Source organism: Thalassotalea sp. G20_0, from assembly GCF_017744175.1.
Lineage (GTDB): Bacteria > Pseudomonadota > Gammaproteobacteria > Pseudomonadales > Endozoicomonadaceae > Endozoicomonas.
Window position 1 is genome coordinate 115344 of sequence record NZ_JAGHQV010000009.1, and the last position, 48651, is coordinate 163994.

The window sequence follows — 48651 nt, forward strand, 5'->3', positions numbered from 1 at the left end:
TTGTCTGTTGACCGGAATGCCAAAAGCATATTTGTTGATAATGAGATCGACCCAGACAGAAAGCCCCAGCGTTCCTTAAAATTGAACTTATTGCTGACTTGATAATCAAACGAAGTTGCCGGTTTACCACTTCTTAATAATAATCTGAGTAACATCACCTTTGATCTACAAGGATTATTATCTTCGAGTCGGAAAAAGACTGGTTATCCTGTAAATTAACTGAAAATTTATGAGATTATATTATGCAGCCAGTAAACACCCCAACTAAACTAGCTGAGCCTTCTAATTATTCAATGACTGCAGAGTGTTCAAATAATAAGTGTTCAGATAATAAGCGCTCAGATAACAACAGCCCAACAAATAAATACATTAATTCCAGCTCACCTGAAAGATTTGGTGATAATACACAAAAAACTCTAACCGAGCGTGAGGCAATAACTGTTGTTGAGCCTAAGGTTGCTCACGATCCTGAACCAAACGCTTCAGCTTCTTTGTTACCATCTTCGTCATATCCATCTTTAGGTGCTGAATCAGAAACAACCAGTTTTGATGCTAAATCAGAAGCTATCGTCATGGATATTATCAGAGAAATGAAGTCAAAAATTTCGGCTGATATTTCTCTCCCGGATGGCTGGAAAATAATGCCAGAGAAAACACCATGCAGCGACCTTATTGAAGGATTAGTAATTGACAATACTGGAATGCCTCGAATTCAATACAGTGGAAAAACAGCCTTTTATGATGCTTACTTAATCACAAGCCAATTAAATTACGAGAATGCTTTGCAAAAACGGACTGAAATTCAATCTGCTGAATTAATTGAAGAACAGCAAATGGCTGCTTATAGTCAGCTCAAAAAACTGATGGGTGCAGAAGTTTTTAAGTGTTTTGCTGTCCAGCTTGATAACATATTATATAATGGTATGGCACATCTGGGTTATGGATCACGTCTTTTTGCACAAGTTGACACAGTCTTAAACTGGTACAATACAGAACAAAACAAATCAAATGTTGAACAATTTTTGAATGGTGAATTTAAAGGAACGGAAGCAGCTATTAAACTTGAGCAATTCGTCGAAATGTTCGTTATCCATGAGGACTTAGCTTTAATAACAAGTATTTGTTTAGAAGAAGATATTGGACTTTTCGATGCAAGGTTCGAACCAATTCCAAATCAAGAAAACATTTATGAGCAATGGAAGCAAATAAGAGGCATTTCACAATCTCATCAACAGGTTACACAACATGCATATCAAGAAAGATCCCGCTCAAAGGAGTGTATTGTATTCTAGGAATGATCTAGACTAACCGAACGCAATATGTACTATCTATCTGATTCGATAGTTTTAGCTTACTTAGAAAAAACTGTCGGATCAGTAATCCCAGAGGCTGTACGGAAACTCCGTAACCCTGAAATTTGATATCACTGAATCGAATTAATGCTGTAATTTCAGGCCAGAACTTCTCAGCCTTACTCCAAAAAAACTGTTGCCACTTACAAAACATTTTTTTGACCCGCCCTCTCGCCGTTCCTGAACAAACTACATTCAAAAAAGAGAGGTAAACATCATGAAAACATTCAACTTCAGGAGCCAGAAGAACAACGTAAGCGCTTATTTGAAGACGTCCTCAGAGAAGCGCTTACGCATTGCCGAGAAAGATAAGGAAGCCCCAGAGAAAGAGAACCATGAAATACGCTAAATTCAGCAAAGAACATTTATACGACGAAGTTAGAATAAGCCATCGAGTAAAATGGACACTTCTTGGACATATCGGCAATTTGGAACAAATGAGCTAGAATAAAAGGAAGGGAAATTAAGGAGTTAGAAAATACAAATGGCGGTGAGGGAGGGATTCGAACCCTCGATACGGCTACAAACCGTATACTCCCTTAGCAGGGGAGCGCCTTCAGCCTCTCGGCCACCTCACCGTTTCAATATGGCGCGCTCGGGAGGATTCGAACCTCCGACCGCCTGGTTCGTAGCCAGGTACTCTATCCAGCTGAGCTACGAGCGCGTTGTTTGAAGCGACTTGAAAGATATTTGAATCAATTCAATTCGTCAATCACTTTTGTTGACTTGGCGCGCTCGGGAGGATTCGAACCTCCGACCGCCTGGTTCGTAGCCAGGTACTCTATCCAGCTGAGCTACGAGCGCCCTGCGTCAACGGAGGCAGACTATAGAGATTTCATTGGGTTGAGTCAAATACGGTTTTTACTGATCTACTCAAATCCAACCAATTGTTTCCTGAACTTTGTAATTTAATCGCTGTCATAAGAGTCAGGAAATCAAGCTGCTTTCGTATTGCCTTGTTTTGTTATTAATGAAACAAACGCATCAGATAAATACAGAGAAATGAAAAAACGATTTCCTCCGCTAACTACACGACCTGGTCTTGAGGAAATCCAATAATGGATAATATAGCTACAACGCCTGGTATATCACTTCCTTCTTCAGTGCCTAAGCACCCGGATTCAAGGGATGTGAGTATTTGTCCATCCTGTCAGGAGTCTTGTTTTCAGGGCAGGAAAGTCAATATAGTGCAAAGAAGACCTGAGCATCGGACGATTCCAGAAGGTCCCGAACAATGTCCGGTATGCAAGAAAGTCGTTGATTCACGAAATATCTCTCCTGTTACCCAGGCCAATGAGATTTCCAAACTCCGGGTAAACCGATGCCATGACCTGAGAGTTGTACTGGGCATAGACGATCACATGGCGGTCACAATAGTTCAGGACTTGATGAAAGAAGGTGTCATTTTGCCTCTTGAAGAGCGGTCCCGGGCTTTGAAAGAAGCCTTGGGGATTACCGACTATGAGTCGTCTTGTTACGAATGTATGAAGCTTATTGCCCAGCAGATTTTGCCCCACTCTCTTTCACTGGCAATGGGTATGTACACGGTTGTGCCCAGGCATGCCAACGCCTTATGGCAAATGGGTGTCAGCCTCTCGCCGGAAGAGCTGCATCAGGCTCTGACAGTTTTGCAGCAATCAATTGACAGTGATGGCGGCCAAGCAAGTGACCAGCGCCGTCTGATTCAGGAAGAGCATATCAAATTACTGGTTCAGATCGCAGAAACTATTCCCAGTGAAAAGTTGTCCGGGATCATGCTACCAGTATTCAAATCAGAAGATGAAGTCAGCATCGGATATATCAGGCTCTTGCTGGGAATGGCGTCCGACCCATCCTCCCATCGGCTGCTTGATGCTGTTTGCAATGATCTGGATATGGAACAAAAATCCATTATTATGAGAATCGCCCTGGCGCTTAACAGTGATGAAGGCAGCAAACTCTTTCGCACCCTGAAAAACAGAAATGGTACCCTGACTCCAGAAGAACTGCCCAAAGCCCTGAAGGAAGTCCTGGGTAGAAACAGTACCTGCTCTAACACCCTTTATAATTGCGTTATTGACTATGCTCACGACCTGTTTGATATGGGTGCCCGTCTGGACCAACCTGAGTGGGAAAAGGCAATGCTGAAAGCAAACGAGCTAAAATGTAACCGGGATAAGATGATGGGCGATCTTCATATCGCCTTCTTGAAACGAGACGAGACAGCTTTCAGTTTGTGGGAATCGACTCAAATGGATGCTCTGCCAGATTAATTCCCCCAGCAGTGCGCTATTAGCTTTGACCTTTGAACAAATCTGAGTCTTCGATCAGGTGCCTGTTCGCCTCAGTGATTGTTTGAAAAATCCTGTTGCTTTCCTCATTGTTCTCAGGGTTTTTATCAGGATGGTGCTTTAGTGCCAGTTTCCGGTAGGCTCTTTTTACATCATTCAGGCTGGCACCTTCCGACAACCCCAATGCATTAAGTGACTGTCGATTCTTTTGGACCATCTGCTCTGCAGAGAGTTTGCGCGGGGCACCTTTTGGGTGAATTTTCCCGACCGACTGGCGCAGATAATCTACGTTGCCGTCGGACTCTTTAATCAAGTTATCCACTACTGCCCGTGCTTCCTCAGGGGAAAAGCCTTTTTTCTCAATTTGTTCAATCATCCAGGGGCGCAGTGTGTTGGCATTTTTATTACTTTGAGCATGAGGAGCATCAGAAACCCACCGCTGAAACCGGGACAGGTCTGAGCCAGCGACGTCCAGCGCATTAACAATGGCTTCATGGGACCGGTCCGGGCGGTAGCCTTTGGCGGTGAATTGCCCCATTGCCCATTGATAATTTTGCCGCTGCAGTTCTCGAAAGGCAGACTGTGGGGTCAATGGCGTGGTGTTAACCATGATTTCCACCGAGCGATAATCATAGCCGCACTGGGTTAACACCCTTTCTGCCATGACTCTGGCAACAGAGGGGGCATAACCTTTGCCCTGAAATTGGTGGGTAGCCCAGCTAAACCACTGCAGCCGAAGAATCGCTATACTGGCTGGCTGGTTAATCACGCCACTCTTGTTGACTGGCTGGATAACCACTCCATTTATTACGTAGCCAGCTATTTTTTTGTTACTGTATTGTCTGGCAAGAAGATCCATTTTAGGGATCGGATCCGTTTTACTGACTTTTCGCCCGAACTTTTTCCCGGATGCTGTCACCTGACCTTGGGAATTACCTTCCAGAAGGTAAGCACTGTGTAGCCAGCTAATGCCATTCATGCCTGCACCCATGCCATCCATCAATCGTTTCCTTTTCCCGATAATATATAGTCAGGTTATCGGAGCAACAGTTGGCAGTTTTAATTCAGGCAGCCTTACGGAAGGCTGCTCACGGGCAAGACCCACAGTGGGTTGGAAGCAAAACACAACGTCTGTATTAAGCCCGACAGGCTCCTGAGTTGCCCACTTTATTATTCTCTACTGCCACATCTTTACCCACCATCATTTCAGGTGTTGCCCGGTAAAACAGGGTAACACTGAGGGCAAACGTCAGTATTTCCGCCACCGGCAGGGCAAGAAAGGCACCTTCAAGCCCCAGGGTTTTCCAGAATAGAATGATCAGCACCAATGGCAATACCAGAGAGCGACTGATAGCAATCAGGGCCGACTGGGTAGCCGCATGCATACCGGTAAAATAGCCGGACAGGGTAATGTTGATACCATTAAACAGAAATGCCGGCCAGATTACGGCAATGATCGACATGGTCAGCGCCAGCGTGGCAACTTCATCACTCTGAATAAAAACACTGGCCAGCTCCTCAGGGTAAACCAGCAGAGCCATCGCAAAGGTAATACCCACCATAATGGCAAGACCAACAGCCAGTCTCACAAAACTGACAATACGCTCTGGCTTTCTGGCACCGAAGTTAACGCTGACAAGAGGCCCCAGGGCTTCTGCAGTGCCGTATGCCACCATGATGCTAAGCCACAGGATATAATTGACAATGGTAAAGGCGGCAACGCCGGTAGTGCCTGCTTCAATGATCAGAATCCAGTTAATAACGAACATGAGCAGTCCACCGGACATCTCATTAATAAACTCGGAAAAACCGTTATAGGCGGACCGGAACAACTCAAGCCAGGAACCATAGGGCTTAATCAACCGAATGCGGGCCTGTTTGCCAAAGAAACGCACTACCAGAAACGCAGTACCCAGCGTATAAGCGATACCACTGGCAAATGCTGCACCACTGACACCCCAGCCCCACATTTTGATAAACAACGCATCCAGTACAATGTTCGTGAAGGCGGTAAGCACCAGCCCGACCAGGCCATAGTTAGGCGCATCATCAACCCGGGCAAAATACGATAAGGTATAAGTCAGCCCCATGAACAACATAAAAGGCGAGACTATACGGATATATTCGGTGGTCAACGGCAGTGCTTCACCGTCTGCTCCCACAAAAGCCGCAATATCCCTGGCAAAAAAGTGCGCCAGGCTGGACACAGTGAGGGCAAAGATAACAATCACCGTCAGGGATTTGGTAAAAATATTGGACGCCCTGCGTGTATCTCCGGCCCCCAGGGCTTTACCGGCAACCACCGCGCCACCTACCAGCATCATGACACACAGGCCAAAGAACACCGAATACAGTGGTACTACCAGGTTAACCGCGGCCAGGGCTGTTGCCCCCACGTAATTCCCGACAAAGATACCATCAACAATACCCGCTGAAGACAGCGCTACCAGACCCAGTATGGATGGCACCACAAAACGGAAAAAATCCACCGTGGTGCAACCGGAGGTCATCGTTTCATCAGTAGTGTGAACTGACATAGGCGTTTCCTTATTGCGGCATTAGATTAGTCTGTGCCTGCAATGCTTTGTTCCTTTGGCTAATTAATATGAACACCTGTTCAAATTGGACACATGTTCAATTCTTTTTTATGCTATGTCAACCAGTAGTTATATCGGACAAATGCAGTCTATGAGTTACCTGCCAAAGGATGAAAAACGCAAAGCTATTCTGGAGGCCACCCTCTCCCTGGTGGTGTCCTGTGGCTTTGCCGGCATAACTGCCCGCAAGGTTGCCGCCGAAATGGGTGCCGCTACGGGAACCATCCACCATCATTTTTCGTCGCTGGATGAGTTGAAAACCGAAGTCATCCGTTATGCCATATCATCATCCGTTGACTCCGACCTGGAGGCCATTAAGGGATTACCACCCTACGAAGCCCTGTTGCAGATGTTGCTGCCATCAAACTTCCCGGACCGGGAGTTTGAAAACCGGGTGTGGCTCAGTGCCGCCGATGAAATGTGGCGCAATGAACAACTGAAGACTGTCTATTGTGAGTCCATGACCAGCCTGACAGACCTGATTGGAAATGTGATTACCCTGGGCCAAAAACAAGGTTTGTTTGATCCGGCTCTGGATAGTCGACAATGCGCCTGGAAGTTAATGGCCACCAGCTTCACACTGTCCAATTATTCCTACCTTGGGGATAGCAGCCTCAATCTTCATGCAATCGATGAGTTGGTGATCAACGATATCCGGCTGACACTGGGCATGAAGGATTCAGAAAAAACTCAGAGAGCCCGCTTATAAATCAACATCCGTCATAGTGTTGTTTTTTAATAATCACACCGCCGCCTCAACCCGGGAACGAAAACCCGGCTTTTTCAACAGCCGTTCCCTTTCATATTCAGTTCCAACAGGATCAGGTCAGGCTCCAGTTTTACAGCGGCTTCCTGCACCATCTGCAGGATAAGAATCTGAACATGGTGATGTTCGGTCTCCTGATATCCCGGGATTGGCAAGATGCGCGTATGCATCAGTAATAAATCATTTGTCGTTTAGAAAGTAACAGGCCGGAACCTTTTTCAGGGTGATTACTCTAAGAACCCTGAAACATATTCGGACTGATGGTAAGTTACCATGCAACCACTTAATGCCAGGGGTTATCCTGGCTTGCCACCAACCGGTGCTGCTGAAAACTCAGTGGCGTCAAAGGCAGTGGTCGACACTGCTTTATCGGTTTGTGCAAAACAGATTCCCTGTAGCTCTGGCCCCGGCGATCTGGCAACATCCGATCGCAATGGATTACCACCGCCCAATGGTCGCAAACGGTCTGTGGCAGTGCAGTCCGGAGTCAGGACCGACGGTCTGGCTGGTACCGGCGACAACAGTTGTGTGAATGCACACTGTACGGACGCTGCCAGCAGACTCCCACTGAATTGTGCCGTTGAGTCCGGGGATATCAGGATGGTGGCGTGGCAGCTACAAAATGGTGCAGAGGTTGATGGCAGCAACGAAAACTTGCTCAAGCGATCTGCCAGCCAGTTCCCAACCAATCAGGGGCTTACTCCATTGAGCCGGGCTGCCATATACGGGTTATCTGACATAGCGAGGTTGCTGTTGGAGTCCGGGGCATCTGTTGATCACTGCGATGCCAAGGGCCTGACACCACTGGCTACGGCTGCTGGCCGGGGTAACATCAAAGTAATGCAGCTGTTGCTGGATTACCGGGCAAACGTTAACGGCAATACCATCGGCTTACGGACTCCCCTGACCCAGGCTGCCAAGTGGGGACAGGTCGAAGCGGTAAGCCTGCTGCTGGAACATGGCGCGGATATTCACAGCCATGCCCGCAGCGAGAAAATACTAGGGCCCAAGGCTGCCAGGCAGAGATATGGTGCGAAAATCTACTGTTACGCCCGCGCAGCGGAAACACCAATTGCTCAGGCTGCCAAGCAAGGACAGGTTGCGGTGATAAGTCTGTTGCTGGAGCATGGCGCGGATATTCAAAGCCATGCCCGCGGAGGGGAAACACCACTGTCCCAGGCTGCCAGACGAGGACAGGTTGGGGCGATAAGCCTGTTGCTGGAGCATGGCGCGGATATTCACAGCCATGCCAGCGGAGAGGAAACGCCACTGGTCCAGGCGGCAAGATATGGACAGGTTGGAGCGATAAGCCTGTTGCTGGAGCATGGCGCGGATATATACAGCCATGCCCGTGGAGAGGAAACGCCCCTGACTCAGGCGGCAAAATATGGACAGGTTGAAGCGATAAGCCTGTTGCTGGAGCATGGCGCAGACATATACAGCCATGCCCGTGGAGAGGAAACGCCCCTGAATCAGGCGGCAAAATATGGACAGGTTGAAGCGATAAGCCTGTTGCTGGACCATGGCGCAGATATTCACAACCGTGCCCGCGGAGAGGAAACGCCTCTGACTCAGGCGGCAAAGTATGGGCGGGCTGGGGCGATAAGCCTGCTGCTGAGCAGGGGAGCCGACGCTAATAGCCAGGCTTCCGGATTCAAGGCACCTCTGTGGAAGGCTGCGGCCAGGGGACATACTGAGAGTGCCCGGGTACTGCTGAGTCATGGAGCCAACATTAACAGCTGTGAAAATAATAGCTATTACCAGTGGAATCCCCTGAGTGAAGCGGTCAGGTATGGGCATGTTGAGGTTGTCAAGCTGTTGTTGGAACATGGCGCGCAGTGGAAATATTCTAACGAGATAGGTCTGCTGAACCTGGCCGTTGATAAAGCCTACATCGAGATCGTGGAATTACTGTTGCAGCATAATGCGGATGACGTAAGCCGCTTTACAGACTGCCTATTTTCACCACTGTCAGTGGCCGTCGTCAGGTTGAATTTTGAGATAGTGAAACTTCTCTTGCAAGCGGGCGCCAATCCTGATGGCTGTGCCTTTGATATCTGGAACCTCCCTCCGCTGTCTCTTGCGGCCCGATCCGGGCACATTAAATTAGTTAAACTGCTGTTGCAATCGGGTGCCGATATTCACGGCAATAAAGTTGGGGAGTATACGCCCCTGACCCAGGCAGCCGCATCAGGACATTACCGGGTGGTGCGGTTTTTGTTGCGTCACAAAGCAGATGTTCATAGCCGTGACTGTAAAAAAGGTACCCCCCTGTTCTGGGCAAACAAACACGGGTTTTGTGAAATTGCTTTTGAACTGCTCTACCACGGCGGCTGTCCTCAAAGAAGCCTGGCACCGGATGTTATCCAGAAAGTCACTGAAAAATTTGGCTACAGCTCTCTGGAAACACCTCTCAGTCTAAAAGTTTTGTGCAAGAGGAGGATGATTGAGGTGTTTGATAAACAAACAATGTCTTCTTTCAATTTGCCCTGTTTTTTGAAACGTGAACTTCTGAATGAAAAAATTTTCCCCTGAAGTCCTGCCAGCAATGGCGGGGCGGTGATTTCTGCACCCTGGCTCTGGCACTCCTGGCAACTGCTCCAGCTCCTGCATCCATGCAGCGTTACAACTCCGTTTATCAATAAGCGGTGTATAAAAGTGACCAGCCCTTTTGCTCTTGGCAAAGAGGCTTATTTAATCTCCAGCACCTGCTCTTCGATTTTCTTTTTCCAGATCTGCGGACCAGTGTTGTGTACCGATTCGCCACGGCAGTCTACGGCTACGGTCACCGGCATATCTTCCACTTCAAATTCGTAGATCGCTTCCATTCCCAGTTCAGGGAAAGCCAGCACTTCAGCCTTTTTCACCGCCTGGGAGACCAGGTAAGCGGCACCACCGACAGCGATCAGGTAAACGGACTCATTATCCCTGATAGCCTCAATGGCTGCCGGGCCACGCTCTGCCTTACCGATCATACCGGCAAGACCGGTGCTCTCCAGCAGGGTACGGGTAAACTTGTCCATACGGGTTGAGGTGGTTGGACCAGCCGGGCCAACAGCTTCATCACGCACAGGGTCAACGGGGCCTACGTAATAGATAAAGCGCCCTTTCAGATCAACCGGCAGCTCTTCTCCTTTGGAGATCATATCCACCATGCGTTTATGGGCGGCATCCCGACCAGTCAGAATCTTGCCAGACAGCAGCACAGTATCACCTGGCTGCCAGCTTTTGATGTCATCATGGCTCAGGTTGTCGACATTGACCTTGCGCACGCCTTCGCCCATATCCAGGCTGACTTCCGGGTAGTCATCAATATTCGGTGCTTTCTGATATACAGGACCATTGCCGTTCAAGGTAAAGTGGGCATGGCGAGTGGCGGCACAGTTGGGAATCATGGCCACAGGCAGAGAAGCGGCGTGGGTTGGGTAATCCTTGATCTTGATATCCAGCACGGTGGTCAGACCACCCAGACCCTGGGCACCGATGCCCAGTTTGTTCACTTCATCCATAATCTCCAGACGCAGCTCTTCCACCCGGTTCTTTGGACCACGGGCGCGGAGTTCATGAATGTCGATGGGTTCCATCAAGGCTTCTTTGGCCATCAGCATGGCTTTTTCAGCGGTGCCGCCAATACCGATACCCAACATGCCCGGAGGGCACCAACCAGCACCCATGGTCGGTACGGTCTTTTTCACCCACTCAACAATACTGTCGGATGGGTTAAGCATAACCATTTTGGATTTATTTTCAGAGCCACCACCTTTGGCAGCCAGTTCCACCTCAACGGTGTCTCCCGGCACCAGGGTCATATGGATAACCGCTGGCGTGTTGTCTTTGGTGTTTTTGCGGGCACCGGCAGGATCGGCCAGTATCGAAGCACGGAGTACGTTGTCCGGATGGGTATAGGCCCGGCGAACACCTTCATTGATCAGGTCTTCAATGGATCGGTCAGTATCAAAACGTACGTTCATACCCACACGGACAAAAACAGTAACGATACCGGTATCCTGACAGATAGGACGCTTGCCCATGGCGCACATTCTGGAGTTCACCAGAATCTGGGCCATGGCATCTTTCGCTGCCCTGGACTCTTCTTTCTGGTAGGCCTGATAAACCGCATCAATAAAATCAATGGGATGATAGTAGGAAATAAACTGCAGTGCATCTGCCACACTCAGAATTAAATCATCTTCCCGAATCACAACACTCATTGGTTTTCACCCCTTGTTCTACGATTTTATTCCGCAATCCAACCTTGCCGATTTGAACCCGTGCAATAAGCTGAGAGCATCATGCCCTTTTGCACAGTCTTAACGGCAGGCAAACCTCATCTTATTTTGGAAGGGATTATACCAACGCCAAAAGCTAATAACATTGATTAACCGCAGGAGAGGTAAAGTTTTCTCAAAAAACGTCGTTAGAGGCTGCAACTGGTATTATCGATTGCAGGTTGTAAACTTGCACACCAAATTCACTGTGCAAAATGTCAGGGGTCTTTTCGTGCCGAAGATTCAATTTCAGGGCAACAGTTACCCGATGGATGAAAACGAGAACCTTCTGGATGGATTACTGAGCCAGCATGCCAGGGCACCTTATTCCTGCCGGGCCGGGGTCTGTCACTCCTGCATGCTTCGGGTGACGGCGGGACCTGTACCGACAGGAGCCCAGGCGTTACTGACTGCTGAGCAAATCAAAAAAGGCTATATTCTCGCCTGTCAGACCAAAGTAACTGGTGATTTAAGCCTGACACTGCCCACCCGGGATGAAGTGCCCGGTATTCTTACTGAGCTGACATCACTCAGCTCAACGGAAGTCATCATCAAGTTATCCACCCGCCTGCCTTTCGAAGTTGCCATTGGCGAACATATTACCCTGGTATCAAACGAAGGTTTTGAAGCCACTTACCCGGTTACCGGCGTCAGCGACGAGTCACAAACACTCGAGTGCATTATTGCTCGCTCCGCAGGGGGCAGCCCGTTCAGTGCCTGGATTCATTCCGAGGCAAGAGCAGGCGACCGCCTGATGGTGATCAAGAATGGCTAATCTCTGACCGGTAACGCATCAAGGGTTTTGTCATGCCCCATCCCTTCCGGATCCACATGATTCCTTGAGAATATATCGCGGGACATACAGCCGGTTTCTGCATTAACCAGACTGAAGGAAGGCTGACGCACCACTTCCTGAAAGGCGATCGTTCCATCTGGCATAACCACGGAGTGGGCAAGGTAGGCATCCACCAGCCCATGGGTATAATCAATCCCTTCTGTCTCAAAGCCCTTCAATACCAGAACTTCACCAGTTTTACATCCCAGAGCGATTTCATCACCGGTTACCGTACTTTTAATAATGGCCGGATGGCGACTGCCCAGGGGGAACTGAATGCTGCCGTAGTAATAATGCTCACCGTTGTCCCGGTGTTCCACCAGCACATCCCAGAAGGCCATAACATTCATAAACTCCCGGCCGCGATGATCCTTGACGATATTATTGCCGTGTTCACCTTTATCCAGGTATGAGCCTGACACCTTGAAGCGACGGGTAATGGCCTGATCAAAGTTGATGATGCCGGGATCCTGTTCTGCTGCAATCTGATACGCCACAGGGCGGCTGGGTAGAATGTTGATGGTGGCCTCTTTGGACTGTTTTGCTTTTTCGGCTTTGTTTTTTTCTTCAGCCTTGAGTTTTTCTTCTGCCAACTTCAACTCTTCTGCTTTTGCTTTCTCTTCTCTGGCCTTTTCCTCTGCTTTTCGCTTTTCTTCAGCCACTTTCAACTCATCGGCTTTGGCCTTTTCTTCCGTTTTGCGCTTTTCCTCAGCCACTTTCAACTCATCGGCTTTGGCCTTTTCTTCCGTTTTGCGCTTTTCCTCAGCCACTCTCAACGCTTCAGCTTTGGCTTTTTCTTCCTCTGCTTTGCGTTTTTCTTCAGCCACTCTCAACGCTTCAGCTTTGGCTTTTTCTTCCTCCGCTTTCCCCTTTTCTTCCGCCATTCTCAACGCTTCGGCTTTGGCCTTTTCCTCCGCTTTCCGCTTTTCTTCAGCCGCTCTCAACGCTTCTGCTTTGGCCTTTTCCTCTGCTTTTCGCTTTTCTTTAGCCAGTCTCAACTCTTCGGCTTTGGCTTTTCTCTTAGCCCTGCGCTGCTCCTCAGCCAACCTTAACTCTTCCGCCTTGGCTTTCTCTTCCGCTTCCCGTGCCAGTCTCTGCTCTTCAGCTTTCTTTCTGGCCTGCTCCCTTGCCAGACGGGCCTCATTTACCCGGGCCAATCTTGCCTGGTCCCTTTCTTTAACTACTGCTGACTTTGCTTCACTGGCCTTGTTATTTTCCTTCTGCAAACTCTCTGAACGCGGCCCCTGCTGCTCCCTCCCTTTATCAAGCTTTGTGGGCTTGACGATATTTGCTGACTCCCCGACTTTTGAGTCTTTGGCAATGGCGGTTCTGACAGGCATTTGGCGTACAACAGCTGTCTCGTTTTCCACCTCAGGTTTTAAGGCTCTTTGCTGCTCTGCTGTGACTATTGTCTGCTCATTGTCACCGACCAGTACTACCTCTTCATTCAGTTTCTTTTCTGCCAACCGGATATCCATAAACTTCAGAAAGGTTTCTGCCTGCACCGGGTCGGTAAGGTCAAGAGCGGCGACCTGGTTATAGAATTTAAAATCCCTGGATACACTGAGGTTTTGTGGATTGATATTCGCCCTTCTTTTTTGTTTGAGCTTCCCACCGGACTCCCCATCAGCCAGCACCGTGTAGAGAGGTACACCATCGTCGCTGTCCTTATCGGAGGCTTCTGTCTTTTTCGCATGGGCGATGGTTGAGGAGGCGGCAATAATCACTGCCGCAGACAGAACGGTTATGGCTGACTTCACTGTTCTGCCAGCAAAACCTTTATCCGGATTTCCCATAAGACCTGCACCTTTAATATCATGTAAAAGGAGAACTTCGCCGTGTAGCCTGAAAACAACTGAGCGGAGGGCTTCTGCAATTAAGGTGGTATGAGAATAGACCATGAAAAAAAATCATCCATAAACCAGGGCAAGGCGTTAGAAATATATGATTTCACAGGGTTAGCTACTTATAATGTGCCAGAAAGAGATTGCCAGGTAAGACAAACTCCTTGTCGTTCGGGCCGGGACTGAAGAGGTGATGTATGGGAATGAAAGAAAATATCATCGATAAGCTGAATGAGTCCTTACAGAATGACTTAATCGATGTAACCAATGAGAGCCATCTGCACAACACGCCACCGGGTTCAGAGTCACACTTTAAGGTCGTGATTGTCAGTGAAGCATTTGAAGGGAAAATGCCGGTCAAACGGCACCAGATGATCTATGGACTGCTGGCTGACGAACTGCGAGAGCAGATTCATGCGCTGGCGCTACACACTTACACCCCCGTTGAGTGGCAGACAAGAAACCAGACCGCCCCGGCATCACCGGATTGCCTGGGCGGCAGTAAAAAGTAAATAAGCGGCCTGTCTCTTTCGGGCAGCGGGTGACGGGCAGCGCTTACCAGCAATGTTGAATGCCAGTTCCTAACCCGCCACAGAAGTATGCAAACCACACTCCCGGTGTCCGTATACTTTTGTCGGGTCGTAGTAATCTTCTTCGATGGGCAGATCGTGGGTAACCAGGTACTCCTCAACATTGAGTTCCGTCCAGTTAAGGAGCGGTGCCACCCGGTAATAGCCATTGTTTGTCCGACTGACCACATCAAGGTTCTGCCGGAATTCAGTCTGATCCTTACGGATGGCGGTCAGCCAGTAATCCGGTGCTGATGCGTTCATGGCACGGGCAAAAGGCTCCAGTTTTACCTGCCGGGTAAACTCATCATGTTCCGGGGTATCAACCTCCGGCACACCACCGTAAATGGCATCACGAAAACCACGACTGTATTGTGGGTGAAAGACCCGGATATTGAGCTGCAAATGCCGAATCAGCTGGTCAGCAAAGCGGTAAGTCGCTTCAGTACCGTAGCCCGAATCGATCCAGACCACCGGGATATCCGGCTTGACCCGGGTGGCCATATGGATAATGGCCGCTTCATGGGGCCCGAAGTTGGTGGTCAGCACAGGTTTTTCAGCACGCTGGACGGCCCACTGGATAATAGCCTGCGGGCTCAGAGTCGACAGCTCCTGATTAATCATCTCCAGATTCATTATTTTCCCCATCAATCCATAACTTAACAGCATGCACTATAAGAGTGAGGCTTTATAACCACAAAGATTAATATGGACTATAAATATTACTGAATTAAATGCTCAGGCCCTGTTGACGCCATCTTCAGTACTCAGCGCTGAATACACCAGCAACGGTGAATACCCGGTCTTCGCTGGAAATCCCGATCAATGGTAGTAGCAGTGATCTCCTCAACACTGAACTTCTGCTCCAGTTCTTTGGCCAGCTGGAAACGTCGGAAGTTGTTGGAGAAATAGAGCACCCCACCCGGTTTCAGCCTGGCCATTGCCCGCTCGATCAACTCAACATGGGCTTCCTGCACATCAAATACCCCGCGCATCCGCTTGGAGTTTGAGAAGGTAGGGGGATCCATAAAGATCAGATCATAGTTCCGTGTCTCCTGTTTCAGCCACTGCAGGCAGTCTGCCTGCTCCAGCCGGTGTTTGCGATCCACCAGGCCATTGAGCGCCAGATTCTTTCTTGCCCAGCCAAGGTAGGTATTCGACAGATCGACACTGGTGGTACTGGCTGCACCGGCCACGGCGGCATGAACGGTTGCCGTTCCGGTGTAGCAGAACAGGTTCAGGAAATCTTTACCTGCGGCCTCCCGGGCAATGCGCAGGCGCATTTTCCGGTGATCCAGAAACAGTCCGGTATCCAGATAGTCCCTCAGGTTCACCAGTAAACGACAGTTCCCTTCTTTCACCTCAAGCATATCACCGGACTGCTCAAGCTTTTCGTACTGCCGCTTGCCAGACTGACGTTCACGACGCTTGAAGACCACATGACTATCCGGAATACCCAATACACCGGGAATCACCTCCAGCGCTTCCAGCAGACGCTGGTGAGCCTTCGTCTCATCAATACTTTTTGGTGCCGCGTATTCCTGCACATGAACCCAATCCCTGTAGAGATCCACGGCAACGGCATACTCCGGCATATCCGCATCATATAGACGATAGCAGTCGACACTCTCTTTCCTGGCCCACTTACCCAACTGCTTGAGATTTTTCTTCAACCGGTTGGCAAACATTTCACCACCGGCGGTGCTGGCCTTGAATAAGGTATTAGCCGCACTGTCCGGACGGCTCTGGCCGGAAACTGGCTGGTCAGCCTGTCGTTCACGAACATCATAGAGAAACAGCTTGCAGGAGAGCGCCCCATTAAACAGGGTGTAGCTTTTCTTCGGCCCCATGCCCAGACTTCTGATCAGCGCCTGTGAAGAGGTAAAGATCGCCGCCTGCCAACCCGGCGTCTGCTGTTTGATTTTTTCGCCAAGGTGTTTGTAGAGATAAACGAGACTGGCCTCATCGCCCATGCGCTCACCATAGGGTGGGTTAGCAATCACCAGTCCGGCTGGAATGTCAGGGTCAACCTTCAGACTGGCCAGCTCCTGCTGTTTGACATTAATCAGCTTACCCAGCCCGGCACGCTGGATATTGGCCCTGGCTCTCCCGACAATTTTTGGCAGACCTTCATAACCGACGATGGTCGTCTTAATCGCAGCCAGGCCAGCTGTGCGACGGGTACGGGCTTCCTCAAGTACTGCCAACCAGATTTTGGGAATATGCCCCATCCACTTATCAAAGCCAAAACGGGCCCTGAGCAATCCGGGCGCTATATCCGCTGCCATCATGGCACCTTCAATCAGAAAGGTGCCTGAACCACACATAGGGTCCAGCAGTGTGCTGCCCTGCTTCGCCAGTTCAGGCCAGCGGGCACGGTACAAAATCGCTGCCGCCAGGTTTTCTTTCAGGGGCGCTTCACCCGCTTCCAGGCGGTAACCGCGCTCATGCAGGCTCTGGCCTGACAGGTCAATGGCAACAAATGCCCTGCCGCTTCTGGCATGCACATTGACCCGCAGATCCGGCTTGCTGTTATCGACAGATGGCCGCCAGCCATAACGATCACGCAGCTGATCAACAATGGCATCCTTTACCAACTGGGAGCCAAAGCGGGTATGGGTGATATCCGGTGTCGAACCATTGAAATCAATCCGAAAACTGGAGCCCTGATCCAGATGCTCATCCCAGTCAAACGACTGCACACCCCGATACAGCGCATGCTTGTCAGAAGCATCCACTTCGCCGATGCGCAGCAGAATCCGACTGGCCAGACGAGACCACAGGCAAGCCCTGTAGGCCAACTCAAGGTGACCGGCAAAGCTGACGCCGGCAACCGTCTCTGCCACTTCACTGGCTCCCAGTTCCTTCAGCTCTTCTGCCAGCAGGGATTCTACTCCCTTGGGACAACTGGCAAACAGAGTCAACATCGTTGTACTCATAACGTCATATTCCTGAAAAATGCTAAAAAACAGCTCTTATTAACTAAAAATTCTCAATGTTTTCTCAACAAAAGCTTCAGATTTGGATAAAACTTAGAACGTTGACTTTCCTTGGGTGAATACCTTCTTCAGTCGACACTTTACCCGCACTGTATTTTGGGGGAGGACAGTTAGCACTTGCGACTAGTTACCTCCACCACTGGGTGAAGTCAGCTGTCCGGTAATTCTGAACCAAACCCGAGGCGCCAGGGAGGCCGTCAAAAACCATATCAGCAAGAGGCATTACCATGTTGAAAAGACTCAAAAGGGATAAATCAGATAGAGCCTTTAATAAAGGATACCAAGTGGGCCTTTCTGGCCGTTCCAGGGATATCTGCCCCCATCAGGAGACAGATTTGCGCCAGTCGTGGTTAAGTGGCTGGCGAGAAGGTCGCGTTGATAACTGGGAAGGAAAGACGGGAATTTCGGCGTTACACCGAATGTATAACTTCTCTCACTCCTATTCGGCCGACCAGCTCTGACTGCCTATTAAAAAGCCCCATTCGGGGCTTTCAGAAATTACCCGTGGATAAACGCGCTTTCTTATGCATCAACAGAGTAGACGGCTTCCGCAGCCTCTCGGATCAACTCCGGCCCCTTATAAATAAAGCCTGAATATATCTGCACCAGGCTGGCCCCCGCCCGGATCTTATCAGCCGCCGTCTGAGCATCCATAACACCACCAACACCGATAATCGGCAGCTTACCGGAAAGCTCACTGGCAAGCAGTCGAATCACTGCCGTGGACTTATCACTCAACGGCGCACCACTGAGTCCTCCCGCTTCCTCGGCTGTGGCAAAGCCGCTGACCTTATCTCGATCCAGTGTCGTATTGGTGGCAATAACGCCATCCAGTTCATACGACACCAACTCGGCAGCAACTGCGGCTATTTCATCGTCGGTCATATCCGGGGCAATTTTGATGGCCAGAGGCACCTGGCGACCATAGGCTTTAGCCAGTGATGCCTGTTCTTCCTTCAACACTGACAGCAGGCTTTTCAAGGCATCACCATATTGCAGTTTCCTTAACCCGGGAGTATTCGGGGAAGACAGGTTAACCGCAACATAACCGGCATGGGGATATACCTTACGCAAACAGGTGAGATAATCCCGGTTGGCATCTTCAACAGCCGTGGTCAGGTTCTTGCCAATATTAATACCGATAATGCCTTTGTACTGGCTCTTTTGAACATTCGCGACCAGCTGATCCACCCCCAGATTATTAAACCCCATACGGTTGATCAACGCTTCTCTCTCAGGGATACGGAACATTCTTGGTTTGGGGTTGCCGGGCTGTCCCACTGGCGTCACGGTTCCCAGCTCAAGAAAGCCAAAGCCCAGACTGCCCAGACCATCGATGCACTCACCATTTTTATCCAGCCCCGCTGCCAGCCCAACCGGATTGTTAAAGGTCAATCCCATCACTTCCCTTGGTTTGGCAGGGACAGCAGGTGCCATCAACCGGGTAAGACCAAGACGCCCTCCCGCACTGATCATTTCCATGGCAAAATCATGGGCAGTTTCGGCAGAAAGGCAAAACAGGGCACTTCGTGTCAATTTATACATAGGGGTTATCGATCAGTATGCGCCAGACAAAATTCGAAGGATTATACGATTTCTAATCCCTTTTGTCTCCAGGAGACTCCTTATAAGAGTTCATCGTGCGACAAAAAACATGAACGGATAAAACCGGGAGCAAAGGGTTATCTCCACATAGTCACAGTAGGAATGGCGGTCACCCGCCACACCCTGCGCAGATCCGTACTTGCACTGCAAGCGCATACGTCTCCTACCTCGAGTATTTAACGTCAAACCGTTGTCCGGCCATGTATGAATAACTTTTACTTTAGGCGACACAGTGTTGATGAAGGCACCAAACTTCTTCCAGATGACTTTTCCCTTTTAGATTCCAGGCGACCCAAAATACGACTTAGTCAGAAAACTGCTGGAATATACGACAAACCTTGAGAAAAAAATCACGCTACTTCTTGAGGATATTAGCTGTCTCCGAGAGGATAATACCTGTCTTCTTGAGGATAATACCCGCTTGGATAAGCGAGTGACTGCTCTTGAGAATGAAATCCATCGTCTTAAAGGGTTCAACTGCAAACCGGACATAAAGCCCAATACCAAGCCACTGGAAACTCTGCACGAAACTCGGCACAACGCCTTTGACCTCTCCTTTCTGAATTAACGCCCATTGTCTGGTGTAACGCGGTTAGGCTCGTGCATAACTTTAGAATTAAACGACAATCGCCTTGCTCTTGTTATAAAGTTTGATTTTTATGGAACTTATTTCTGCTGATTTTGTCTTTACGATTGCTTTTAAAGACACAGCCATGCATCTGTGCCTTTGATTATTGAAATATATAATTTTATTAATTATGTACTTATATCCAAAATTTAACATTAACATGAAGTAGGTCAAAATGATGAACAGTATCAGCGACAGTTCGGCAGGCTTACCACTTAATTGTTCCTCAATATGTATAAATGACGGAAGTATCGGAGGACAGTTTGGTGGGCACTCACTGGTGGAAACGTCTTGTAAACCGGAAGGCCACGTTTTCCACTTGGAATGCATCACCCAACACCTGGACAAGCAGAAAGAGATAAGTCTTGATAAACGCCAATGTAGTGAATGCAATGAACCGGCACTGCCATTGATTCCTAAGGACGGGAGTGAAGTCGATGAACACAGATATTGTGAATCATCCCCGATACTTAATCAATGCCGTACCGGTGATCTGGAAATCCTGGAATTTCTGCTGGACAAAAATGAGGCTTATGCAAATAAGGCTTACAAATCGGCGCTAACCCATGTTAAAGAGTACCCGTTAGCTGTCGCCATAAAGTACCAAAATACTGATTTAATCCAGACTCTGGTCAACCACGGTGCCGACGTCAATGCTCGCGATGATGATGGTGAAACAGTTCTCCACTTAGCCGCTCGTAACGGCAACGCAGAGAGCGTCAGGGCACTGCTGGACATTGATCCCTTTCTGGCCATAGATAAAAATAATGATGGTAAGACCGCTCTCGATTTGGCTCTCGATGCTCACGATCTTGATCGCACCCAGCGTCAGGAAATCCTTAAAAGGGCGCTAGATAATCCTGCTCTCAGCAAAGCTGACAGGTTTGACGACCCAGAAAACGAATTCATCGAGCAGCTGGGCAATGATCGATCCCGGCTTTCTGCCGCTCTCCACAATGCGGTCGACAATGGGAATATAAAGATGGTCAAGAAATTGCTGACCAATGACCGCTCCTTGGCTAAAGATAAGGATGGCGATGGCAACACGGTTCTCGTCAATGCTGCCAGAATAGGCAGAACAGAGTTTGTTAAGGCATTGCTGGCCATTGCCCCCTCCTTAGCCGAAGATGATGACAGTGTCTCCAAAGCTCTCGAAAGTGCTGCCTTCAGTGGCCACGAAGATACCGTCAGGACATTGTGGAACATTAACCCCTCCCTCGGGCCCAAGGTTTTCATATCGGCTATTAAAGATAACCTGGCAGAGGTTGTCGGTGTTTTTGTGCGTATTAATGACTCCTTGGCCAAGGAGCAAATGGCTCTCCACTTCGCTATCGCTAATAACTGCAGGCGTACCGTCGATTCCTTGCTGCGCTTTGATATCTCCCTGGCCAAACATAGGGATAGCAGAGGTTTATCGGCTTTCGAACTAGCAATACAGGCAAATACGGATATCGCCAAAAAAATGCTGGACAATGATAGTGGCCTGGCTAAAGAAGTGGATAATAGGAATCAAACACCTCTTCACCTTGCTGCCAAGTATGGCGACTTAGCGTTAGTTGAGAAATTACTGAGTATTGACCGCAAGCTCGTCGATAAGGAGGATATAGATCGCCTTAGGCCGCTCGAAAATGCTGCCAACGAAGGCAATGCAGAAATTATCAAGAAATTGCTGAACATTAACCAAACCCTGGCCACTCATAAGGTTAGCAGGCCGGCTATCCACCTTGCTGCCTACAATGGCCACAGCGATGCCGTCAAAGCATTGCTGAGTATTGACCGCCGCTTCGCCGAAAAAATGGCCAAAATGGTGATTGGCTCTGGCGATACGCCTCTCCACACTGCTGCTACATATGGCCACGCAGCGGTCGTCAAAGCATTGCTGGACTTTGACCCCTCTCTTGCCGAAGAAAAGAATGATAATGGCTTTACGGCTCTCGACAGGGCCGTCGATGCATTGCAGGCCTTTAACGCTTCTCTTGCCGAAGAAAAGAATGATAATGGCTGTACGGCTCCCGACAGGTCTAACCGCCATGGTTTCACAGAGGTAAAAAGACTCCTTCAAGAAGCAAATCAAGCCCGGGCCTGTCGTCAACCTGAGTCTGAAAGAATGCCCGGCGGCGTCTCCAACCTTCTTTGAGGAATTTATTCCGGGCTGTCCGAGATGCGATCTGAGTCTGAAAGAATGCTGAAGGACATCCCCAACCGATTTCGAAGGTTTTACGAGATGGCAACACAGCGATCGTCGAGCGGTCGCTGAGGATTGACTACAGGGAGGATACAGATGGCTTTAGGCCTCTCTACCATGCGGCAACAAAAGCCCATACACAGATGTTCTCAACGCATTGCTGACCTTTAACCCCACTCTTGCGGAAGAAAGGGATATAAATGGCAATCGTCTTGTTAAAAATTCTATTTTTTATGGAATTTTCTCTGCTGGTTTTTGTCTTACCGAAGGCATTACGTCATTAAACTAAGGTAAAGCAATGAATAGTGTCAGGGGAAATGCGACGGGTTTATCCTTTAATTGCCACCTCTGTGATAGTGGCGACCCGCCTATCGGACAACATGATAAGCGACAGGTCAAAGCCTCTTGTCCGGACTCACACGTTTTCCACTGGAAATGCATCACCAAATGGTTTGACAGTGAACAGCAGGCCGCAAAAAGTCTTGGGCAACGCAAATGCAGTCAATGCCAGCAACAGGCTGAGCCATTTATTCTTATGAGCGGGGACACTGTCCCTGGCAAATATTCATCTTATTGCAAGTCTCTCGACACTCCTGTTTTCAAAGATAATACAGGCAGAGCCAGGAATGATCCCTCACTGGGCAAAATGGATAAGCAAGGCAATACGACTCTCCACGAAGCTGTTCTTCGGGGCAGTAAAGAGAAAGTCGAGGAAATACTGAGGGACACCTCATCTCTCAATCTCGTGAAGATGAAGAATAATCGGGGCGAAACCGCTTTTGACATGGCTGTTCGTCGTAACCAGGCAAGGATCGTCGAAGTCTTTATGAAAAAAGATGAAACCCTGGCCTGGAAAGATGGCACGTCGGCTCTTCACAAAGCTGTCGAATTTAACAGCAGCGAGACCGTCAAGGTATTGCTGACCATGGCCCCGGCCCTTGACAAAATCAGGAATAAAGATAACAAGACTGCTCTCCAGATAGCTACTGATAAAGGCTACACAAAGACCCTCAATGTATTTAAGGAGTTTACTGCTTCCCTGGCCGATCATGAAAAAGGCAACAGTACGCTCACAATCAACGTGAAGCTTGACGATACCGAAAAAGCTGGCAAAACAGCTCAGGCTGGCTCTGTTGCCACTAACGACCCTGACCCGACTGATACTGCGGTTGACTCTTGTAAAAAGCCATTAAATGAAGGCGCATCAGCGGTTGTTAATGGTAAATTCTCTACTTCCTCAACCCTTATTAACCGCAAGACCATCGAACAAGAAAACGACACTGGGTGTCTGCGTGAGCTGACTGATATGGATAACAGAGGAGTGGACTTTAATGCCCGTGAAAACGACGGTATCACGCCTTTGATGGAAGTAGATGTCAATGTCAAAACACGTATAGATGGTGCTACGCCCTTGCGTATGGCCGCTCAGAACGGCCACTCAGAGTCCGCCCGGGAGCTGCTGAAAAAATATCAAACCTCAGTCAATAAGAACGATAGCTGCACGGCTCTCCACTTAGCTGCCCGTAATGGCCACACAGAGGCCGTCAAGGCAATGCTGGCCATTGACCCCTCCTTAGCCAAAGATAATGACAGTATCTCCAAAGCTCTCAAATATGCTGCCTTCAATGGCCATGAAGACACCGTCAAGACATTCTTGAGCATTAACCCCTCCCTCGAGCCCACAGTTTTCAGATCGGCTATTGCTGGTAACTTAGCAGAGGTTGTTGTTGTTTTTCTGCGTATTAATCCCTCCCTGGCCAGGCAACAAATGGCTCTTCACTTGGCTACCGCTAATAACTGCAGGCGTACCGTCGATGTATTGCTGCGCTTTGATATCTCCCTGGCGAAAGTTAGGGATGGCAATGGCCATTCGGCTTTAGACATAGCAATCATACGGAAAAATACGCATATCGCCGAAACAATGCTGAACATAGATAGAGACCTGGCTCAACAAGAGAATAATAAGAATCAAACACCGCTTCACCTTGCTGCCTTGCATGGCGTCACAGCGGTTGTCGAGCGATTGCTGGGGATTGACCGCAACCAGGTCTACAGGGAGGATGAAAATGGCAATAGGCCTCTCTACTATGCGGCAAAAAAAGGCCATACACAGATTATCAGACAATTGCTGAACATTGACCAAACCCTGGCCTTTCATAAGATTGGCGATAACATGACGGCTCTCCACATTGCCGCCTATGGTGGCCAGAAAGATGCCGTCAATGCATTACTGGATATTGACCGCCCCTTGGCCGAATTTTTGGCCAAAATCAGGGTTGGCCCTAATGGCGTGATGCCCATCCACCGTGCTGCCCTCGGTGGCCACACAGATGTTCTCAACGCATTGCTGGCCTTTAACCCCACTCTTGCGAAAGAAAGGGATATAAATGGCAATAAGGCTCTCGACTTCGCTATCAGGATGAATCAAACAGGTGCAATAAAACTCCTTCAAAATAGAGCCAAGGCCTGTCTTCTACTGTGAACAATACAATTGAGCGGGGAACCGGCGCCGTGCCTTGTACCGGTAGAGGCAGTCAGAGTTTACCAGTAACAACCGCTGATGCGGCTTCATCCAACAGCTTCAGGCTGGATAATAGTAAATTTGCCGATGCCACTCCCCTTAATTGTTTCAAACCTGCACTTCGTGCTACGTGCTGCACCAAACTCTGTGCAGTGGGTTTTATTTCTCATTTCTAAATAAATAACGACACTCATCTTGTAAAAATTCTATTTTTTATGGAATTTTCTCTGCTGATTTTTGTCTCACCGAAGGCATTACGTCATTAAACCAAGGTAAAGCAATGAATAGTGTCAGGGGAAATGCGACGGGTTTATCCTTTAATTGCCACCTCTGTGATAGTAGCGACCCGCCTATCGGACAACATGATAAGCGACAGGTCAAAGCCTCTTGTCCGGACTCACACGTTTTCCACTGGAAATGCATCACCAAATGGTTTGACAGTGAACAGCAGGCCGGAAAAAGTCTTGGGACACGCAAATGCAGTCAATGCCAGCAACAGGCTGAGCCATTTATTCTTATGAGCGGGGACACTGTCCCTGGCAAATATTCATCTTATTGTAAGTCTCTCGACACTCCTGTTTTCAAAGATAATACAGGCAGAGCCAAGAATGATCCCTCACTGGGCAAAATTAAGGATAAGCAAGGCAATACGACACTCCACGAAGCTGTTCTTCGGGGCAGTAAAGAGAAAGTCGAGGAAATACTGAGGGACACCTCATCTCTCAATCTCGTGAAGATGAAGAATAATAAGAGCGAAACCGCTTTTGACATGGCTGTTCGTCGTAACCTGGCAAAGATCGTCGAAGTCTTTATGAAAAAAGATGAAACCCTGGCCTGGAAAGATGGCACGTCGGCTCTTCACAAAGCTGTCGAATCTAACAGCAGCGAGACCGTCAAGGTATTGCTGACCATTGCCCCGGCCCTTGACAAAATCAGGAATAAAGATAACAAGACGGCTCTCCAAATAGCTACTGATAAAGGCTACACAAAGACCGTCAATGTATTTAAGGAGTTTACTGCTTCCCTGGCCGATCATGAAAAAGGCAACAGTACGCTCACAACCAACATGAAGCTCGACGATACTGATAAAACAGCTCAGGCTGGCTCTGTTGTCACTAGCGACCCTGTCCCGACTGACAGTGAAACTGCGGTTGACTCTCGTAAAAAGCCATTGAATGAAGGCGCATCACCGGTTGTTAATGGTAAATTCTGTACTTCCTCTACCCTTAGCGAAAACAGAGATGCTCTGGCTGCTTATGCTGCTGAGAAAGACAGCACGGAATGCCTGCTGGAATATCTGGCCTCTGAGAAAGTAAAGATCAAAGACGTTGATGAGAGTGGGAAAACAGCGCTGCATTATGCTGCTGAGAAGGGCCATGAACCATGTCTGAAATATCTAATCAAAAATGGAGCGGGTATCAACCACTCTGACAACAGTGGGAAAACAGCACTGCATTATGCTGCTGAGGAGGGCCATGAACCATGTCTGAAATATCTAATCGATAATGGAGCGGGTATCAACCACTCTGACAACAGTGGGAAAACAGCTCTAGATTATGCAGCTGAACAGGGCCACTCACAATGTCTGAAACATCTAATCTCTGAAGAGAATATCAACAAAACTGACGACAGTAAAAAAACAGCTCTACATTATGCAGCTGAACAGGGTCACTCACAATGTTTGGAACATCTAATCTCTAAAGAGAATATCAACAAAACTGACGACAGTGAAAAAACAGCGCTACATTATGCAATTTTAAACAAAGATGAGAAATGCCTGGTTGAATTACTCAAGAAACTTCAGGATATCTCGCCTGCAAATCGCAATCATGCCCTGCGATTAGCCATCGATAAAAATTATCACAGCGCAAGTACAGAGGCACTGGTCAAAACGATAAGCTTGGGGGAGCAGGACAAAAAAGACGGTAAAACACTCCTGCACTACGCTGCAGAAAAAGGCAACAAAAATTACCTGGAAAAATTTCTGGAGAAAGCGAAAACGGAAGGGAACTTGGCAAACTCCATCAATCTTAAAGATCATAAAAATAGAGTACCCCTGCATTATGCAGCCAAGAATGGGTACAGTAATTGTCTTCAGTTACTACTGGAAGACAAAAAATTAACATGCATCAATGCTCAAGATGAAAATGGCGACACGCCACTGCTCCTGGCTGCTCTAACAAATTCTGAAGCATGCGTAAGAAAGCTGATAGAGGCTAAAGCTGATGTGCATGTGAAAAATAACAAAGGTATAATGCTACTGCATCGTATAGCCATATCAGAGAAGAGAATTAATTGGCTGGAAGTGAAAGATTACAATTATTATAAAGATATTAAGGGAACTGACAAGGACGATAATACTCCACTGCACTATGCAGCTTTTCACGGTAATTTAAAATTCCTGTTAAAGATCTACACAAAAGAAGTTAAAACAGGATTAATTAAAAAAAAATTAATTAAAGATAAAGATTTCCATACTAATAATAAACATGGGGTTTCACCACTGCTTGTCGCCATTCATAATGACAATAAAAACGATTGCCTGATAAAACTGATCAAAACTATAGAACTAACAGATGAACAGCTTTCGAGGTTATTTCTGTATGCTGCTGCTCATGGCAAAAACGATTGCCTGCAAAGGCTTGATGATGAAGATTACAAAAGCAAAATAGATATCAATCACACAGAGCAGATTAGTGGTAGGGCCTCTTTGCACTATGTCGTTATAGATAAATGTTGGAACCACAATAGTTCTCAGGAGGCTCAAAAATATATATATTGCCTTAATCACATACTCTCCTTCGATAAAGTAGACGCCAATCTCCCAGATAACGAAGGCAAGACACCATTACATTTGGCTGCCGAGGCAGACAATATTTATTGCCTGTTAAGGTTGCTAAGCCATCCAAAATACAGAGTTAATATCAATGCTGAGGATAAGCAAAACAATAAACCCCTGGATTTGGCTAAACATCCTGTTTGCCAAGAGGCCCTGCAGGAGGACTGGAATAATCTCAATGACTGCGAACGCAAAGATAAAGTTGAGTATTATCGAAACAAATATGAAGGACAAGCCTGTCAGACCAACGACCAAAATGAAAATACTCACAGTCAAAGTAATCCAGTTGACTTATCAGATGGTTCTATTCGCTATCAAGAAAAAGTATTTATAAATGATGAAGTAGTTGGTCGCCTTGATGAAATTAAAGTAAAGTATCCAGATTTGAATTTTATCCCTTGCCCTAAAGTTAACTCCTTTCTTGTTTTAGCAAAGGATTTTTTTGGTAAAATTATTAAAGACAGCCATGAAGATGCAATTTTCGGCTATTCCGGAATTAGAGAAAACCTTTATACCATAAATCCTAAAGACCTGACACAAATCTACGTTCCCATACAATTTATGCCTGAATTTAAACCTGAAAATAATAATTTATCACTGAATGGCTATCCTTTCCATATTGAAGGCACCAAAGGTAAAATTATTGAATTCTTGGATAAATATAAAAGATTTCATTTTACGGCAAAAAGCATTGACAAAAAAGAGCTATCAAAAGCCAGAGTCAGTGTGAATATAAAGTTATGCCTGGTTGATTTCAATATGTCAAAAATGGTGCGCAAATTTATCGCAACTGCAATTAAAGACGCTTTTGGAATACCAATACCATTAGACTTTATTGATATTGAGGGAATTATTGCAATTATTGAACATGTGAATTTAAAAGACTTGGTTAATGAAATTTCCGATGCTGTTAACACTACTATGAAAATACTTCAGGAGGAACTTCAGAAGGAACCTCAGAAGGAACTTCAGAAGGAAGTTGTTAACACCTCAGAAAAAATGCTGAAAAATCTTAGTAGCGCAGCAGAAGAACAACCTGAAAAAATAGCATCCAAAAAAATCGATAGCGTCATCAATAAAATTCTCAATGAATTAAAAAGGCTCAACGAAACTGATGATATTGACACATCATTGTCAAAAAATAATTTTAAGGTTTGCAGTGGCCCCATCAATTTACTGCATAACATCAAGAGCGGTCAGAAAATTCAAATTGAATTTGACCGGTTTGAGTCATCAGACAGCCCCGCCCGTTTACAGATCAACTCAACTGGCAGCCAGGTAGAGTTCAAAGATCTATCTGAAGCATTGAAGATGATTTTTGAAATGTAACTTTAGAGTTTTGATCAAACGAAAGTACGGTTAGTTTGCAATAAAATAAAAAAGCAGGTTCTTTGATGTAGCTATCAACCGTCTGTATTTTTTATATCAGTTGGATAATAACGAAACCAGAAACAACCAGCATGCCAATCAGCAACAAAAAAATATCAGCAACCGTATTTCTGTAAGGTTTCAACCTTTGTACCTTGTATAAGGCACAGACCGGCAAAAAGAACAGTAATACAGCCATCATCGGTGCTACCACTACCTCAAGAATTTTCAGGTCACTCCAGTGGTCGCAGTAGGAATGCCAGTCACCCGGCACCCCCTGCTCAGATCCGTTACGTGCACTACTAATGCATACGGCTCCTACCTCGAGTATTTGGCGTCAAACCGTTGCTCAGTAAGCGTCTAAGCAGGGGACAGACTCTCCCTACTTGTCGAGATCGGCTTTTAATGGATTGGCCCCGAATTTCTCTTTCCAGAGTCGCGGTATCAGTTCCCTGATATCACGGGCCGGGTGGAGGCTGATGCGTTGAAGAACATCAACCACGGTGGAACTGCCATTTATCGGATAATTCGCCATGGAAATACTTTCCCCCGGGTGGCAGAAGTATCAACTGGTTTTCCACTCCTGAAAGGGATTACCTGTAAAACTGAATTCAGATTCGCAACTTTTGTTTTACTGAGAAATTGTTTTACTGAGAAATCCTTCCTGTCATGACCTAATCAGATTATTCAGGGTGTTCATGGCCTGACGATCATTTAGCCTGGCAGCTATGTTCAACCAGTGCAGCGCTTTGTCCCTATCTCCCCAAAGACCCACGTCACTGTTCAGAAGCAGGTGGCCAAGTTTGCTCATGGCCTTGACATGGCCCTTCTCAGCTGCCTTGGTCAACCACTGCACCGCCTGTTGGGGATCCCCCGGAAAGTCCTTGCCACGCCTGAGATACAGGCAGCCCAGGTTGTGCATGGGCATGGCATCCCCATACCTGGCAGCCCTGAGGTAACAGCTTTCCGCCTGGTGCAGATCTTCCGGGAGGCCGTCGTAACCATATTCAAACAGAAGCCCCAGGTTGTTCAGGCCGATCGGGTCAGTTGCTCCCCTGCTGACCAGCAGCAGAGCAGCATCAGGATGCTTGTTGAGCAGAGCCTGGGCCAGGGGGGTATTCCCCTGGGTCTGGCCCGCATCCGGGGCTGCCCTCCGGTTGAGCAGGGCCCGGATCATCCCGATATCGCCCTGGATTGCAGCGTTGACCATCTGCTGCTCCCAGTTCCGGGGCAGGGGCAGGGTTGTCAACACTACCTCCTCAATGACCACCTCAATGAGACTCCGCTCCAAAGGGCACGTCAGGTTATTTTGTAACCAGGTAGTAATGCATTCGAGGTGGAATATATGCTTGCAGGGCTCGGCTCTGGCGATGCGCCTGCCATTAAACTCCGGATGGCTCGGTGGGAAGATTTTGTCTAAACAGACTGAGCACACTTTTAGTTCGTGGGTGGCTACTGCGGCACTGGATGAAACGTTGTTCATGTCAGGCATTCCTTTACGTTGTCATGACTTTACTACTTTATATTCGTTCCGCATTCGACCATTTGCTTTCGGAGAATTCACTGACTAATTAGTTAGTTTCTCTGACACTTTGATCCACACAATATTAATTCACAAATTTAATCCACAAAATAGAGTAGGGCTCTTTTGAATTTTAAGTGGGTAAGCAGGTTTCATTAACCTTGGTAAAGTCCAGCTTACCTGTCAGTAAATACACCATGATTTTGAAGTGAGGCTTCTTGTAACCTCGTGCTTTTCGCTTAGCTGCCTGTATCACTGAATTCAAACTTTCCAGTAAGCCATTATTGATCTGGCTATCCTTCCAGTTGAGTACACCATCCCAGTGTCGTTTTATGGTCTTGGCGGCTTTAATTATGGCTCTTGTAGATTAAGAGGGCACAAGATGCGTACCTGCATGCACAAGGTCTCCGACTGCGCGAGGCTCACAGGTTACTTGCGGTGTAGTGCAACCTGTAATATTGCTTTCTGCATCACTTAACAACATCAGCACCTCGGACTATTTGATTTCGCAGCTCAATACTTAGCCTACAGGCTCCCCTGTCAACACTTCACCGGATACCTTACGATATACGGCTCATGACTCGGGGCTGGGGCGACACGTCAGTCTTAACCCACAGGGACTTTCACCCTTAACATCTTGCCGATTTATCTCGGCACACTAAGCACTCAATAAAAAACCCAATAACAAAGGAAAAACTGCCAAAACATTTACAATAAGCAGATGAAACCATCATCTCCCCATCGGGTCTGAACAGTTGGTTAAAGTTATTCAACGTTCAGGCTAAATAATGCAGTCGGTACTTGCATCGTCGTATTTCCCCCTAAACACTCCCGCTAATACAGACTCACCCCGGCAGCATCCTGGAGCAGCAGATATCAGGAAATGCCCAGACTTCAACAGCACCCCTATTCACCATCGTCAAACACGACCGGTCCTCGATAAGATCAGCTATTGCTCCGACTCATCCCGGAACTGTCTTGAGTCTTCAGACAGAGAAACACCGTCGTTAAACCAGAAGGGGGCAGGAAAACCGGCAGCAACAGATACTGACACCCGCTCTGGCGACAGCACCTGTACACTGGACAGCTGCCATTCTGAGACTGAAAATATCAGCCCCCGGAACAGGACAGACAAAGAAAACACAACGGATGCTCCAACTTCACAAGCTGACCCGGCTGTCGGTGAACAAGACAGCATCAAGGCACCAATAGAAGCAGAAAGCTCTTACTGGCATTCCACGGCACAGTATATTCTGTCAGGCATAAAAAAACTCGCCAATGCCGTCCTGCCAACACCTTCAGAGGCCCTGGACCATATCAATCTTGACATGCCCTGCTTCAGTGAAGAATATGACGAGGATCAAGACATTGAGTTGCCCATAGATGTCGATGCCATCGACAGTGACCTGAATAGCAGGGGGCACGTTAGCAAAGCGCAATCCAAAAGTGTTCAACCCGAAAAAGAGTGTTCCAGCACAACCTATGAGTCGGAAGAAAGCGACAGTAAAACGGCAGACGCTTCCCACAGAAAAGATAGCGTCGTCCGTAGGGCACATCACAGATCATCAGAACTTCAGGAAATCTACCAACAGTCACTGCCCGTCGTAAAACTCTCACCACACACCTATGGCAATCCCAGCAACATTGCCATTGATGGGGAAGATGACCAGCCTGAGCTGCTGATTGCACTTTATCCACACGGCATCTTACAGGCCCTGCTTATTTTATTCCCTGAAACCGCCCTTGAGATTCTCAAAAGTCGGCTTGCGAAGCTGGGCAGCACCTCAATAGATACCTTTGAACAACTCCGGAAATCCCGGATGCAAAACCGTACCGGATTCAGGGACACCCCGGCAACCAACCTGGCAACCCTGAGAGAAAACCTCAACGACCTTGAACGTGATCGGCACAATGTCAGGTTCCAGCTCGCGATGTTGAAAAATCTGAGAAAATTTGAGCGTCAATACAATGTGTACTGTCTGGAATCAAAAATGGATGCCGACTTCCTGGTACAAAAAGGAAGGCTATCTTCCAAGCAGTTAGCCACTGCCATTGACAACGTCGAGGGTAATCAACTTAAAGACCCAAAACCCCTTAAGCCCTCTACCTGGCTGAGACCGCTGGGCTACCAGTGCAAAGAGCGTGAAATTATCTTAAGGGGGGCTATGTGGAGTCTGGCAAAATATCATCTGGAAAAATCCGCTCAAACCGTTCTTAACGAGCTTATGCAGCTCCCACCGGTGAGGGTACCGGTTTCCGGAACAGACACATGCAAAAGGAGAACAGTTAATCACTACATCCGGGAACAACCTGAAACCATACTAAAAGTGTTGACTTATCTGGTTTGCCTGAACGTAAAACGGTATCGATGCATAAGGCATATAAAGGCAGCTAAACTTGTCCTGGCGACTGATCAGCAAGGGTGCACAGCAGAGAGTGTTCAGGCTTTATTCAGTCGACTGATCAGGCAGGATCTTATACCAGAAATAGCAACGCAACTGGACAATGAGATCGGCTGGCTCCATGCCAAACGCCTTGAGCATGAGATTGAATCACCTCCAGCTGAAGCCAGTCTGCCAAGCTTGATGGATCAACGACAACATATCCTTAATCTTCGATTACTGAACCACCAGCCGCCCCCCCAAGAAAAACAAGGCCGCCTTGCCTGTACAGAGCATGAAGTTTCTGCCCGGTTAATTCATCATTTTCTGAGCACCCAATCACGCCCAAACCAACCGGCCCTGTTTCCACAGTGGTTGTTTCTAAAGCCCCCCGCTGCTGATCGTATACGCTCCGTACTGTCACAAAACAGCAATACCCCCGAGCAGTCTTTTTACCTGGCCACATTACAATTCATTGATGCAATGAACCGCTCTGAACAGGATGACAACTACGACAGTTGCCTGCACTGGATGCAGTGCTACTACGATATGACCTATGCTCAACAGCAGCTTCTGATTCACCTGATCGACCAGGGTGTGCCTGACGGCTTACTGCCCTGTGAACATTTCGAGCAGAATATTGATGTGCTCTGGCAATTGGCAAGATCAAGAAAAAGCATGGGCCTGCGGCCACTGAACCCTGACTCCTATGCATACTATCTCAGCTACCTGAATTTTATCCGGAAGGAAGAAGAAAGCATTGAAGACAGCATTGCCGAGCTGTATCGCAAGCGGTATTTAAAATTGCTGAATTATGATCCTTATCAGGAGTTTAAAACGCTCTTTGGCGATGTATTTAACTGGGGGTCGCAAGCCAGCAGGACCATCTGTCAGAAAGCCGGCGAACTGATGAAGGGATTAAACGCATCAGGGCTGCCCAATGCACTGGGCTTTCTTTATAAAGAAGGCAAAGGGCTGATATCGTCACTGTTCTCTGCCGACAATCCAATCCACGCCTTAATAACCGACACTCTGGGTACAATACTGAAAGTAGCCCAACAAAACCCAAAGTTTTTTCGAGTAATGTGGGGTGATTTTGCACTCCTGATGCCTCAGCTGAAAAGCCTGCTTGGGCAGGACACATCGGTAACAGGCCTGCTTGAAAGCATTGAGATCTGCATGCGCGGTCATGCCCTGGCTTCACTGTTTTCCGGTGACAAACCACAGCCACTGGATGTTAACCCGCTGGAAAATCCGCAAGTGGCTACGGTGATCAAACGGTTCCAACTGCTCCGGGACATGATTACCGCGTTTCATACCGGACTGCCAGTGATCGAAATATTTTTAAGCAATAACCTGGATACCCTGATCAACAAGGCTAAAAAAGTCGCACAGAATGTATTATCCACCTATCTTGCCAGACACTGTCTCAGCCAGATGAAGCCGGCGATTTTCCGCTTGTTGAATAACCTGCGCTGTGCCCGGGATTTAATGCCCAGCCTGACTCTGGGGCTGACCTCTGACTGCCTCGCCGCCATGGCTCCGGAGACAACCGTCAGACTTGCCCATCATATTGGCCGGCGGACCAGTGTCGTTGGTAATGTCTTGGGTTTTGTGCTGGATCCGCTGGTTATGCGATTTGATAAATACCAGGAGAAAATCAACAACGCCAAAGCCAACCCATCCAGTGTTGCAGCGCGCAGTGAGTTAACAGCAGAGCGGAAAAAGGTGGCAGGCATTCTCGGCGTATCATCAGTGGTTACCACTGCCGCCATTTTGTTGGTTAATGCCTTTAACATTGTTCTTCTGTTGAGTAGCCCCTGGCTAACAACAGCCTGTATCGGGATCATTACCTTTTTTGGCAGCAGCTGCTTTGTCGCCCGACGCTATAATGGGTTGGATGAAGTCTGGACATCACTGTCCGAAACCATTTCAGAACAGATGGAACGAACCTTTGCCAAAGACAGTCCAAAGGCCATTAAGGCAAGACAACAAGCCCACCAGATCAGTAAAGATACCCTGACAAAAATGTCAGAAATCAGAGAACAGGCACTGAGTGGATGGCAGGACTGGCAACAAAACCAGCTACTAAGAGAGTTAAGCAAGTATTGGCACCAGCTGCATTATAAGGAAGAGATGCTTCAACGTATCAAGTCTACGGTCCGGGAAAAGTGTCAGTCCGATGTTGAAAGAGACGCACAACACATCCTCCATTTTGTCCGGGCAAAGGCACTGGTGGAAAATGCTCTCAGGGACCCGGATAACATATCAGCCAATCCGGATCACCTTGCTGATTTCAACCAACAGTTAGCCCATCTGTATTTTCCACCACTGGATGCAGCACTGTTTCCCTATCAGTTAATAAACCTTGAACAGGAAATCAATGCATTTTTAGAGCATTCCTGTGGGACTGACTGCCCCGGAGAAAACATCAAGGCAATTATGGATACCGTTGAAAACTATCACATCGACCTTCACAAAGGAGAGTACCTGTTTAAGCTACTGCAAATGCGACAACTTCAGTCTTTATCACTGGAGGGAGACAAGGCTGACGATCAACCATTTCATCAGACGCTGCATCATTGCAGCAAAACAACCATGGCACACTTGCCAGACCAGCTGACAGCAACAGTCATAATGGCAAAGTCCCGGCAAAAGTGTGAACAGCAGCAACTGAAAAAGGAGGAGCAGATCCGGGAAGCAAGAATGAAAATGGTCACCCGGCGGGCATTACATGACTGCCTGAAAGGCGCAACAAACTATTCAGCCAGCAGCATCCCCGACTTGAGCAAAGACCCATTGTTCAAAACTCACCTTGAGCTGCAAATCAGAGAACTTGAAAAAGCCAGCCTGCCCTGGTCAATTGACTATACACTGCCATCGGCTCGAACCAGCGACTCGCCCCCTGCGGGATGCACTTATAAAGCCCTGGAAGCAGGCAAAGACCTCCTGACCTCATAAGCTTCCCGATATGACTCAAACAGGCCGCTCTTTGTATCGGGCAATATGGTTGACTATGTTGCGATGATTAAGGAATTCTCCCTGAATAACTTCCTCTTTTTCGCCACGGAGGCACGGAGTCACAGAGGAAAAGAGTTTTTCTTTTCTCCGTGCCTCCGTGGCAAGGTTTTTTCTTTGCTGGACAACATCGGATGTGGAAGTTATTCCAGGACAGTTCCTAAACGCTCACAGACGGAGGCTCTGCCTGGGCAGCCGCCTTGCGTTCAGCCGCTATGCATGCTGCCGCAGTAAAGACGACATCGGTAGAACTGTTCAACGCCGTTTCCAGAGAATCCTGGATCACGCCAATAATAAAACCGACAGCAACGACCTGCATGGCAATATCATTAGAGATACCAAACAGGCTACAGGCCAGCGGGATCAGCAATAAGGAACCACCGGCCACACCGGAAGCGCCACAGGCAGAAACAGCCGCAACAACACTGAGCATCAAAGCGGTTGGCAGGTCAATAGAAATACCCAGTGTATGAACCGCTGCCAGCGTCATTACGGTAATAGTAATGGCGGCACCTGCCATATTGATGGTAGCCCCCAGGGGAATGGACACTGAGTAGGTATCTTCGTGGAGATCCAGGCTTTTACACAGCTGCATATTCACCGGAATATTGGCTGCCGAGCTGCGGGTAAAGAAGGCCGTCACACCACTTTCCCGGATACAACGCAGCACCAGGGGGAAAGGATTCTGACGAATCTTCAGGTAAACGATCAACGGGTTAACGATAAACCCGATCATCAACATGCTGCTGATCAGAACCACCAGTAACTTGCTGTAACCGGCCAGCACCCCAAAACCGGTCTGGGCAATGGTATTGGCAACCAGTCCGAAAATACCGATGGGAGCCAGCTGGATGACAAAGCGTACAATAGCAGACACCGCCATGGACAGGTCATGCACCATAACCCGCGTAGACTCACTGCCATGACGCAATGCCAGGCCCAAACCGATGGCCCAGGCAAGAATACCAATGAAGTTGCCTGTCAGCAGAGCCTCAACAGGGTTCTGCACGACCTGGAACAACAGTGTATGGAGAACCTCCATAATACCTTCCGGAGGCAGGGCTGCACCGCTGTTGGTCACCAGCGTCAAGGTCACCGGGAAAAGAAAACTCATGGATACCGCGACAAAAGAAGCCGCCAGTGTGCCAAGAATATAGAGGAAAACAATCGGCCGCATGTTCGTGTGCTGCCCCTGTTTCTGGCTGGCAATGGAAGAAGCCACCAGTACAAATACCAGCACAGGAGCCACCGCTTTCAAGGCCCCGACAAACAGGGAGCCCAGAAAAGAGATGGCCACCGCAGTTTCCGGCGAAACAACTGCCAGACCAGCACCCAGGGCAATACCGATAATAATCCTGAGAACCAGGCTGGTGTTTGCCATTCGGTCATAAAATGATTGCGCTTGACTCATGATTTACCCGCTGTACTACATTCAAGTTTTTATCAGTCAATAATTTATAACTTCTGCCTCACGAGATTCCCGCGTATGCAAAGTATTACCGGCTGCGGGGATTACGTAAAAATAGTATCACAGTACTGAGGATAAACTTCAGATTTAATTTTTTGCATCAATTACGTCAATTGCATCTATCCTATTGCCTACCGAAACAGACACCAGAGCACGGAAATGAGACAGATTCTAGTCCCGAAAACCATCTTTGAGCTGCAACCCGTCAAGGACTGTCACGGAAAAACCAAACTGGAAGAAAAACCGAAAGTCGTCTGGGGCATAAGAAACATCGTGGTGATACCACCAGCGGAGCTCCTGACTCAGCTATTGCGCGGCAGATATTTATAGTGCGCTGTTCCTGTAATCCCCCGTCAATAAAATCCCTCTGAAAAACAACAAGTCCTGCTCAAGGAGCCTGTCGGACTTAAGCGTCCGTAGCGAGGATTGCGAGAAATTGAGGATAAAAATTTCTGCTTCTGAGGAGAATAGCGGGGCTATTTGACGAAGAAGCAGGAATTTTTAGACCAATTTATCGCAACCGCAGTAGGACAGTCTTAAGTCCGACAGGCTCCAAGCCCCAGGGCTTAAACCAGCTGACTCAGCTGCTCTTTGACATTCTCTGCCGTTGGGCGCTTTTGCGGGTCTGCCCGGGTGCACTGGCCTATCAGACGAATCAGTGGTGCCAGTATGTTCTGATCGTCTTCAGCCAACGAAATACTTATCGGACCGGACGGCATATTCAACGCCAACAGGCTCTTTTTATTGGCCAGGAAGCCCGTGGTCCGGTCCATTGCCTGCTCCAGTTTTGCACCATCATACAATCCACAGGTTTTCATATAGTCAAATAGTGATAACTGCAAACCTTCCTCCGTTTTAAACCACTCCCCTTCGCCAAAAGTGGTACAAACGATAACCGCCAGCATTACACCAAAAGACCAGATATCGCCCTCCCGGGTAGCGGAGGTATATTGCCAGGGGGCAAACGGTTGTTCAGGATTGTCAAAAACGCCGGGAAAGCGCAGCTCTGGCGGTTGCCAGGCATTGTTATAAAAAATGAACCGTTTGCTGCCCAGCGTATCCGGCCCCGGTGCCACATCCACCCTACTGAAACGCTCCGGCAGGCCCGGACCCAGCCAGCCTGACACCTCCCGAAGTCCTTCCAGACGGATATCACCGTGGGCCACTCCCCGTTCGTGCAGGTTTGCCAGGGTATCCACTACCTGGCTCAGACCATGGATAACATCACCGAGAACAGCGCCTTTCGACAAACATTGCTCCAGGTAGGGCTCCGCCAGACTTTCCAGCAGCGGCCACAGCCCTGTAACAGAGGAAGCAATCCCTGCGTCAGCCAGCCTGGGCAACCCCTTTATTCCCCATCGATAAATATGGTGCTGCCGGGCGGTGGTGGAGACCATCTCCAGCAATTGCTGGATTGACTCATCCAGCCTTTCTGCCTCCGGTGCTGCCAGGACAGACGGAAAAGGGCTTCGCTGATGGGGCTTGCCAGCTTCATTGAGCAGTTTAACGTTCTGGTCATTGAGCAGCATTAACGTCCCCACTGGCTGGCCTTCGCCATCCGCCCCCTTGACCGATACCTGCCCCGCCCGGGCAAACCAGGAATATCGTTGTGGCTCAATGGTGATGGCTCTGCCAAAGCTGCTGATATTCAGGGAGTTCAGCAGCGTAACCTGCCAGCGCTCGTCTGAATCCATATCATTCCTGCTTGCTTTTCTGAAAACCTCGTAGGTTTCCCACTCGGGTTTCTGTTCAAGCAGTTTGATAATCAAATTATCGACACGGTGGACAATACGATATTTGAATGCACTGCCAACTTCACCCTTTTCATCCGACACGACCGCAGGAAATTGCAGCGCAGAAGCATTCTCAACAACTGGCAGGGACATCAATGAACTCCTGTATGGCTTTTTTATTGCCAGGGAATTAAAGATAGCTCAATTGGGTATAAACAATGATGTCATTGTTAAGAAACTGCGGTGAACAGAACTGCCTCATGGCTTTAGACAGACAAGGAAACCTCATCAATTAAATGGGTTATGAAGTTCCAGGGCATTCAGGAAGCTGTTGCCCCGAACAGGGGCCTTGGTGAACAAGATCAGCTATCTTTCTGACTGCGGCTGAAGGTATCTCCCAATACAGCAGTGCCAATGACGAAAAATTACATGCAGGGATTACGTAATGACCAGTCGGTTATAGTTCATCATTCATACCTGTTTTGGAGGTGTAAACAGGCTTCAGTACCATTTTGGCGCCCCCTGATTTCATGGGGACAAAAGTATTTAAATTATTTCTCTGGAGGCGAACGGTATCCAGCATGTCGGCTGCATTCATCCTGTCCAGGGCATGATAAAAATCGGCACTTTCAGTTGAAGTGCGGTTACTGAGAATACCAAGTGCATTCTGGATATGACCTATTTCAGAAAGAAAAAAAAAAGAAAAAAGGACACCCACTTTTTAAAAAGAAAAAGAGAAAAAAAAGGAAAGAAAAAAAAGGACACCCAATAAAAAAACAAAAAAAAAAAAAAAAAGAAAAAAAAGAAAAAAAAGAAAAAAAAAGGACACCCAAAAAATAGCCTCGTCAGTAAAATCTGTGGGTCATTTCCGGTTCAGGTAACTTGCCAAGCGCATGATATAACGCGATTTCCGCACATCTGTAGCTTCTGAAACCGGAAAAAAAACGGAAAAAAAACGGAGGAAAAAAAAGGACACCCAAAAAATAGCCTCGTCAGAAGAAAAAAGGACAGAAGAAAAAAGGACACCCACTTTTTAAAAAGTGAAGATAATTTTTCATCTATTCATTTTTCAAAATAATAGTATTGATCGATTTAAGAAAATCTCATTCATTCCAAGCAGAAAGAGCATAAAAAGTACTCAGCAACAGTCAGAGAAAATACTATCGAGACATATAAGAAAGAGCACTCAGAAAATTCTGGCCACATTAAAGTAAAATGAAAATGCATTGATCAGGCAGGGTAAAGAGCACCGCTCACAGACATTCCATGAACCCAGCACTTTCCGGTGCTTTCTGCATAAGCCTTCAGTGAAGCCAGCTTGCCGACTGCGCGGTGAAAACGATTATGCCAGCGCATAGTCTGCAGCCATTCATTTGGGTCAATACCCAAGCGCTCCAGGATAGGCGGTACATCGTCGGTTATACGACCACGTTTGCCTTTGCGGATAATTCGGCCAGACCAGTCAACCAGTTCAAAGTAACTACTGAGTGGGTATGGAATCGCCTGTTCAGGGTTTTGACCCTGAGCTTTTAACGGTTTCAAGTGTAACTTTTGTTTTTTTCCGTCTGCGCTGTCGTATGACTCAATGCGTTCTTTTATAGAGGTATGTTCTGAGGTTTCCAGCGTTGCAGCAATTTTTGTCCGGATGGGGTTTAGGTCGACATAGGCCATGCAAGTCAGCAATGCCGCCTCATCTAACAGGGCCTGACTTTTGTAACGACCTTCCCAAAAGCGCCCTTTGCACTCATCCTCTTTATTGGCCAGCCGGGCTAAGTATTCGTTAAGGCAGCGCATGAACCAGCTGATATCCATTAAACGACTGCGGTACTTCTGGGCATATTCTTCGACACGCAGCAGCTCTACTTTGCCCAGCTGATCGCCGACAAGATAACGCTGAACCAGGTGCGGGCCAGAAAACAGCTGCGTCCAGCGTTGTAAGACTTCTTTGGTCTCCCATTTTTTAGCTTGCTGACTATTGATATGGAGCACCACATGATAATGATTCGACATCACCGCATAAGCACAGACTTCCAGAGCAAAAATACCAGAAAGTGCTTTCAACCGATCAACCACCCACTGCCTGCGATGCTCATAGTTTATGCCTGAGAAATTGTCTTTGCCGCATAGGAAAGCCCTGCGAACGCAGCGTGCCATGCAGTAGTAGTTGTTTACCCTTGCCTCCTGTTTACTCCTGGATTCCTTCTGCGTGATGCCTTGATTGTTGGATGGTCTTTGTGGCCAGCCAAATGCTCAATATTCCCATCAAGCAATTGAAAATCCACATCGCCAAATACATTGACATTACATTGTTCAATATGCTCCCGAGTATCATCACTTAGAATGATTCCTGAATCAAATTCATGTGAATCGGGCAAAAAGCAATAATCCTCAAGCTCAAGAGCACGGGCATTACCAGGATCATATAATGGAAAAGTCTTATGCCTTCCTGTATCATTAGGATCATAAAAAATCACTTTGATACACCCTTCCTGTTTTTTAAATCTTAAGGCCATGCTATGGGTATTGAACCAAACCAAGAAGGCTTTATCAGTACCATTTGGCATATTCCAATACTTCTCAGCGATTGACTGAATAGCATGACTGAAAGTTGATCTGGCAAAATAATAGCCTTCACCACAATGCTTCTCATTAAAATGATCACGAAGATCTTTATCTGTTGGAAATCTATGAGAGTAAACCTTCAGTGCTGACCGACTATCAACAGGATGGAATGAATGCTTACCACGACCAAAAACACCAGTAACATATCCCCAGGATAAGTGTCGGCATTCTATACGCTTACCAGCATCTTTTCTATCACAGGCAGAGCGATGAACCTTACAGTTTAAAGTTTCTGACCGTTCATTATTTGAATAGTACATAGGAACAGCTTCCACACCACCTGGCTTAAATGCCAGTTTTACTTGGACATTGCGGCCTTTACTGCACAACTGCGTAATCTTATTAGCCAAATACTCCCCTTTATCACTAAAGGTTTTAACTACATCGATCTGGTATGCGCTCAGGGGTTTACACAACACTTTGGCAAATTTTGAATCAGGGTTCTCTGCGACTAAACGCGGAGTAACACTACCAAGAACACTGACAGTATATCTACCAAAAAATGCTTTTATACCATTAAAAATGGTCTTGGCCACTCTTACTAAAAAAATGACTCTGCATGTTTATGCCAAGAGTGTGACGCAGCTGCATATACACCTAGCTTTATTGCGTCCATTGCATCACCTTATTAGTATTTACGTAATTGAAAATTATTTGATCATTGATTCGAAAATGAATTATGAATCGTTCTGATTTGGGTTTTTCCTTGAAAACACAGATTAGAGTATGAAAGCTCCAAAAAGTTTCACACTGTTATAAAGTCTTATTAATAAATTACACAATCAAATAAAAAGGCCAGCTCTCAACAGAGCTGGCCTTTCTGGCACAATAGCTTTTAAATCAGAAGCTTAGCCACCAAAATCATCCAGCAGAATGCTCTCAGGCTTTACGCCCTGATCTTCCAGCATCTTGATAACGGCTGCATTCATCATGGGTGGTCCAAACATGAAGAACTCTTAGCCTTCCGGAGCCGGATGATCGTTAGTTATCAAACAGAACCTGATGGATAAAGCCGGTATAGCCGGTCCAGTTATCTTTTGCAGCGGATCGGACAGCGCCAGAGCCAGCTGAAGTTTTCGCTATCTTCGGCCAGCTTATCAAACTCTTCCGGGTAGAACGCTTCACGCAGGGAGCGGGCAACGTACCAAAAAGAGATCTTCCGTTCGGAAGCCAGCCGCTTCAGCTGGTCAAAGATGTGCGAACGCATGGGTGTCATACCACCACCCACGAACACTATTTCATTGTCGGTTTCTTTGGCGAAAAGCTCACCGAACAGCTGGTCATGGAGTAGGCACGAATGGTCTCGTCATCCACCTTGGAAACTTACTGCCACTGGTTAAACTTGTCCCAGTCACCACGGTACTGTTTGGCAACTTCGAAATTTTTGCACTCAACGGAATGAGGAGGGCATTACAGCTGGACGTAGCACCGGCCCGGAAGTTAACTCTTGGGTGTCCTTTATTTCTCTTCCTTTATTTCTCCTTTATTTCTTCTGATATTCAGAGAGTTCAGCAGCGTAACCTGCCAGCGCTCGTCTGAATCCATGTCATTTTTAAGAAACTGCGGTGAACAGAATTACCTCATGGCTTTAGCCAGGCAAGGAAACATCATTAAGAAGGCAGAAGCAGCCGGGCCAGATAAGAAACAAGGGGTTGATCCCGGTAAACCAGCGCCTGTATTGAATGGGTTAGCAGTTCCAGGACGCTCAAAAAGCTGTTGCCCCTGACAAAGGCCCTGGTCGACAGGATCAGCTATCTTTCTGACTGCGGCGGAAGGTATATCCCAATACAGGAGTGTCAATGGTGTCAATGGTGAAAAATAAAAGAGTGTGCGGAGGGCGGAACAAGCCAGCTGTCTACTCAACCCACTTATCATCAAATACAAAAAAGCCCGAAGTATTCACTTATACTGCGGGCTACATATTCTCTGGCGCTCCCAGGAGGATTCGAACCTCCGACCTGCCCCTTAGGAGGGGGCTGCGCTATCCAGCTGTGCCATGGGAGCATGCGTTATCGGACAGATACCAAGGCATACACCTTTACGAACGCGTTTGAAGCGTACTTCATTCACAGTGGATGATCAAGCCTTGGAAGAATAAAGGATTTCTAACTGGCGTAAATTGGCTTAGGGGCTGTCTTTCTCGGGAAACACCATTTCAAGCTGTTGCTCAAAGGCAAGCATTTTTTCGGCGAGACGCTCACTGTCAACTATCAACGTCCCATCAAGGTATGCCTGGCGCAGGCGGCTGACACGATCTTCTGTAGCATTGATAACAAAACTTAGTTTCTTCTCGGAGCCTTCCAAATTCGTACTTGACTCTCGATGCTCTTTATCCATGTTCACTCCTTGAACGATAAGAAATATATTTTTGGTGGCAAGTCGGACATACTGTCACCTCCGATTCAGGCTGTCTACCCATGATGCTTATTATTTTAGTATACAAGTTTCATACCAATTGAGATGATGTAATGACTTCAGAGACCTCACAAACACAACAGTAAACTGATTGCGAGGATATCAATGGGAACGCAGAAAAATCACCAATGGAATAGTAGAGCCTGTTGGAAGATAGACTGCCCTGCTATTGTGCAGTAATAGCAAATTGGCCAATGAGAGGGCAAAGCAAAGATCTGGCAATAATCTACACGACCATTTTCAGCAGAAGATACCTTGCTCGACAACAAGGCTCTCCTGAAACTCAGTTTTAAACCGGCTCTTACTAAAACAGCCGGTTAACAGGCCATCGCTTTCAGCACATCGCAAAAGCCAGGCACCATCAATTTTCCTCCTTTTTTCCTTCTTCTTGCGTGTTTTCGATGATTTCTTCAGGTTCCGCACCTTCATCTGCATCTGCGCCCTGAGTCTCACCTTCAGTCTCCGGAGAATCATTTTTCTCCGGTTCGGCTTGCTCTTCCGCAGCTTCTGCTGCCTCTGAGCCATCACCTATTTGAGCAGACTGGAGCTTATCTGTCATTGATTTAAGCTGTTCCTTTTCATCAGGCTCTTTCGGAGTTCCTTCTGCGTCTGCCGCGCTCTCTTCAGAGCCCGTTTCTTCCACATCACCTGCCCCCTGATCACTCATTTGAGCGTCGGCTTTGGTTTTCTTTACGGTTTTATCACTTATTGAATCACCAACAGACCCTCCTTCTTTTCCTGGTGCTTTGTCTGGCATTTCATTCTTGGTATCCCCTGAGGCCACTGTTACGGTATCTGTTCCAGCTATATTGGAAGAAACGGTTATTGACGCACCATTTGAACCCGGTGGATTTACAGAGGTTGTCAATGGCTGGGTGGTGGCTGGTAAAGATGACAAGCTGTCCATAAATTAAAACCTCTTTTTTCTTTAGTAGACACTTACCATAGACTTTGGCCACCTTTAATTGGTTTCAATGTTTTTTAGATTATTTTCCTCATAATTTGTCAGACATTATTGCTATGATTTTTAACAGGAAATGTAGCTTGCCTGTATTCACTAACAGATATATGCCGATTAACGTTTAAATTCTGCAAATGTGATGAAAGTCATTGTCAACTTGTTGTAATAGTGGACGAGGGTATACGACGGTGACAGATAACAGGATTCTCAACGTTTTATGGTGGCAGCCCCATCCATGGATGCCGCCTTAAACCATTCAGGAGGCTGACCGAGAATAACGCCCGTAGCGAGGATGGCAGAAAATTTCCGACTTTTTAGACCAATTTGCTGCCACCGCAGTAGGGCAATCTATTCTCGGACAGCATCTTAGGTTCTTCTGGAAAAGCCATAGATTCGCCATGCTGGCAGGCAGGCCACCAGAAAACCCAGTAAAAACAGCGACAACAACCAAAGCAGCTGCTCAAAAGGCAGTGCGATGCTGCTCACAACAGGAATCCAGCTCCCCAGGAACAGAGTCGATACTTTATAGATAACAACACCAGAACAAAGAGCAAACAGGATTTGCAGCATAGGTTCTGTCAATGTCAGGGCTGCCAGCTGCCAAGGGCTTACCCCTACCATTCGTAACAGTTCGACTTCCTGTTTTCGCTCGGCAAAACCGGCAGAAAGATTAAAATACATCATCATCAAAGAGAGCAATCCGATGATAAAACTCATGGCCATAAACACATTATTGAGCATTCGCTGATAGTGCCCAAGCTTTTCCAGTTCTATCGAAGGAATCACTACCTCAAGTGGTGTATTGAAGGTTGACTTCAGTTCCTTCTGCACCTTAAAGAGAGAGTGACGATGTCGCAATTTTATCAAAATGAAATTAAGGTGGTCAGTTTTTATGCCATGGGCTTTTCGGATTTTTCGCAGCCCTTCAATAGGAATTAAAATATTACTGTCCAGCGAGGTTCCGGTTTCCATTAAAACCCCCTGAATAATAAATGGCGTTTGATACTCATCTTTTGATGAGGGCGAAAAGCCATTGGCTATCTTCAGGGTTTCTCCGGGCTGATAGTCTGCCGCCAGTCTGGCACCGATAAATGCCGAACGATGATTCCTGAATGCCGTGCCTGATCCACTGCCAATAAAATTAAGGACTTTCAGTTGCAGCGTTTCCATATAACGTGCAGTACTGCCAGTCACTGTATATCCAAGATGACTTTCGTTGGTGGACACCGGCGCAGCCCACTTCACATCCTTCAGGCCAGCAATGGCTTCATAGACATCCCAGGATATCACCGGAGGAGGAGGGCCAATGCGAAAAAGGCTGTAAAGGACAAGATGTGTCGGCTGCGAAGGTGCTCCGACAATCAGGTCTGCACCTGAAGACACCTGTCGTGCATAGGATCGGACAGCTTCATGAATATGGCTGATCACCAGAAGAAGCGCAATGCTGAAAGCAAGAGCCAGAATCGAAATAATTGTGCGTCCGGCTCTCTGACCAAAGCTTCTGCGCATAATCTTCATAATGACCATCGGTTTTCGCGCTCCCTTGCCAGGTTCAAGGTATCCATGTTCACATATCGGTCAAAACCATCAATGCCGTTCTCATCATGGGTGGTACAGATCAGTGTGGCTCCACTTGCACGACATTCATCCTGTAATAGCTGGTAAACGGCTTTCTTCCCCCGGCAATCCATAGCCGAAGCCGGTTCATCCGCCAACACTATTTCAGGGTTGCCGATCAGCGCACGGGCAATGGCAAAGCGCTGCTGTTGACCGGCACTGTATTGTGCAGCATTTTTTGATAGCCGTGACGGGTCTGTTAAGCTGAGCTTGCGAATCAGGCGAATGGCATCCCCGGCTGCCGTTTCAGATTTCCTTTCTGCTTCATACCGCCTTTTCGCTGAGAAATAGCAAGGCAACAAAATGTTATCGAAAGCACTCAGATATGGCACCAGCCGATAATGCTGAAAAATAAACCCGATAGAGTCGGCACGGAGTCTTTCCAGAGATGAGGTGCCAATTTTTCTCATATCATTACCCAGAACCATCAGATCACCACTGTTATAGCGAACAAGCCCCATCAGGGTTCTTAACAGGGTGGTTTTGCCAGAGCCATTCCCGCCTTGAAGGCACACCGTTTCACCAGCATCAATAACCAGCTCCGGAATTCGCAAAACTTCAGTTTCACCAATACTCTGCTCAAGGTCATGAATGGCAACGGCCTGGACATTTGTCATCTTAATATTTCCGCCCTGATAAAGACCCGCAGCCAGGATAAACAACGATCCTGGATTTCATGGTCATGGTTATCGGTCGTCTGCCAATAAAGATAAGCACCTGTAATTGGCTTCCTAGAGACATTTAACAAGCCCCCGTAAAATCGATTTTCAAAGTGACTGAGGGGCTGCCCTATTCAGCGATAGCAATCATCTTTGGAGTGGAGGCAAGACAAGCCGCTTGCGCCAGAAGACCTTGCACATCGACAAGCGTTTTTATGAAGTGGTGATGATTTTCATAATCTGTCATGGCAAACGACAAGCTCATTTCATATTGGAAGAGACTCTGACAGTGAATATTTTGTCCTATACTCGAAGCTGCCAATCATCCAATAACCTGTCTGCTTTATCTGCAATCGCCTTTGGTCATCACTTATGCGTTGACAAACAAAGTGCTACAACGCTTTGCCAAACCGGCTTGAGATACGTTTAATGTTGGCCATGGCATGCAGGCTTAACGAGAAATCCTTACCCGATTAGACGTCAACACTTCCCTAACTTGACACATCCGGAGTTTGATCCATGCCCTTCATCACTCCCCTTAAAACACTAACTCTGTTCATCATCGCCCTTTGTCTTGTTGGCTGCGCCAGTGATGGCCATCTGAACCGGTGGAGCCAATGCGCCCTGATCGGAGCGGGTACCGGCGGTCTTGTTGGCGCTGCAGCCAACAGTAAGAGTTCATCCGACAGTGGTAAATCGGCCGCTTACGGTGCTATTGGTGGCGCCCTGGTCGGTACCGCTATCTGTGCACTGACTGGCAGTGACAGTGATCACGATGGTGTTCCTGATAACAAAGATCACTGCGCAGACACACCCAAAGGCGTAACCGTCGATCACAGTGGCTGCCCGGTAGACTCCGATAATGACGGGGTTCCTGACTACATGGATAAGTGCGCCAATACCCCTTACGGTGTAGCAGTGGATGCTCACGGTTGCCCCGATTCCGACGGAGATGGCGTACCAGACAATATGGATCGCTGCCCCAATACCCCTGTCGATGTGGCGGTTAACCAATATGGCTGCCCGATCGACAGTGATGGGGATGGTGTTCCCGATGACATTGATAAGTGCCCGGATACCCCCGAAGGCATTCCCGTCGATGCGGATGGCTGCCCACTAAAGAGAGAGCTAGGCATGGTTTACTTTGGTTTTGATAAAGCCGACATTGACCCGCCGGGCCTTCAGGCGTTGGACAAAATCGCTGATGTTGCCAAACAACAGTCTGACATTCATCTGACAGCTGTTGGTTACACCGATTCAACCGGCCCGCTGGAACACAACCGAAAACTGGCACTGCGCAGGGCTGAAAGTGTCAAAAAATACCTGGAAGACCGTGGCGTCAGTGGCAATCGCATCAAAGCAGTGGCCGGTGGTGTACTGGAGAGCGGAGATCAAACCAGAGAAGGCCGAAGAAACAACCGTCACGTGACCATCACCATTGAAGGGTAACCTTCATTCTCAGGGTAGAAATTAAGCGCCTACTCCTCTCTTCGGCAAGTTAAAGATGGAACCACGAAGGACACGAAGAGCACGAAGGAAAAGAATAGCTCTTCTTTGTGCTCTTCGTGTCCTTCGTGGTTCCATCCGAAACCCCAATGAAAATGGAGGG

34 protein-coding genes, 4 tRNA genes and 1 pseudogene are annotated in these 48651 nt (G+C 47.7%); 14 read left to right on the forward strand and 25 right to left on the reverse strand.

Annotated elements, in window-relative coordinates; all coding sequences use genetic code 11:
• The first annotated feature begins 242 nt into the window (after nucleotides 1-242).
• Both J7438_RS07855 and J7438_RS27625 read left to right on the forward strand, forming a co-directional pair.
• On the forward strand, nucleotides 243-1292 hold the full coding sequence (locus tag J7438_RS07855; protein ID WP_209276120.1) for a hypothetical protein: 1050 nt from the start codon (nucleotides 243-245) through the stop codon (nucleotides 1290-1292).
• Between the two features lie 277 nt (nucleotides 1293-1569).
• On the forward strand, nucleotides 1570-1701 hold the full coding sequence (locus tag J7438_RS27625) for a hypothetical protein (RefSeq protein ID WP_286196456.1): 132 nt from the start codon (nucleotides 1570-1572) through the stop codon (nucleotides 1699-1701).
• 136 nt (nucleotides 1702-1837) lie between these two features.
• Here the strand turns inward: J7438_RS27625 and J7438_RS07860 are convergent.
• The 3 genes from J7438_RS07860 to J7438_RS07870 form a co-directional block, all read right to left on the reverse strand.
• A tRNA-Ser gene (locus J7438_RS07860) sits at nucleotides 1838-1930 on the reverse strand.
• Nucleotides 1931-1939: 9 nt separating this feature from the next.
• Nucleotides 1940-2016: transfer RNA gene (locus J7438_RS07865), tRNA-Arg, on the reverse strand.
• Nucleotides 2017-2079: 63 nt separating this feature from the next.
• Nucleotides 2080-2156, reverse strand: a tRNA-Arg gene (locus J7438_RS07870).
• 254 nt (nucleotides 2157-2410) lie between these two features.
• Between J7438_RS07870 and J7438_RS07875 the strand changes: the two genes are divergently transcribed.
• Nucleotides 2411-3604 carry a hypothetical protein gene (locus tag J7438_RS07875; protein WP_209276121.1) on the forward strand — a complete coding sequence of 398 codons (1194 nt, stop codon included), beginning with the start codon at nucleotides 2411-2413 and terminating at the stop codon, nucleotides 3602-3604.
• 19 nt (nucleotides 3605-3623) lie between these two features.
• Here the strand turns inward: J7438_RS07875 and J7438_RS28625 are convergent, their stop codons facing one another.
• Both J7438_RS28625 and J7438_RS07885 read right to left on the reverse strand, forming a co-directional pair.
• Entirely contained in the window at nucleotides 3624-4622 is a 999-nt protein-coding gene (locus J7438_RS28625; protein ID WP_503003890.1) for a J domain-containing protein, read from the reverse strand.
• Between the two features lie 136 nt (nucleotides 4623-4758).
• Nucleotides 4759-6159, reverse strand: a complete 1401-nt coding sequence (locus J7438_RS07885; protein WP_209276122.1) for an MATE family efflux transporter — start codon at nucleotides 6157-6159, stop codon at nucleotides 4759-4761.
• A gap of 151 nt (nucleotides 6160-6310) precedes the next feature.
• Here J7438_RS07885 and J7438_RS07890 point away from each other — a divergent pair, with 151 nt between their 5' ends.
• Complete coding sequence (locus J7438_RS07890; protein WP_209276123.1) at nucleotides 6311-6928, forward strand: TetR family transcriptional regulator; 618 nt, start codon at nucleotides 6311-6313, stop codon at nucleotides 6926-6928.
• A 74-nt stretch (nucleotides 6929-7002) separates the two neighbouring features.
• On the opposite strand, the gene J7438_RS07895 is transcribed toward J7438_RS07890, so the two are convergent.
• Nucleotides 7003-7155: a hypothetical protein gene (locus J7438_RS07895; RefSeq protein ID WP_209204022.1), complete on the reverse strand. Its 153-nt coding sequence runs from the start codon at nucleotides 7153-7155 to the stop codon at nucleotides 7003-7005.
• Nucleotides 7156-7258: 103 nt separating this feature from the next.
• Here J7438_RS07895 and J7438_RS07900 point away from each other — a divergent pair, with 103 nt between their 5' ends.
• Nucleotides 7259-9520: an ankyrin repeat domain-containing protein gene (locus tag J7438_RS07900; RefSeq protein WP_209276124.1), complete on the forward strand. Its 2262-nt coding sequence runs from the start codon at nucleotides 7259-7261 to the stop codon at nucleotides 9518-9520.
• 155 nt (nucleotides 9521-9675) lie between these two features.
• On the opposite strand, the gene J7438_RS07905 is transcribed toward J7438_RS07900, so the two are convergent.
• Nucleotides 9676-11196: a fumarate hydratase gene (locus J7438_RS07905; RefSeq protein WP_209204024.1), complete on the reverse strand. Its 1521-nt coding sequence runs from the start codon at nucleotides 11194-11196 to the stop codon at nucleotides 9676-9678.
• Nucleotides 11197-11485: 289 nt separating this feature from the next.
• Here J7438_RS07905 and J7438_RS07910 point away from each other — a divergent pair, with 289 nt between their 5' ends.
• Nucleotides 11486-12028 carry a 2Fe-2S iron-sulfur cluster-binding protein gene (locus tag J7438_RS07910; protein WP_209276125.1) on the forward strand — a complete coding sequence of 181 codons (543 nt, stop codon included), beginning with the start codon at nucleotides 11486-11488 and terminating at the stop codon, nucleotides 12026-12028.
• Here the strand turns inward: J7438_RS07910 and J7438_RS07915 are convergent.
• Nucleotides 12025-13884, reverse strand: a complete 1860-nt coding sequence (locus J7438_RS07915) for a hypothetical protein (RefSeq protein WP_209276126.1) — start codon at nucleotides 13882-13884, stop codon at nucleotides 12025-12027. The genes J7438_RS07910 and J7438_RS07915 overlap by 4 nt on opposite strands.
• Nucleotides 13885-14135: 251 nt before the next feature.
• Between J7438_RS07915 and J7438_RS07920 the strand changes: the two genes are divergently transcribed.
• Nucleotides 14136-14444: a BolA family protein gene (locus J7438_RS07920; RefSeq protein ID WP_502950437.1), complete on the forward strand. Its 309-nt coding sequence runs from the start codon at nucleotides 14136-14138 to the stop codon at nucleotides 14442-14444.
• Between the two features lie 69 nt (nucleotides 14445-14513).
• On the opposite strand, the gene J7438_RS07925 is transcribed toward J7438_RS07920, so the two are convergent.
• On the reverse strand, nucleotides 14514-15170 hold the full coding sequence (locus J7438_RS07925; RefSeq protein ID WP_286196457.1) for a phosphoadenosine phosphosulfate reductase domain-containing protein: 657 nt from the start codon (nucleotides 15168-15170) through the stop codon (nucleotides 14514-14516).
• Nucleotides 15171-15268: 98 nt separating this feature from the next.
• Nucleotides 15269-17440, reverse strand: a complete 2172-nt coding sequence (rlmKL, locus tag J7438_RS07930) for a bifunctional 23S rRNA (guanine(2069)-N(7))-methyltransferase RlmK/23S rRNA (guanine(2445)-N(2))-methyltransferase RlmL (protein WP_286196458.1) — start codon at nucleotides 17438-17440, stop codon at nucleotides 15269-15271.
• A 287-nt stretch (nucleotides 17441-17727) separates the two neighbouring features.
• Here rlmKL and rmf point away from each other — a divergent pair, with 287 nt between their 5' ends.
• Nucleotides 17728-17961, forward strand: coding sequence for a ribosome modulation factor (gene rmf, locus J7438_RS07935; RefSeq protein ID WP_503003891.1), 234 nt, complete (start codon nucleotides 17728-17730; stop codon nucleotides 17959-17961).
• 61 nt (nucleotides 17962-18022) lie between these two features.
• Here the strand turns inward: rmf and J7438_RS07940 are convergent, their stop codons facing one another.
• On the reverse strand, nucleotides 18023-19045 hold the full coding sequence (locus J7438_RS07940; RefSeq protein ID WP_209276127.1) for a quinone-dependent dihydroorotate dehydrogenase: 1023 nt from the start codon (nucleotides 19043-19045) through the stop codon (nucleotides 18023-18025).
• Nucleotides 19046-19908: 863 nt separating this feature from the next.
• On the opposite strand from J7438_RS07940, the gene J7438_RS07945 reads away from it, so the two are divergent.
• The 3 genes from J7438_RS07945 to J7438_RS07955 all read left to right on the forward strand — a co-directional run bounded on the left by J7438_RS07945 (nucleotide 19909) and on the right by J7438_RS07955 (nucleotide 28607).
• Complete coding sequence (locus J7438_RS07945; RefSeq protein ID WP_209276128.1) at nucleotides 19909-21870, forward strand: ankyrin repeat domain-containing protein; 1962 nt, start codon at nucleotides 19909-19911, stop codon at nucleotides 21868-21870.
• A 346-nt stretch (nucleotides 21871-22216) separates the two neighbouring features.
• Nucleotides 22217-24400, forward strand: a complete 2184-nt coding sequence (locus tag J7438_RS07950; RefSeq protein ID WP_209204032.1) for an ankyrin repeat domain-containing protein — start codon at nucleotides 22217-22219, stop codon at nucleotides 24398-24400.
• 319 nt (nucleotides 24401-24719) lie between these two features.
• Nucleotides 24720-28607: an ankyrin repeat domain-containing protein gene (locus J7438_RS07955; RefSeq protein ID WP_209276129.1), complete on the forward strand. Its 3888-nt coding sequence runs from the start codon at nucleotides 24720-24722 to the stop codon at nucleotides 28605-28607.
• 421 nt (nucleotides 28608-29028) lie between these two features.
• On the opposite strand, the gene J7438_RS07960 is transcribed toward J7438_RS07955, so the two are convergent.
• The 3 genes from J7438_RS07960 to J7438_RS07970 all read right to left on the reverse strand — a co-directional run bounded on the left by J7438_RS07960 (nucleotide 29029) and on the right by J7438_RS07970 (nucleotide 30523).
• Entirely contained in the window at nucleotides 29029-29181 is a 153-nt protein-coding gene (locus J7438_RS07960) for a hypothetical protein (RefSeq protein WP_209276130.1), read from the reverse strand.
• Nucleotides 29182-29313: 132 nt separating this feature from the next.
• Nucleotides 29314-30129, reverse strand: a complete 816-nt coding sequence (locus J7438_RS07965; protein WP_209276131.1) for an SEL1-like repeat protein — start codon at nucleotides 30127-30129, stop codon at nucleotides 29314-29316.
• A 172-nt stretch (nucleotides 30130-30301) separates the two neighbouring features.
• Nucleotides 30302-30523, reverse strand: coding sequence for a transposase (locus J7438_RS07970; RefSeq protein ID WP_209276147.1), 222 nt, complete (start codon nucleotides 30521-30523; stop codon nucleotides 30302-30304).
• 433 nt (nucleotides 30524-30956) lie between these two features.
• Between J7438_RS07970 and J7438_RS07975 the strand changes: the two genes are divergently transcribed.
• On the forward strand, nucleotides 30957-35510 hold the full coding sequence (locus tag J7438_RS07975) for a hypothetical protein (RefSeq protein ID WP_209276132.1): 4554 nt from the start codon (nucleotides 30957-30959) through the stop codon (nucleotides 35508-35510).
• A gap of 217 nt (nucleotides 35511-35727) precedes the next feature.
• Here the strand turns inward: J7438_RS07975 and sstT are convergent, their stop codons facing one another.
• Nucleotides 35728-36978, reverse strand: a complete 1251-nt coding sequence (gene sstT, locus J7438_RS07980) for a serine/threonine transporter SstT (RefSeq protein WP_209276133.1) — start codon at nucleotides 36976-36978, stop codon at nucleotides 35728-35730.
• A gap of 623 nt (nucleotides 36979-37601) precedes the next feature.
• Nucleotides 37602-38921, reverse strand: coding sequence for a protein kinase family protein (locus tag J7438_RS07985; RefSeq protein ID WP_209276134.1), 1320 nt, complete (start codon nucleotides 38919-38921; stop codon nucleotides 37602-37604).
• 507 nt (nucleotides 38922-39428) lie between these two features.
• On the opposite strand from J7438_RS07985, the gene J7438_RS07990 reads away from it, so the two are divergent.
• Nucleotides 39429-39608: a hypothetical protein gene (locus tag J7438_RS07990; protein ID WP_209276135.1), complete on the forward strand. Its 180-nt coding sequence runs from the start codon at nucleotides 39429-39431 to the stop codon at nucleotides 39606-39608.
• A 390-nt stretch (nucleotides 39609-39998) separates the two neighbouring features.
• Here the strand turns inward: J7438_RS07990 and J7438_RS07995 are convergent, their stop codons facing one another.
• From J7438_RS07995 to J7438_RS08035, 9 genes and pseudogenes are all read right to left on the reverse strand, one after another.
• Nucleotides 39999-40922, reverse strand: coding sequence for a transposase (locus J7438_RS07995; RefSeq protein ID WP_209276136.1), 924 nt, complete (start codon nucleotides 40920-40922; stop codon nucleotides 39999-40001).
• Between the two features lie 14 nt (nucleotides 40923-40936).
• The gene (locus tag J7438_RS08000; protein WP_209276137.1) at nucleotides 40937-41926 is read right to left on the reverse strand and encodes a ShET2/EspL2 family type III secretion system effector toxin; all 990 of its coding nucleotides are present in this window, start codon (nucleotides 41924-41926) and stop codon (nucleotides 40937-40939) included.
• Between the two features lie 312 nt (nucleotides 41927-42238).
• Nucleotides 42239-42797, reverse strand: a pseudogene (locus tag J7438_RS27630) (NADH:ubiquinone reductase (Na(+)-transporting) subunit F); the annotation flags it as partial.
• A gap of 520 nt (nucleotides 42798-43317) precedes the next feature.
• A tRNA-Arg gene (locus J7438_RS08010) sits at nucleotides 43318-43394 on the reverse strand.
• Nucleotides 43395-43514: 120 nt separating this feature from the next.
• Nucleotides 43515-43727, reverse strand: coding sequence for a flagellar biosynthesis anti-sigma factor FlgM (locus J7438_RS08015; protein ID WP_209276139.1), 213 nt, complete (start codon nucleotides 43725-43727; stop codon nucleotides 43515-43517).
• 439 nt (nucleotides 43728-44166) lie between these two features.
• Nucleotides 44167-44712 (reverse strand): hypothetical protein, encoded by a 546-nt coding sequence (locus J7438_RS08020; RefSeq protein ID WP_209276140.1) that lies wholly within the window; start codon nucleotides 44710-44712, stop codon nucleotides 44167-44169.
• 420 nt (nucleotides 44713-45132) lie between these two features.
• On the reverse strand, nucleotides 45133-46275 hold the full coding sequence (locus J7438_RS08025) for an ABC transporter permease (protein ID WP_209203284.1): 1143 nt from the start codon (nucleotides 46273-46275) through the stop codon (nucleotides 45133-45135).
• 5 nt (nucleotides 46276-46280) lie between these two features.
• Nucleotides 46281-47000, reverse strand: a complete 720-nt coding sequence (locus J7438_RS08030; protein WP_209203283.1) for an ATP-binding cassette domain-containing protein — start codon at nucleotides 46998-47000, stop codon at nucleotides 46281-46283.
• 172 nt (nucleotides 47001-47172) lie between these two features.
• On the reverse strand, nucleotides 47173-47364 hold the full coding sequence (locus J7438_RS08035) for a hypothetical protein (protein WP_209203282.1): 192 nt from the start codon (nucleotides 47362-47364) through the stop codon (nucleotides 47173-47175).
• Between the two features lie 197 nt (nucleotides 47365-47561).
• Here J7438_RS08035 and J7438_RS08040 point away from each other — a divergent pair, with 197 nt between their 5' ends.
• Nucleotides 47562-48491 carry an OmpA family protein gene (locus J7438_RS08040; RefSeq protein WP_209276141.1) on the forward strand — a complete coding sequence of 310 codons (930 nt, stop codon included), beginning with the start codon at nucleotides 47562-47564 and terminating at the stop codon, nucleotides 48489-48491.
• Nucleotides 48492-48651: the final 160 nt, after the last annotated feature.

Coding starts and splice junctions, on each gene's coding strand:
- J7438_RS07855 (WP_209276120.1), top strand. CDS start 243: ATGCAGCCAGTAAACACCCCAACTAAACTAGCTGAGCCTTCTAATTAT.
- J7438_RS27625 (WP_286196456.1), top strand. CDS start 1,570: ATGAAAACATTCAACTTCAGGAGCCAGAAGAACAACGTAAGCGCTTAT.
- J7438_RS07875 (WP_209276121.1), top strand. CDS start 2,411: ATGGATAATATAGCTACAACGCCTGGTATATCACTTCCTTCTTCAGTG.
- J7438_RS28625 (WP_503003890.1), bottom strand. CDS start 4,622: ATGGATGGCATGGGTGCAGGCATGAATGGCATTAGCTGGCTACACAGT.
- J7438_RS07885 (WP_209276122.1), bottom strand. CDS start 6,159: ATGTCAGTTCACACTACTGATGAAACGATGACCTCCGGTTGCACCACG.
- J7438_RS07890 (WP_209276123.1), top strand. CDS start 6,311: ATGAGTTACCTGCCAAAGGATGAAAAACGCAAAGCTATTCTGGAGGCC.
- J7438_RS07895 (WP_209204022.1), bottom strand. CDS start 7,155: ATGCATACGCGCATCTTGCCAATCCCGGGATATCAGGAGACCGAACAT.
- J7438_RS07900 (WP_209276124.1), top strand. CDS start 7,259: ATGCAACCACTTAATGCCAGGGGTTATCCTGGCTTGCCACCAACCGGT.
- J7438_RS07905 (WP_209204024.1), bottom strand. CDS start 11,196: ATGAGTGTTGTGATTCGGGAAGATGATTTAATTCTGAGTGTGGCAGAT.
- J7438_RS07915 (WP_209276126.1), bottom strand. CDS start 13,884: ATGGGAAATCCGGATAAAGGTTTTGCTGGCAGAACAGTGAAGTCAGCC.
- J7438_RS07920 (WP_502950437.1), top strand. CDS start 14,136: ATGAAAGAAAATATCATCGATAAGCTGAATGAGTCCTTACAGAATGAC.
- J7438_RS07925 (WP_286196457.1), bottom strand. CDS start 15,170: ATGCTGTTAAGTTATGGATTGATGGGGAAAATAATGAATCTGGAGATG.
- rlmKL (WP_286196458.1), bottom strand. CDS start 17,440: ATGAGTACAACGATGTTGACTCTGTTTGCCAGTTGTCCCAAGGGAGTA.
- rmf (WP_503003891.1), top strand. CDS start 17,728: ATGTTGAAAAGACTCAAAAGGGATAAATCAGATAGAGCCTTTAATAAA.
- J7438_RS07940 (WP_209276127.1), bottom strand. CDS start 19,045: ATGTATAAATTGACACGAAGTGCCCTGTTTTGCCTTTCTGCCGAAACT.
- J7438_RS07945 (WP_209276128.1), top strand. CDS start 19,909: ATGATGAACAGTATCAGCGACAGTTCGGCAGGCTTACCACTTAATTGT.
- J7438_RS07950 (WP_209204032.1), top strand. CDS start 22,217: ATGAATAGTGTCAGGGGAAATGCGACGGGTTTATCCTTTAATTGCCAC.
- J7438_RS07955 (WP_209276129.1), top strand. CDS start 24,720: ATGAATAGTGTCAGGGGAAATGCGACGGGTTTATCCTTTAATTGCCAC.
- J7438_RS07960 (WP_209276130.1), bottom strand. CDS start 29,181: ATGGCGAATTATCCGATAAATGGCAGTTCCACCGTGGTTGATGTTCTT.
- J7438_RS07965 (WP_209276131.1), bottom strand. CDS start 30,129: ATGAACAACGTTTCATCCAGTGCCGCAGTAGCCACCCACGAACTAAAA.
- J7438_RS07975 (WP_209276132.1), top strand. CDS start 30,957: ATGCAGTCGGTACTTGCATCGTCGTATTTCCCCCTAAACACTCCCGCT.
- sstT (WP_209276133.1), bottom strand. CDS start 36,978: ATGAGTCAAGCGCAATCATTTTATGACCGAATGGCAAACACCAGCCTG.
- J7438_RS07985 (WP_209276134.1), bottom strand. CDS start 38,921: ATGTCCCTGCCAGTTGTTGAGAATGCTTCTGCGCTGCAATTTCCTGCG.
- J7438_RS07995 (WP_209276136.1), bottom strand. CDS start 40,922: ATGGCACGCTGCGTTCGCAGGGCTTTCCTATGCGGCAAAGACAATTTC.
- J7438_RS08015 (WP_209276139.1), bottom strand. CDS start 43,727: ATGGATAAAGAGCATCGAGAGTCAAGTACGAATTTGGAAGGCTCCGAG.
- J7438_RS08020 (WP_209276140.1), bottom strand. CDS start 44,712: ATGGACAGCTTGTCATCTTTACCAGCCACCACCCAGCCATTGACAACC.
- J7438_RS08025 (WP_209203284.1), bottom strand. CDS start 46,275: ATGCGCAGAAGCTTTGGTCAGAGAGCCGGACGCACAATTATTTCGATT.
- J7438_RS08030 (WP_209203283.1), bottom strand. CDS start 47,000: ATGACAAATGTCCAGGCCGTTGCCATTCATGACCTTGAGCAGAGTATT.
- J7438_RS08040 (WP_209276141.1), top strand. CDS start 47,562: ATGCCCTTCATCACTCCCCTTAAAACACTAACTCTGTTCATCATCGCC.